Raw genomic sequence first — 56,805 nt, 5'->3', positions numbered from 1 at the left:
GCTGGGCAATCCTTCTTTGCCAGCGCAGCTACTGACGGAACTGTTCAGTTCAATAACGGAATGCGTGAAGGCGGACCTGAGAACGGCCAGTTCTTTAAACCCGGAAAAACAGGCAAAGAAACGGCAACAGACACGCACCGCATCTGGCTTAACCTGACCAATGACAAAGGGGCATTCAAGCAGATGCTGGTAGGATATGTAGACGGAGCGACAAACGGGTTTGACAAAAACTATGACGGAGCAACTTTTGACGGAAACATATATGTTGATTTCTACAGTGTCAATAATCAGGATAAATTTACCATTCAGGGACGTTCACTGCCTTTTGCCGATACCGATGTGGTGCCTTTGGGATACCGAACTACAATTGCAGGTGATTTTACCATTTCAATTGATCAGGCCGATGGTGATCTTGCCAGCCAAGCTGTTTATATCGAGGACAAGACAACCGGGGTGATCCATGATCTGAAAGCCGGTAAGTTTACCTTTACCACAGCAGCCGGTAACTTTAACGATCGTCTGGTATTGCGTTATACCAACAAAACACTGGGCACCGGAGATTTTGAAGATACGGAGAACGGCATTTTGGTTTCGGTTAAGAACAAGGTAATCAAAGTCAATTCGGCCAGGCAAACCATTAAGGAGGTTACGATCTTTGATGTTTCGGGAAAACTTCTTTACAATAAGAAGAAAGCCGGAACAACAGAATTACAGATTCCAAACCTGCAGGCAGCCAATCAGGTCCTGCTGGTAAAGGTAACCTTAGACAACAATTACACTACAGCCAAAAAGATTATCTTTCAATAACAGAGAAATCTTAGCTTGAGCCCAATAAAAAAATCCATTTGCCGAAAGACAAATGGATTTTTTTTATGTGTTTTTCAATTACGCTTTTTCAATCAGGATGCTAACTGCATTTCCTCCAAAACCAACAGCATTAATTAATATCTTTTTCAGTGGTTTTATTTGCTTTTTGTGCTTAGCAAAAGGCACTCCAACAAACGTATCATACTTCATCATTAACAGAGCCAGTTCTAAACTTAATATACCGGAAGCTCCAAAAGTGTGTCCAATCTTCCATTTATTTGTCGTTAATAACGGTATCTGTTCGCCAAAAACTTTTTCAATTGCGCGCAATTCTGTCAAATCTCCTTTTATTGTTCCGGGAGCATGCATTACAATAGCATCTACTTCTTCTAAATTAGTTTCCTGCAAAGCCATTTTCATAGATTTTTGGAAACAATCGGCTTCTGCTGAAATTGAAATATTATGTTCTAAAATCTCCGTTGCATAACCGACGCCCGTAACATATGCAATAGCATTTTCCTTTTCTCCGGCTTCCAGGCAACAAACTGCTGCACCTTCACCTAAAATCATGGTATTTTGCGTTTTTTCAAAATCAAAAGCCAGGTTTGGCCAAGCCTCATTGTTTTGATTAATTCTTGAATATATTTTTAATGCTCTCATCTGAGCAATTGTAAAATCGGTCAAGGGAGCTTCACTACCGCCAACTAAAAACTTATCTGCCATTCCTGATTTTAGCCATGCAACACCATTTAGAAGTGCATGAAGAGCTGTAGAACAGGTAATAGAATGCGAAATTTCAGGGCCAGTAGTTTGCAGATCATGTGCAATCCAGGAGGAAATATTTCCCAAAGTTGTTGTCGGCGAAGCCAAAGTCTGCGCTTTCCCCGTATCAATATATTCTTTATAATGCTTTTCAAAAAGATCTGTAGCACCACGTGAAGAACCAATATTTATACCGAAAATATCATTTTTACCCCAACCTGCTTTTTCAATGGCTTTTCTCGAAGCTGCCAAGGCAAACAGAACAGAATCATCCAGAAATTTATATTTAATATCTGATTCGCGAATTTCTGCAACAATTTGTTTCGATTCGGCTTCTAAAGCAGCAACAGAAGTTTCCTGCTGATCTAAAAATTGTTTCGAAAAACAATGCTGATTATTCAGATATTTTTTCCAGATTTCTTCAGGATTATTACCCAAAGGAGAAATAGAAGAAAAGGCTGTTATGGCAATTTTTGTATTCAATGTAGATTATTTAATCGCAAAGTTCGCAAAGTTTATGCAAAAGTCCGCAGGATGTATTATTTAAAAATGATTCTGATAGAGATTATCTGAGCTGAGTATTAAACCATTTCAATAGCTTCTTCAATTGTCAGATATACTTTCTCAAGCTGTTTGTCTGTCATAATGTATGGTGGCAAGATATAAACAATATTGCCAACCGGCCTTAAAACAACTCCTTTTTCAATAAAAAAATTATATAGTTTGGTACGCATTGAACCATAATAACTTTCTTCTGAGTCTGATTTTATTTCAACTGCAAAAATAACTCCCAAAGTTCTTGCCGTTATCACTTTTGGATGATTTTCAATTTTCTTCTGAAAGCTTAAATGACTCTTATTTATTCTTTCAATATTGGCTTGCATTTCATTCGTCTTCAATAAATCGATACTTGCCAGAGCTGCAGCACAACCTGTTGGATTTGCCGTAAAAGTATGTCCGTGAAATAATGCTTTATTAATATCATCATCATAAAATGCATCAAAAACATCCTGTGTAAAAGTCGTAATTGCCATCGGAATTGTTCCTCCTGTTAAGGCCTTAGACAGACAAATCATATCCGGAGTTTCAGAAACATAATCCATCGCAAATGTTTTTCCTGTTTTACCAAAACCGGTCATTACTTCATCAGCAATTGTCAACACTTTATTTTTTTTACAAATCTGAATTAGTTTTGCCAGAGCTTCCGGTTCATACATCACCATTCCGGCTGCACCTTGTACCAGTGGTTCAAAAATAAAGCCTGCACAATTATGACTTTTAATTACCTCATTTAAGGCATCAAAACTTACCTGCTCCTGCCCTTCAACCGGAACCGGGATTCTAACAACATCTATAAACATTCCCTGAAAGGCCTGAGTGTAAAATGAAATGCCACTTGCTGCCATAGCTGCAAAAGTATCTCCATGAAAAGCATTTTCAAAAGCAATTATGGTAGTTCGTTTTTCATTTTTATTAAAGAAATATTGCAACGCAACCTTTATGGCCACTTCAACAGCTGTTGAACCATTATCTGAAAAAAAAATTTTCTGTTGATTTTTCGGAAGAATTTCCATTAATTTTTCTGCCACTTTTATCGCCGGTTCATGTGTAAAACCGCCAAACAAAACATGCTCAAGAGTGGTAAGCTGTTTGTATATAGCATCGGCAATAAATTTGTTGCTGTGTCCAAACGGATTTACCCACCAGGATGCAATCGCGTCAATATATTCCTTATTATTTTCGTCCCAAAGCAAAGCGCCTTCTCCTCTGGAAATTGCAATTGGAGTCTGCGAGGTTTTATGTTGTGTATAGGGGTGCCATAAATACTGGCTGTCTTTTTCTGATAAAGTCATCTGATAATATTGTAGATTTCTGATTTAGATTTTAGATTTCTCTAACGATAATAAATTATGCCTAAATAAATCGGCATATTCCATAATTACATTTTGATCAAAATAAGGTTCTTCATCAATTCTTCCGATAGATTTTATTCCGGTTTTATTTAGAATTAAATCTTCGGTAGATTTATTTTCGCTTCCGCTAAAGATGATTCCATGAACGTCAAAACCACGATTTTTTATAGCTTCAATAGTTAATAATGTATGATTGATGCTTCCCAGATAATGCCTTGAAACCACAATTATTTTATAATCTGACTGAATCAAATCTATAATTGTGTCCTTTTTGTTTAGCGGAACAAAAATTCCGCCAGCACCTTCAATCACTAAATGATTGTCGGTTTTTGGTTCTTTTACTTTTTTTAAATCTATTGTGATTCCGTCAATTTCAGCAGCCAGGTGCGGGCTTGCCGGTGTATTAAGTTTATAGCTGTTGTCAAAAATCTTAGTTTTTGTATTTGAGATTTTTGATTTGATTTTGTGACTATCCGAGTTATCTAAATCTCCGGCCTGAATTGGTTTCCAGTAATCAGCTTCTAAGGCTTCTACTATTATGGCAGAAGTAATGGTTTTACCAACATCTGTTGAAATTCCTGTTACAAATAATTTCATTTAATTAAATTCAAATTTACAAATATTGCATTTATACCGATATTTGGAATAAAAAGGTATTAAGACAAAGAACAATGAAAAAATAAAGGCAAAAAGTGTTTTTAAATCTTTAATTGAAGTAGTCATTTCTATCGCCTCAGCTTTGCATTTCGGACATTTGATTGGTTCATTATTTTCATCTAATGAATATGGGCTGATTTCAGACAGACTTTTTTGAGCTTTTTCAAAATCTTTGCTTTCAACAAAAAGTTTAACTCCTCCGACAGCAGTACTCAAATGCGGATTTGAATCGATTATATGAATATCTCTCAGATAAACTCTAATTCCTTCAGATTCTAATTTACTACTGAAAATTTTTGCTTCTGATGAATATTGATAACTCTTAACTAATTTAAAATTTTCTTCCATTTAAAATACAAAGTTACGTAACAACTCCAGAACTGCGCTTATTTCTTCTTCCGAATTATAACTATGAATACAAAAACGAAGTCGTTCCTGTCCTTCGGGTACTGTCGGTGACAGTATAGCTTTTATATCAAATCCTTTATCCTGTAATTCCTGTGCTATGAGTTTTGCATTTTCATTGCCCGGAATTATGGCAGATTGGATTGAAGATTTGCTCCGGACAAATATGGGCTTGAGTCCCAACAAGTTCTTTTGCTGATTAAAAAATATAATATTCTGACGTAATTTATTAATCGTTTCCTTTTCATTTTCTAACTGTTGGTAAGCTGTTAAAATTGTCGAAACAGAATGTGGTGACAATCCCGTGGTGTAGATAAAACTCCTGGCAAAGTTTACTAAATATTCTTTTAGCGCTGAACTTCCTAATATAGCTGCACCATGACAACCCAATCCTTTTCCAAATGTCATAATTCGTGCAAAAATACGATTATGCAATTGTAAATCCTGAATAAGCCCTTCGCCTTTATCTCCAAAAACGCCCAAAGTATGTGCTTCATCCACAACCAAATAACAATTATACTTTTCAGACAACAAAACAAGTTCTTCTAAGTTTGGACTATCGCCGTCCATAGAAAAAACTGTTTCGGTCACAATATAAATATTTACAGCAGGAAATTTTTCAATAAGACGTTCCAAATCCTCAAAATCATTATGATTGAATTTATATGATTTGGCATTTGACATTGAAATTCCATCACGAATAGAAGCATGACTTAACTCATCATACAAAATAACATCATTCCTTTGCGGTACAGCGCTAAAAAAGCCAACATTGGCATCGTAGCCCGAATTAAAAATTAACGCCGTTTCTGCGTCATGAAATTCAGCAATAAATAATTCTGCAATTTGATAAAGCGAATGGTTTCCGGAAATTAATCGTGATCCCGTTGCTCCATTCTGAATAATCTCATTCTCGATCAAATAATGATGGGCCAGTTTAAAAATAGTTTCTGATTTTGAAAAACCTATATAATCGTTTGAAGAAAAATCGACAAGATTATTAAAACTTGGCAGTTTTCTTAAAGCATTATTTTGCTTTCTGGCTTCGAGTTTCTGATTAAGATTTTCTGGTAAGTTCATAAAACAAAGTTATGAAATAGAACTCAATATAAACAAACAGCGGGATTATATAACCCGGTGTTTAAAATCAGATTTTAAATATTAGTTATAAAAGGTGCTTGTCTGAAGAATTTGTTTTGATTACTTGATTAACCATAACAGTTTTCAAGATAAAAAACTATGAAGTTGGTCTTACTTATTTAAATTCTGTTTCTCAATCCATTGAAAGTTTCCTTTTTCTGTGGCATCAAGTAAGTCAATATTTAGTTTATTAGAAATCTCCAGTGCAAATTGATAAGCCGCTTCTTTATTTTCAAAACTATACATTTTGTAATGTTTATTCTTAACATACCATAGATTAGTTCCGAAACAACCATATCGATCTTCATAAAAAGAAACATATTCAAATTCCGTAACTTTTGATTTCGCATCGTATGAAAATGGACCAACCACATATCTCGATACAATCAAATTCGTATCTACATCTATCAACAAATTTTTTGTTGCAGAGAACCTCAATCCATAAACAATACTGTATGTGCCACATATCAGTAATGTGACAAATGCTCTTATAAAAATTTGTACAGATTTTTCAATAAATCCATAATAAATTGTTAGAGTTACCATGTAAATGAAAGCACTATAAAATATTGCTGCAAGCAATAACTCGTACCATGCGCGTTTACCTTCAAAAATAGAAACTTCAAATTCGGTTATTTCTTTCATTCACCAAAAATAAAAAAAGCCAAACACTAATGTTTGGCTTTTTAAAATTATTTAAAAATTGTCTTAATCTGCTAAAACAATTATTTTATTGTCTTTCATTTCGATAGTACCTGACACAATATCTAAAGTATAAGTCTGGTCATTTACTTTCGTGAATTTATCCGCAACTTCTTTAGAAAAACTGAAGCTTGGTGCTACAATTTTAATAGTTCCTTTTTCTAGAATAGAAACAATAGGAGCGTGATGATTCAATATTTGAAAGCTTCCATCGACTCCAGGTAATGTAACCGAAGTTACTTCTCCTGAAAATAATTTTGCTTCTGGTGATACTATTTCTAAAATCATATTTTTTAAGTTAGAAGTTATTTGTTAAAAGTTAGAAGTTAGAGACAAAACGCCTAACTTCTAACCTCTAACTTTTAACTTTATTTTTATGCTTCAGCCAACATTTTTTCTCCAGCTTCGATTGCATCCTGAATAGAACCTTTCAAGTTGAAAGCTGCTTCCGGAAGGTGATCTAATTCACCGTCGATAATCATATTGAAACCTTTGATAGTATCTTTAATATCAACCAATACTCCAGGAATACCTGTAAATTGCTCCGCTACGTGGAAAGGCTGAGATAAGAAACGTTGTACACGACGTGCTCTTGATACAGAAAGTTTATCTTCTTCAGATAACTCTTCCATACCTAAAATCGCGATAATATCCTGCAATTGTTTGTATTTTTGAAGAATTTCTTTTACTCTTTGTGCACAGTCATAATGCTCGTTTCCTAAAATTTGAGGAGTCAAAATTCTTGAAGTAGAATCTAACGGGTCAACCGCCGGATAAATACCTAGCTCAGCAATTTTACGAGACAATACTGTTGTAGCATCTAAGTGGGCGAAAGTTGTAGCCGGCGCCGGGTCAGTTAAGTCATCCGCAGGTACGTAAACAGCTTGTACAGATGTAATAGATCCTTTGTTTGTAGATGTAATACGCTCTTGCATAGCTCCCATCTCTGTTGCCAAAGTTGGTTGGTATCCTACTGCAGAAGGCATACGTCCTAAAAGTGCTGATACCTCAGAACCTGCTTGTGTAAAACGGAAGATATTATCAACGAAGAATAATACATCCTTACCTTGGTCTGATCCAGCTCCATCACGGAAATACTCAGCGATAGATAATCCTGAAAGTGCCACACGTGCACGAGCTCCAGGTGGCTCATTCATTTGTCCGAAAACGAAAGTAGCTTTTGACTCTCTCATTCCTGGCATATCTACTTTAGATAAATCCCATCCTCCATTTTCCATAGAGTGCATGAAATCATCACCGTATTTAATAATTCCTGACTCTAACATCTCACGAAGCAAGTCATTTCCTTCACGTGTTCTTTCTCCTACTCCTGCGAATACTGAAAGTCCACCGTGACCTTTTGCGATATTGTTGATCAACTCCTGAATCAATACTGTTTTACCAACACCAGCACCACCAAACAATCCAATTTTACCTCCTTTTGCATAAGGCTCAATCAAATCGATTACTTTAATACCTGTAAATAAAACTTCAGATGAAGTTGATAAATCTTCGAATTTAGGAGCTGGTCTGTGAATAGGCAAACCATTTTCTCCAGTTTTAGGCAATTCACCTAAACCATCAATGGCATCTCCAACAACATTAAATAATCTTCCATATACATCCGGACCGATTGGCATTTGGATTGGGTTACCAGTTCCAACTACTTCATATCCTCTGCTTAAACCATCTGTTGAGTCCATAGAAATGGTACGAACAGTGTTTTCACCAATGTGAGATTGTACTTCTAGAACTAATAATGTTCCATCTTTTTTTGTGATTTCTAGTGAATCATAAATTTTTGGAAGTTCAACATCCTTACCGTTGAAAACTACGTCAACTACTGGTCCAATGATTTGAGCAACTTTTCCTATTACTTTTGACATTACTTATGTATTTATTAAATAGCTATTTAGGTTTATCGAAAATACCTCTTTTTTCAGAGCGCAAAGATAATTTTTTAAAATAAAAAATCAATACTTTTTTTATAAAAAATAGTACGTTTTTGTTTGATTCTTAAAAGTCGGCCTTCAAATATCTAAAATGGTAATTTTTTAGTTAAATAAAAAAGCCACTGCATTTTAGAAATGAGTGGCTTTTTGATATTAAATTTTTGCCTTACGGAAGAGTTTTTGGATATAAAATTGGGTAATTACCAATATTCACCCCTCTTAAATTAGAGCCATATTTTGCATTGATAGCTTCGATAAATTTATTTGCAATAAAAGCATAACCCCTTGGTGAAGGATGAACTCCATCCAGAGAAAACATACCGCCTGTAACAAATGTAGCTTTCAATGTATAATTATTAGCCACAATTCCATTTGGTTTATTTAAGTCATCCATAATTGCTTTGGCATCTACAATCGCTAAACCATTAGCCTCTGCTGCCGCCTTAATTACTAAATTATACGCAGTTGTAGCAGTTTCAATCTCTGCTACCTCAGAAGGAAGTAAAACATACCTGTCCGGTAAAGGAAAAGTAACTCCTAATTGCGATAACGAAGGTGAAGGCGAAGCAATCCCATCTGCCGCCACACTTGGAGCTTTACCTATTCGGGAAGAAGCGCCTAAGCAAATTAAATCAGTTGGTAAGGCTTGTCTTGCTCTTCCAAAAATCTGACCCATTACTGTTGCAGTAGTTGCGTCTAATCCTCCACCCATTAACACCGCTTTTAAGCTAGCTGACAAATCCGGCAAATTTTCATCAATCATAAGCAAAGGATTATTTCCTGTTGTAGACAAAAGTTTAATTCTGTCTCCCTGACCCAAATATGCTAATGCATTGTGTAATGGACCATATAACTGAGTATTTAGTGTACTTACTAAATTCACCCCATTAAGGGTTAAATCATTTTGAGTTAATTGATTGTAAGCTATAACATGAAAATGTGGAAGTGTTATTATAACAGGCAAGTTAGCCACAACCCCTTTTCTTCCACCATTTACAAGCTGAGCAACCAAAGCTTTGTATGCTGCTTCAAAAGTTGCAGGTGGTGTTAAGGCATTCACGGCAGGATCTCCACCAGCAGTAGCATAACCCAACTCATCATTACCACCAATCCATAAAGAGAAAAAAGTAGGATTCTGACTTAAAGCATCTGCCAAAACTGTTGTTGTTGTACTTGATGCAAAACGGGCAAAATATGGATTTGCGGTTCCTAATGCCACTCCGGCAGGATTACCATAGCCAGGTGCTAATAGATGAAAACTTTTGGCTCCCGGTACTCCTAAATTATTAAAGTTGCCTGACAAGTGTGCTGTCACTTCGGTTGTTGGCACTCCATCTACCGGAATAGGTTTAACATTAAAATACAATCTAGGTCCAAAAATAACATTTCCACCCAACAGCAATCCACCAATATTATCTTTTGCAAACGGAGTTTTGAAATCTCCTCCGCCAACTAAGGCAAATTGTTGTGCCAATATATTTGGATAAGCCCCTTCCTGTCCTTTTATAAACAAAGCATTATCACTAAAACCTGCTGCAAAAGAATCACCCAAAGCAACATAGTTTGAAAAATTTGCACTCCCTGATGTTAAAGGCAATCCGTCAGATGAATCTACAACAGCAGCAACATCATCGTCACTATTACAAGCCATAAAGGTTAACGACACCAATAAAAGCCATTTGAAATTTTTTATCATAATTTATATTTTTAAATTATCTATTTCCAAATTGAATTCAGAAACATAATAATGAATTTTACATTAAGTCATTTAATAGATTTATGGGTTAATTGTCCAGGAAGCAAAATATTGCTGCCCGATTAATCCTGCTCCAATTACTTGATAATATTCTTTACCACCAATATTAGCAGCTCCCAATTTTACAACAGATTTTAATTTTGGAATCGAATAATTAACCTGTGCATCAATTACAGTTGCTGATTTTATTATGCCGTCTGCAAAACTAGATTCCCATTTATACTCACTATTCCATCTTCCGCTAACATTAAATCCAAAGTTTTTGAATAATTTTTCATTACCAACAGATACTTTTATTCTGTGCTTTGGAGTATTAAAACCAGCCTCGAAACTTTGGTCTTCTTTCTGGTCAAAATCAAATTGAGCATAATTATAATTTACTCCCACCTCAAAATCAGCAATTACTTTTTTAGAAAGCCCTGCTCCAAATCCTAATGAATGAATCTCAACATCTGAATTGGTATACAATTGGTACACTCTGTATTCGCCATTCTGAATGGCACGTATGGACTGAACTCCGGGATCTGAAGTTCCTGCAGCAATATTTGGATTATCTTGAGCTGTTCCATAGAAAGGAGCAATTACATTTAGGTTTCCAATAAAATTGTTATATATATTATAGTATCCATTAAGATCTACAGACAGTCCATCAAAAACAGAACGATATCCTAACTCAAAGGCTTTTACTTCTTCTGGCTTCACGTAGTTTGCATTTGTTTTCTTCAACAATGCTGCAGCTGCAATCGGGTTAGTACCCGCCAATGCAGAAAAAGCATTTACAGAACTTGCCAAATAAGAATTACCATAGGCATCATTACCATTCATCACTTTAGTCGGACTTCCGTTATAAGACTGTCCTTCTGCACTTAAACTAAAAGTTTCACTAAATCTTGTCAGGTTATCCGGAGCCGAACCAAGCAGCACTGCACTTCCAACATTAAATCCGATATATTGGTCCTGAGTTGACGGGTTTCTAAAACCAGTTTGAAAAGATCCTCTGAAATTATGATTTTTCTTTTCCCCAGCTGAATAAACCAATGACAAACGAGGGGAAATATTCCCATCGAAATTTTTGGATTTATCATAACGAATTGACCCGGTAAACTTCAATCTGTCCTCCATGAATTTCTTCATCAATTGTCCGTAAGCTCCATATTCGTTATAATTAATAGGACCATCTGCATCTGTGTAAATTCTTCCATGAGAATTCAATTCATATAATCTAAAAGAACCCCCAACCTGAATCTCAGCGAATTTTATCAAATCTCTGAAATTATAATTTGCATCTGAATGATAAATTCTGGAATTATCAACCAATTTTGAACCTGAAAGAACACTTTCATCCGCTATAACCTGATTGAAAGCATTTTTAAATTGTGCTGACCCAGGTAAAAAACGACCTGTATCTGCTGTAGTTCTACCCGCTGCATGAGCTTGTTGTGGCGTCATACCCGCTAAAGTTCCCTGAATGTATGCTCCTGCATATTGACCAAACCATGTATTGTCATCTTTCCATTTTCTATTTACATTAATACCTGTAAAAACCATATCATAAGAATGCCCTCCATCTTCTGAAGTAGTATAACCTCTTACGAAAAAATTCTTTCCTTTTAACTCTAATTTATGCTGCTGCATAAAAAAGTCATTTAAATAATATCTGTTCGCTCCCTGATAAACCGCGTTACCAGTACCAAATTTACTTTGCCAGATAATTTCCAGCCTTTCATCTCCAAAAGGTCTTCCATGAAAAGAGAAATCAACTTTTTTATTTGCAGCCTTATTATTAGTCAAATCAATTTCGTTATATCCAGTTCTGCTAACTATTGAATTTGGCAGAATATTAGATGCTCCTGCAGGAATTATTCCCATTGCTTCTAATTTTTGCCCTACTCCTTTAATATTTGTAGAAGCCTCATCACCATATACATTTATACCGTCATAACCAGGATCTGTCCTGTCCAGACCAGATCTTGTTTTATCGTTGTAGTTTGTTGCGTACCAGTCGGTAGCCTGCATATAAGTAAAGTTTGCCTTAGCAGCAAAATATTTATTGAAAGCATGTGCAAACCGAATACCAAAATCATAATAACCGTTTGTGCCTGCAGCTTCTTGTGATGTTACACCATATTTAAAATAGGTTGAAATTCCCTGGGATGTAAAAGGACTTTTACTTGTCATAAATAAAATTCCATTAAATGCATTTGCTCCATATAAAGCCGAAGAAGCACCTGGAAGCAGCTCAACGCTCTGAACATCAACCTCTGAAACTCCAATCATGTTTCCTAAAACGAAGTTTAACAACGGAGATGAGTTATCCATACCATCTACTAACTGCATAAAACGGGTATTAGCTACAGTGGCAAACCCCCTTGTGTTGATCGATTTGAAAGACATACTACTTGTATTCATCTGTACTTCCTTCATGTTTTCTAAACCATCATAAAAAGAAGGAGATGCGGTTTTTTTGATATCCTGAATACTCATTCTCTCAATAGTCACAGGAGATTCAAGAACTCTTTCAGGAGTTCTGGAAGCAGAAACAACAATTTCATCAAGTTTATTCTCTTCACCCTTTAGAACCACATCTATTCTTTGATTCACTGCTGTTACACTAATAGTTTGTGTCTCAAAACCAACAGCCGATACTTTTATAGTAAAAGGCGGTTTCGAGGAAGTATTTAATTTAAATGTCCCGTCAAAATCTGTAGAAGCTCCTGTAGAACTTCCAACCACATTTATATTGGCACCAGGAATAGATTGTTTGTTACTATCGGTAACAGAACCAGTAATTGTATTCTGCGCGAAGGAAATTCCACAGAAAAACAACATAATCAGCAAATACACTCTCATTGTGTTAGGTTTTTGGTTAGTTAATGATACCAAAATACAAATAATTTCAATATGTATAAAAATTTGTTAAATAAAATTCATATTTATCATAATTATACTCATTATTTTAACTATTTAGCAATGGCTTTTATTCAATTAAAATCAAATTTCAAACAAGGAGTATTCTAATTACTATGCATACATATAATTTCTATAAGAAAAATTGAGGATTTAATAAAAATTCAGGGTTTGAAAAAAAAATTCGATAATTAAAAAAAAGCGAGCCTCTAATCTCGCTTTTTAACATTATAAAAATGCAAATCGTGTTAGCCATAGAATTATAATAATTTAAGGAGTATAAAAAAAGCGAGACAAATGTCTCGCTTTCCTAATATAGAATATTAATTATTTTACTCCACAGTAACCGATTTTGCCAAATTTCTTGGCTGATCAACATTACAACCTCTCATAACAGCAATGTAATAAGAAAGTAATTGTAATGGAATTGTAGTAATAAGCGGCGATAATGCATCTGAAGTTTCTGGAATTTCGATTACATAATCTGCAAGTTCACGAACCTGAGTATCCCCTTTTGTTACAACGGCAATAATTTTTCCGCTACGAGACTTAATCTCCTGGATGTTACTTACAATTTTATCATAATGCCCTTGTTTTGGTGCAATTACAATAACCGGCATGTGCTCGTCTATTAATGCAATAGGGCCGTGCTTCATTTCTGCAGCAGGATATCCTTCAGCATGAATATATGAAATCTCCTTAAGTTTTAAAGCTCCTTCTAACGCTACCGGAAAATTATACCCTCTGCCTAGATAAAGACAGTTTGGAGCATCTTTAAATGCGGCAGCAATTTCTTTTGCTCTGTCATTAGTTTCTAATGCTTCGGCAACTTTTTCAGGAATAATTTCTAATTCTTGTAAATAAGTATGGAAATCTGTATTTGACAAAGTTCCTTTAGCTTTTCCTAATCTTAAGGCAATCATTGTCAAAACGGTGATCTGAGTTGTAAAAGCTTTGGTAGAAGCTACTCCAATCTCAGGTCCGGCGTGTGTGTAAGCACCTGCATGGCTTTCTCTTGAAATAGAGGAACCAACAACGTTGCAAACACCAAAAACAAATGCTCCGTTTTCTTTCGCCAATTTAATAGCTGCCATTGTATCTGCAGTTTCTCCTGATTGGGAAATCGCAATTACAACATCATTTTTATTAATGATTGGATTACGGTATCTAAATTCTGAAGCATATTCTACTTCAACAGGAATGCGTGTAAATTCTTCAAAAATATACTCAGCAACCAATCCGGCATGCCATGAAGTTCCGCAAGCAACAATTAGAATTCTCTGAGCGTTTAGGAATTTTTCAAGATTATCCTCAACACCAGCCATTTGAACAATTCCTTCATTTGCATGAAGTCTTCCTCTGTAGGTATCTTTTATAACACTTGGCTGCTCGTAGATTTCTTTAAGCATAAAGTGATCATAACCTCCTTTTTCAATTTGCTCCAAATTCATCTGAAGTTCCTGAATATAAGGATCTACTAAAGAGTCATCTTTAATTTTTCTAACTTTAAGAGGTTTATGCAATCTAATGTTTGCCATTTCACCATCTTCAAGATAAATAGCATTTGAAGTATATTCAATAAAAGGTGAAGCATCAGAAGCAATAAAAAATTCTCCTTCTCCTACTCCAATCGCTAACGGACTTCCTAATCTGGCAGCTACAATTTCGTTTGGATTTTTTTTATCGAATACTGCAATTGCGTATGCACCTACAACCTGATTTAAAGCAATCTGAACCGCTTTACCAAGTTTTATATTTTCTTTTTTCTGAACTTCCTCAATCAGGTTAACTAAAACTTCTGTATCAGTATCTGATTTAAAAGTATAACCTCTTTTTATCAACTCTTCTTTAAGAGGAGCATAATTCTCAATAATTCCATTGTGGATGATTACTAAATCACCTGAATTAGAAAGATGAGGATGCGAATTCACATCATTTGGCACACCATGAGTAGCCCAGCGTGTATGACCAATTCCTATAGTTCCATTTGTACTAAAACCATCTTTTGCCTTTGCTTCAAGATCTGAAACTTTACCTTTTGTTTTACAAAGCTTTATACCTGTTTCTGTATCATACAACATGACACCAGCACTATCATATCCTCTGTATTCCAGCCGCTTTAATCCTTTTATAACTATAGGATAAGCCTCTCTGTGACCGATATATCCAACAATTCCACACATATATATTTATTAATTTGGTTTCGTGTAGTAAATTTCAAGCTTCAGCCTTTTTTCGTCAGGAACTGTGGATTTTCCTCCAAACAATACTGTTCCTAACGGACTCATTACCGACGCTCTTGGAGCATCTGTAAAATACTCATTTGGATTCTCTACTGGATCCATTTGAATTCTGCTTTTTAATTTATTAGAGGCTGTGATATTTATACTTTCAGTCACAACCAAACCAAGCTTCACATTAACTGCATCAGCTTTCTTGATAATATTGCGAATATGATTCGTCAGCCTGATTTTGTATGTAGTTCCTTTTTTACTTGTAGGATCTACATTAATTATTCCGCTATAAATTACTTTTGATAATTTTGGATCAGATGTAATACTTGTACTTCCGTCTGCTGCGTAATCTACAATCGGAATATTATTTGTCAAATCATACAAATAAACCCTTTTAGGCTCACGAAGTCCTGCGCTGGTATTTGGTATTCCTGCTATTTTATCTGAATCGATATGAAAAACTAAATTAGCCTCATTAACCAACCATCCTTTATCTCTAATTTCTTTTAATTTAGATCCAAAATCATTAAGCTCAAGCACAGCAAGCGATCCCTGACCACCTTTCAAATAAAGTGACTCATCACCTAGTGTTACACTTGCAGATGTCAATGCTGCTTGATAAGCAGGTTTTTTAACATCCTGCATCAGACTTGCCGTTGCGCCAGACAGATTAATAACCAAAGTTCTGGCTTCTGTAATCGTATCATTATCGGTTGTGATATCGGTTTTAGCTCTATATTTAATATTGATTTTACCTTTAGTAAAATCTAATAACGCCATATTACTAGGATTAGTGCCTGATTTTTCAACCTTAAAATACAAACCTCTGAAATATTCCTGAAAAACATCCGAAGCAGAAAGCTTGTTTGCCGGGGCGTTTAAAATTTTAGTCTGAAAAAACGCTTTATTTAAATTCAAACGCATTTCAGGCGCTACTCTTGTTGTCGTTTCGGTACCGGTTGTTGCGTCCTTTGATTTATCAGCATATTCTACTGAACTAAAAAAGAAATTATCATTTTCCAATACATTAGTCGAGTTGTTCAAACGATCTGTAAAACCAGGGGTTGGTCCTTTATAAGTATTAAAATTTACATAATTAGGATCTGTTGTCTGATCTTCATCTGTATAGTACATTTGAGCGTTTTGGGTACCATTATCAAAATATGAGCTACGCATCTGCACACCGGATTCATATACACTCAACTTAATTTTACCTGTTGGCGCACCATAAATAGAGTCTAATGCATAAGTACTGCTACCATCAGGATTTGTTGCTGTTACATGACTAAAATAGGGCACATTTAATGTAACACTCTTAATAACTGGTGCAGTACCAATAGAAGGGGCATAAGATGCAAGTGAAACCTGTGTAGCAAAACTAGCAGTTCGCTCACTAAAAACACCATCATCATAAATTCCCAAACCATTCACAGCCAATCCGTTTGACTGAATCGGGGTTATTTCCTGATTGTATGCCAATACAGCATATTTTTCAGACTCAAGTCCAAAATGATTATCTCCAATCAAATCATCGCCAACCGCATTAAAATCTTTATCGCAAGAATATAAAAGAACAACTGGTACTATTAATAGAATTTTCTTAAAAAAAGAAGTATTATACATGTTTTATAATAATGTTAAAATTTAGAGTCCTATACTTTTATAGAAATTTGTATACGCTTCGGCAAACGTATCTTTCGTGGCGAAAGGTAAAAAAGGTTTTCCTGAAGATTCTATAAATTTTGTTAAACTTGAAGAGACATTTTCTGATGCTATAATCACACCGTCAGAATGCAGTATACTTGCTCTTAGAATATTTTCATAATTAGGCGTTTCCAGATCAGCTATAGATTCATGAGGAACACCATCGAATTTTACTTTATTGATCATTTCCAGATCTAAATTTTCATCAAAAGACTGTCCGTAAACAGAAGTGACAATTTTAGTTTCAGAAAATAAGGCTTCGTTTTTATAATAATGCTTCATGTAAATTGGAAGCATTGCGGCCAGCCAACCGTGTACGTGAATAATATCAGGTACCCAATTTAATTTTTTTACAGTTTCTACAACTCCTTTGGCAAAAAAGATCGCTCTCTCATCATTGTCCGGGTACAAAACCCCCTCTTCGTCGGCAAAAGTTGCTTTTCGTTTAAAATATTCATCATTATCTATAAAATAAACCTGAATTCTTTCTTTTGGAATTGAAGCTACCTTAATAATCAATGGCATATCTAAATCATTCACTACCAAATTCATTCCTGAAAGTCTAATTACTTCGTGTAGCTGATGTCTTCTTTCATTGATATTTCCATATCTTGGCATGAAAATTCTTATCTGACCTCCCTGATCGTTAATCATTTTTGGAACGTCATAAGACATTAAAGAAACCTCATTTTCTGCCAAATAAGGCACGACTTCAGATGATACATATAATATCCTCTTATCTTTCATAATAGTATTTTACTTAATTTTGGTAATAAAAACGTTGCAAAATTACAAAATTTTATGCAGTTATTAACTAATATATTATGTTTGCACTAAATTTTAATAATACCGCCATGCATATTTTCTACGGTAAAGTAGCTTTGATAGCTTATTTGAAAACTATCAAAACCACAAATTCGACTATCGGGTTTGTACCAACAATGGGCGCTTTACACCAGGGACATCTGGCTCTAATGCAAAGATCTCTTAAGGAAAACGACGATACTGTAGTAAGTATTTTTGTAAACCCAACTCAATTTAATAACCCTGAAGATCTTGCAAAATACCCGAGAACCCTGGAAGAAGACGTAAAGAAAATGCGTGTTCTGAGTGATAAAATCATTTTGTACGCACCGTCTGTAGAAGATATTTATGAAGGAGACACCATTTCGCAAAATTTTGATTTTGACGGATTGGAAAATCAAATGGAAGGAAAATTCAGACCCGGACATTTTAATGGCGTTGGAACTATTGTAAAGCGTCTTTTTGAAATTGTTACTCCTACAAATGCTTATTTTGGCGAGAAAGATTTTCAGCAATTGCAGATTGTCAAAAAACTGGTTGAGAAAAACAATTTACCGGTAAATATAGTAGGCTGCCCTATTTTTCGGGAAGAAAACCAACTTGCGATGAGTTCCCGTAATGAGCGGTTAACGGCAGAAGAAAGAAAAGAAGCTTCTATAATCTATAAAACTCTGACTGAAGCAAAAGAAATATTTCAGACAAATACTCCGGAAGAAACAATAGAATTTGTTAAAAACTCTTTCAAAGACAATGAAAGATTTGAACTGGAATATTTTGTCATTGCTGACGAATCTACATTATTATCTATCGATCATAAAAGTAAAGACAAAAAATACCGTGCATTTATAGCAGTATTTGTTAATTCTATAAGACTGATTGACACCATTTCATTAAATTAATTTACCTTTGCAACATGCAAATTCAAGTTATAAAATCAAAAATTCATCGTGTAAAAGTAACGGGAGCCGATTTAAATTATATCGGCAGCATTACTATTGACGAAACTTTACTGGAAGCCTCCAATATCATTGAAGGTGAAAAGGTATCTATTGTAAATATTAATAATGGCGAACGTTTTGAAACTTATGCTATCAAAGGAGAAAAAAATTCAGGAGAAATTACCCTGAATGGTCCTGCAGCCAGAAAAGTTCAAAAAGACGATATTATCATTATTATATCCTATGCTACTTTGGAATTTGAAGAGGCAAAAACCTTCAAGCCATGGATTATTTTTCCTAATGAAAATGATAATTCGCTAACTTAAAACTTCTCTTTTTCCTTTTATTTAATTTTATCTGATTGAGTTATTCTGTCAGATCAGATTTTTTTTTGCCTTTTTCAAAGGTAAATTCAGCAAAAAATACATTGCTTTTTTAAAATTCCAAAAATAATAAAAAAGCAAATAAAGTGTTATATTGCTACACTATTTGCAATACTTTAATTCACTGAAATACCACCCAAATCATGAAAAAAGTTTACTTATTATTTACTTTAATTTCAATCTCTGTTTTTTCACAGAAAAAATTTGACAACATTCAATCTGAGAAACTTGGAGAGGAAAGAAGAATAACAATCGGACTGCCGGCGTCATATGAAGCTAATCCTGAAAAAAAATATCCTGTTTTATATTTGTTAGATGGTGATTATTTATTTGATCCATTTTCGGGAGCATTAAGTTATGGTGCTTATTGGGATGATTTGCCGGAAATGATCATTATTGGTATACATCAAAATAAAGATGGGGAACGCTACGACGATTCTACAATTGACCAGAATACAGGTTTACCTTTTGAAAAAGGGGAAGAGTTTTTTGAATTCGTAGGAGCTGAATTAGTTCCTTACATTGAAAAAAAATATCGCACTTCACCTTTCAGAGTAATTGCAGGTCATGATATTACGGCAAGTTTTGCTAATTTTTATTTGTATAAGGAAGTACCTCTTTTTAACGCTTACATTTGTTTGAGCCCTGAACTTGCTCCAAAAATGGAAGTAAGAATCCCGGAGAAATTTTCAAAAATACAAGAACCATTTTTCTATTATCTTTCTGTTGCTGATGGAGATATCAAAAAAATCAAAGAACCAATTGAAAAACTGGACAGTAATATCAAAATTGCCAATAATCCATTGGTAAATTACAAATTTGATACTTTTAAAAACACCACGCATTATACCGAAGTATTGCACTCCATTCCGAACGCATTATACCACATTTTTGAAGCTTACAGACCTATAAACTCTGCTGAATACAATGAGAAAATTGCTGTTCTTGAAACGGGATACGCAGATTATCTGGAAAACAAATACAACATGATGTCTAAGGTTTTAGGTGTTCAGATTCCTGTCAGAATGAGTGATTTTAAAGTAATTGAAAATATTATTCTAAAAAAGAATGCTTATGATGAATTAGGTAAAATGGCCGAAATAGGAAATGTAAATTATCCTAAAGCCATGCTGGGAGAATATGAACTTGGATTGATGTACGAAAAAATGGGAGATCCGAAAAGAGCATCAAAGAAATACCAAAACGCTTCGCAAATGGAGCCAATTGGTGATTTGAACAAAGATTTGATGTATGAGAAAATCGACCAGATGAATACGCTTTCAAAAAAACCATAAAGAATGTCAAAAGTTAAAACTTCTTTTTTTTGTCAAAATTGCGGAACCCAATATGCTAAATGGCAAGGACAATGCAATGCCTGCAAAGAATGGAATACTATTGCTGAAGAAATTATCCAGAAGCAGGAAAAAGTGGCCTGGAAAAGCGAGTCTGCCCCTGTAGGCAAAGCACCCCGCCCTTTAAAAATAAACGAAATCGATTCGACTCAGGAAATTCGAATGGATACAACTGATGGCGAATTAAATCGTGTTTTGGGAGGCGGTATCGTTCCCGGATCTTTGACGCTGTTGGGTGGTGAACCCGGAATTGGAAAAAGTACGCTTTTATTGCAGATTTCATTAAAACTTCCTTACAAAACACTTTATGTTTCTGGTGAAGAAAGTCAGAAGCAAATAAAAATGCGTGCCGAAAGAATAACGCCAAATAGCGATAACTGCTATATTTTGACGGAAACTAAAACACAAAATATTTTCAAACAGATTGAAACCATTCAACCTGAAATTGTAATTATAGATTCGATCCAAACATTACATACCGATTATATCGAGTCGACAGCCGGAAGTATTTCTCAAATAAGGGAAACAACAGCCGAACTGATAAAGTTTGCGAAAGAAAGTAATATTCCGGTTATATTGATTGGACATATTACTAAAGACGGAAATATTGCCGGACCAAAGATTTTGGAACATATGGTTGATACCGTTTTACAATTTGAAGGTGACCGAAATCACGTGTACCGAATTTTACGTTCTCTGAAAAACCGTTTTGGCTCAACTGCTGAATTGGGAATTTATGAAATGTTGGGAAGCGGTTTACGAGAAGTTAGCAATCCGTCTGAAATATTGATTTCGCATAAAGACGAAGAAATGTCTGGAACTGCGATTGCTACAACAATGGAAGGTATGCGTCCGCTAATGATCGAAATACAGTCTTTGGTAAGTACTGCAGTTTATGGAACGCCACAACGCAGCACCACTGGCTACAACGCCAAAAGACTAAACATGATTTTGGCTGTTTTAGAAAAAAGAGCCGGCTTTCGTTTAGGTGCAAAAGATGTTTTCCTGAATGTTACCGGCGGAATTTCTGTTGATGATCCTGCAATTGATCTGGCGGTTGTTGCCGCAATATTGTCTTCTAATGAAGATATTCCGGTAACGAAAGGATTTTGCTTTGCCGGAGAGGTTGGATTGTCAGGTGAAATTCGTCCTGTAAATCGTGTTGACCAAAGAATTCAGGAAGCCGAAAAACTAGGCTTCAACACCATATTTGTATCTAAATACAACAAAATTGCATTAAAAAACACAGGCATTAAAATCGAACTCGTGGCCAAAATTGAAGATGTGGCCGGGTTTCTTTTCGGCTAATTTTTTATAACCTACTTTATGAAATTTCCAAAACAAAAAATTATAAAAGCACTTCTAATACTTGCCCTGGTATTTGCAGTGCTTTTTTTTGGGTTTTACTTTTTTCGCAATTCTTTACTAAAGCAGGCGATTGCAAAAGTAACCCACAAAATGAATGTCGAATATAACAGCACATTTTCTGTAAAATCGGCTTCGTTTGAAGGATTATCGGGCATTAAACTAACCAATGTCGTTTTGGTGCCAAAAAATGCCGATACATTATTCAATATAGAAAAAATCGAAACCAGTATTAGTTTATCAAATTTATTGGTAGGCGATGTTCAGGTGGGGACTTTAAAAGTCAACAACGGATATATCCAACTGGTTAAAAAAGGAAAAATCCGCAATTTTGATGCTTTCTTAAAAAGAGACAAATCAGATTCAGATACAAATGAAAAGCGTAAATATGCCACATTCGCCTATCGCATTATCTCAAAGCTATTGAATCTTGTTCCAACGGACATGAGATTGGAAAATCTAAATTTCAGAATTGATGATAATGGAAAAAAAACATCCATCGCTGTAAATAAACTGGTTTTAAACAACAAACAACTTGAAACTGATCTTCATGTTCAAAGCAAAAACTTTGATCAGCGCTGGAACATAAAAGGATTTGCTGATCCGCGAAATAAAAAAGCAGATATTCGCTTTTTTAATTTAGATACTGGTGCGATCAAAGTACCGTATCTGGACGAACGTTATAATTTAAAAGCAAGTTTTGATTCTATCCGCTTAAATGTGGCAAACATCGAAAAAGACGGAAGCGAATTGCATATTGACGGCTATACTTCAATTTCAAATTTAAAAATCAACCATCCAAAAATCGCCAGCAAAGATGTTGTCATTAAAAATGCACGTTTTGATTATCGCTTTTTACTAGGTGACGATTTTATTTCGATTGACAGCACCTCATCAATGCAATTAAACAAAATAAAGGTTCGCCCGTATGTTTCTTATAACACAGAATCCGATACGGTTTATACTTTAAAAGTTGATATTCCGAAAATGAAGGCGCAGGATTTCATTGTTTCGCTGCCCGACGGATTGTTTACTCATTTTCAGGGAATGGAAGCTACCGGTAATTTTAATTACAAATTAGATTTCAAATTCAACAAAAACAAACCAAATACATTGGTTTTTGACAGTAAACTAAACAAAGAAAATTTAAGAATCACAAAATACGGAGAAGCTGATTTGAATAAATTGAATGGTGAATTTGTTTATCGCGCTATAATTCAAAATGTGATGCAAAGACCAATTTTGGTTGGAAATGCAAATCCGAATTATACTCCGCTTGACCAGATTTCACCTTATTTAAGAAAATCTGTTTTGACGACTGAGGATCCATCGTTTTTTTCGCATCGCGGATTTATTAATGAAGCATTTAAACAATCGATTCTGAAAAATATCAGAACCAAAAAATTCTCACGCGGTGCTAGTACGATCAGTATGCAGTTGATCAAAAATGTTTTTTTGACGCGCGAGAAAACGCTTTCGCGAAAACTGGAAGAAATTTTATTGGTTTATATTTTAGAAAACAACCGAATTGCCAGTAAAGAAAGAATGCTGGAAGTTTATTTTAATATTATTGAATGGGGACCAAATGTTTATGGAATTGGCGAGGCAAGTCATTTCTATTTTCAAAAAGCTCCTTCTGCTTTAAATGTAGATGAATGTCTGTTTTTAGCAACCATTATTCCGAAGCCTAGAAAATTCATGTATCAATTTAATGATGAAGGCAATCTGAGAGATTATGCTGTTAAAAATCAGAAATTCTTAAGAAATTTAATGTTCCGACGAGGTTTGTTGGTTCCTGAAGATACAATTGGACTACTTCCGGTTTATATTTCGGGAAATGCTCGTTCTTTAATTAAAATTAAAGCTCCGGATTCTACTGCCGTTAAAAATGATTCGTTATCGCTAAGCGAGGAATTTGATTTGTAAATTTTTATCTCCTGCAAGGTTTCCAAAACCTTGTAGGTATTCATGGGGTTAAGGATAAGACCTACAAGGTTTTGGAAACCTTGCAGGAAGCTATCGAAAGTTCTTTAAAAATTCTTCTTTGTAAGTTGGAGAAACCTCGATTTCAGTTCCATCATTCAGCGTTATTATACCGCCTTTATTATATGATTTTACGCAGTTCATATTGATAATATGCGATTTATGAACCCGGATAAAAGGCAGGGGCAGAATTTCTGAAAAGTGCTTTAAAAATCTGCAGACCATTTTTTTTGTTCCGTTATTCAGATACAAATCGGTAAAATTTCCGTTGCCGCGCAGGCGTACGATTTCTTCCATTTTTACTACTTCAAAACCTTCAAGCGTTGGCAGAATCACTTGTTGTTTTTCGGGTTTAGGTTCATGAAAATTTTCTACAATAATTTTGTTTCTGTTAAAAATCTCATGATTCATGATCTGATGCTGCACTTTATTAACTGCAACGATCAATTCTTCGATACTGATTGGTTTTAGCAGATAATATGCCGCACTCTGATTTAAGGCTTTTAGTGAATATTCAGAAAAGGCGGTTACAAATATGGTTTCAAAATGCAGTTCTTTGCAGGCTTCCAACACATCAAAAGCATTGCCGAAAGGCATTTCGACATCCAGAAAAACTAACTGCGGTTTAATATCATGCAGTAACGGAACAGCTTCTTTTATATTTTGAGCTTCACCGACAACTTCAACCTGCGGGCAATATTTACTCAAATAATTTTTGAGCACTTCGCGCGCCGCCAGTTCATCTTCGACAATTACACTTTTTATTTTTTGAAAAGTCATCATATTTTGTCAATTAATGGAAAAACGATCTCAACGATAGTTCCTTTCTCTTCTCCTCTTTTTTCTGAAATTTTAAATGAAATATTCTTTTTATACAATTCGTTCAAAAGGTCAATACGCTCTTTTGTATTGTTCAATCCTCGGGATTCGTAAATTTTCTGGTTCGTTGTTTTGAGTTCACGGCTTTTGGTTAAACCAATTCCGTTATCTTCAATGGTGACGTTGATTTTTCCGCCTTTTAAATCAAATCGTAAGGACAAAAATCCTTTTTCATTTAGATATCGCAATCCGTGCCAAATAGCATTCTCTAAATGCGGCTGCAAAATCATATTCGGAACAAAAACTCTTTCAGCATCCAAGGCTTCATCTACTATAATTTCAAAATCGAATTTATCCTGAAAACGCAGATGTTCGAGATCCAGGTATTTCTTTAATTGTTCTACTTCCTTATCCAAAGAAATAAAATCTTTATTGGAGTTTTCCATCATATTCCGCATCAAATTAGAATATGATGTCAGGTATTTATTTGCTTCCAATTCTTTATTTTCAGAAATAAACTGATTGACACTATTCAAACTGTTAAAAATAAAATGCGGATTCATTTCGCGTCGAAGTGATTGAAGCGCAATTTCTTTATTTTTGATTTTAATGGAATATAAAGCCTTCACAATAAATAAAAACAAAAGCAGTAATAAAATTACCGACCCAATCAGAAAATAATTGAAGGTGTTTTTCTTTGAAATCAATTCGTCTTTCAAAGTTTTTTCTTTTTCCAGCTGACGTATTTTATCTTCGGTAATCTGAAATGTTTTGGCGTCGATTAAAGTAGTATCAGAACGAATCAATTTTTCGAAGTTTTCAAAAAATTCTTCGTACAAAGCCATACTTTCCTTATTCAGCCCTTTGGTTTTATAATATTGAATTAAGGAAGACAGGCTTTTTTTGGCTTCCGCCGAATTTCCTTTTTCAAACGATATGTTATACGCTTCTTTGAGTGATGCAATTGCTTTTTCGGGTTCTTTTTTCTCAAAATAAAGTGATGAGAGGGATTGCAGTTGTTTTATCTCGGTAGAATAATCTTTGCTTTTTCTGGCATCGGTGAGCAATTTTTCGTTAATTGCAAGCGCTTTATCAAACTGGTTGTCTTCTGCATACACTTTTGCAATTTCGTTTTTGATTTTTATAACCTCCTCTGGCTTATCTTTTGCATATACTAATGCCTTTTTATAACTTTCTATTGCAACCTTTTTATTTTTTAAGTCTAGTGAATTTTGTGCTTTCTGAACATAGGCTTCTGTAACTTCTTCGCTTTTCTTTTCTTTTTTCAGCAATTCGATATTAGAATCTACATAATCTTTTTGACTTGCAGGATTTGATGCATTTTTAAGCCGGTTTGCATCATTCAAATTTATCTTTTCTTCAGATACATCTTTTGCCAATGAACCCGCAACTTCATAATTTTTAATCGCCGAATCAAAGTTTTTCTGGTTTTCCTGTGTTTTTGCAAGACTTCGTGTTACACGGATTTTGTCATCAGCCAGTTTTAATTTGGTATAACTGGTTAATGCTTTTTTAAAATATTCTTCCGCTTTGGCATTATCTCCATTATTTAAAAATTCGTTGGCTAACTTTTCATAATTCTGAGCAATTTTTGCCTCATCATTTTCATCTAATGATCTGGATAAATCGTCGGCAGCTTTGCTGATTTTGACCTGCTTACTTTTTTCACTTTTCTGCACAGGAAATGCCTGCGCTATTGTTCGATGCGGAAATAATAGTACCAGACAAAACAAACTAAAACTAATTAAAAATTGACGTTTCACAAATAAGTTATTTTGAAAGTGTAAAGTAACCTAATTCTAAATTCCTATCCTATATTTTTCACCAAGTCAAACGACCTGTTGACCCATTCTTCCAAAAATACGTTTTTTCGATCAATACATTTGATCCTTAATTCTTAAAAACCATAACCATGAAAAAACTATTCTTTAGCGTTTTAACTTTATTATTTTCTTCACTTATAATTGGTCAGGCCTCAGGAAATGTCAATTATCAGAATCAGTATTATTCCAACAAAACTATAAATATTGACTTTCCACAAAATACTGATATTGTTGTCAGTGTAAAAGGTCTTGCCAATGTTAAGGCAGATGCTTACACAGCTATTTTCAGCACATCACAAACCGGTAAGACAACTAAGGAAGTTAATGAATTAATTGACCAAAGAATTACGCAGTCGCTCAATGAGATTAGACTTAAAAAAGGCGTTGAAACTTTTGTTGACATGATTTCTTTTGTTCCTGTATATGAATATGAAGTCGAGAAAAAAGTTTTTAATCGTAAAACGTATAATGAAGTTCCTGCAGGATTTGAAGTCAAGAAAAACATTCATATCAAATACTCAGACCCCAATCAGCTCAATGAGTTTATTTCTATTTTATCCAATAATGAAATCTATGATCTGGTTCGGGTTGACTATTTCTCAAATACATTAGAAACAATTAAGAAAGAAATGATGAACAAAGCAAAGCTTTTGATTCAGGAAAAAATAAAAAACTACGAAGTACTGCTTGGAGATACTTTTGCCAATGCTGAAAAAAGAATCGCCGATGACTACCTCGTAAATGTACCTGTGGAAATGTATAAATCATACGAAGCTTATAACAGTTCTTCCTTAAACTTAAAAAAAGCAGCAAACATAAACCAGGTTAACAAATCTGCCACACTTTATTATCAGCCGATAATGGGCAAAGAATTTGATTTTGTAATTAATCCAACTGTCTTAGAACCTGTTATTCAAATTCAATATGAAGTTAAAATAGCGATTAACAGAGAAAAGAAAATATCTTCAAAAACAGATAAGGAATTTATTCTGGTTACTCCAAATGGAGATTTAAAAACGCTGAATTTAAATAACTCCAGACAAAATTATTAATACGCAGAAACATTTCACCAAGTCAAAATGCTGTTTCACCATTTGTTCAAAAAACGTGCTTTTTAAGTCTTTAAGTTTGATCTGTAATCATCCAATTAAAACTAAAATTATGAAATCAAATCTCTTTATCCCGGTAATTTTTACTGCTATTATTTCGTTGGGCTTTAATTCTTCAAATGCAAATTCAAAAGACAAAACTAAAATCGAAAAACCAGCTGTAGAAAACACAAAAATACAAGTGGCACTTTTGCTGGATACCTCCAGCAGTATGGATGGTTTAATCGATCAGGCGAAATCCAGATTATGGAATATAGTGAATACTTTAACAACGCTAAAATACGATGGGAAGGCACCGGATATAGAAATTGCGTTATACGAATATGGAAATGACGGCTTATCGCAAAAATCAAATTACATCAGACAAATAACACCGCTTTCGACCGATTTAGATTTGATTTCTGAAAAACTATTTGCGCTAAAAACCAACGGCGGAAACGAATATTGCGGTGCTGTAATTCAGGATGCGACAAAACAGTTACAATGGGCAAAAGAAAGCAATAACATGAAACTGATTTACATTGCCGGCAATGAGGAATTTAATCAGGGCGGTGTGAGCTACAAAGAGGCCATCAGCAATGCGTTGAAAAATGATATTTATGTGAATACTATTTTTTGTGGTGACAAAAAAGAAGGCATCAGCACTTTATGGAAAGATGGTGCCGATTACGGAAAAGGCAAATATTTTAACATCGACGCCAATCAGGCTGTAGAATATATTGCAACTCCTTATGATGAGGAAATCTCCAAATGCGATGAAAAAATAAACAAAACATACATTAATTACGGAGCCAAAGGAGCAGCAAAAAAAATGAATCAGGTGACTCAGGACCAAAATGCCAAAAAAGTTTCGGCTGCCAATTATACAGACCGTGCTGTAAGCAAATCAAAAGCGGCTTATAAAAATGAAAGCTGGGATTTGGTTGACAAAGTAAAAGATGATGCCGGAGCAATTTCAAAACTAAAAAAAGAAGAACTGCCAGTAGAACTTCAGAATAAATCTACAGTAGAACTTGAACAAATAGTGACTGAAAAAAAGAAAGAGAGAGAAACAATCCAGAAAGAAATTAGTGTATTGGCAAAAAAACGCCAGCAATATATTGAAACTGAATCTAAAAAAACTAAAAAACAGGATGATTTGGGCAATACCATCAACACCTCTATTGTGGCTTTTGCAAAAGTGAAAGGTTATACGGTTGAGAAATAATCACACTTAGAATCAATCTGCGAAAATGAAAAAGAACATTTTCATCTTGCTTCTGACTGGCTTTTCCTGCCTAATTCTGGCCTGCAGAAACAATAACGAAAAGCCATTAAAAACAAATTCAAAACCGGTTTATTCTTATGAAGAGAAACTAAAAAGTGAAGTGACTGAGATTAGGCGTTTTTTGGGGAAAACTTCTAAATACAATTCAGATATCGCTTTCTTTTTAGACATGAAAATAGAATCAGGAAAAAATCGGTTTTTTATTTATGACTTAAAACATCATAAATTGATTGACAAAGGGTTAGTGGGACACGGTTCGGGATCAGAAACAGGAATTGAGGGAAAACTGCGATTTAGTAATACAAAAGGCTCGAATTGCAGTTCGTTGGGAAAATATGCGATTGGAAGTTCTTATTCCGGAAGATTTGGAAAAGCTTACAAACTATACGGTTTAGACAAAACCAACAGTAATGCCTTTGACAGAAATGTAGTGCTTCATAAATATGAAGACGTTCCTTTTGAAGAACAATTATACCCGATTTGCAACAGTCTGGGATGCCCGATGGTAAATGAAAAATTTTTTAGTGTACTTGAAAGAACAATCGATAATTCTGAAAAGAAAATAATTCTTGTGATGTACTATTAAATCAATTCATATCTTGATATTTGTAGTCTATCTCTTAAAAATAATTTAAATATAAACCAATGATCAAAAAACAAGCCACGGCACTTTTATTACTAATGGTCACTTTTGCCTTTGCGCAAAAACCGATTTTTACAACCGCCAAAGTAAAAGCTGCCACCGTATATTTTAATGCTGCAGAATTATCTCAAAATGCAAGTGCGACACTGCCGGCCGGAGCAAGCGAAATTGTAATCAAAAATGTGGCGGTAAACTTAAATGAAAGTTCAATACAAATTGGTGCGCCAGCTAGCGTAACGGTTCTTTCGGTTCAGTTTACCAATAATTATATTTCTGAATATGAAAGTGATGCGAAGTCACCGGCGTTAAAAATAGTGAGAGACAGTATTGTTTTGGTTCAGAAGGAAATTCAGAAAGTAAACAATACTATTAATTCGGAGAACAAAACGATACAGCTTTTAGATAAAAACCAACAGATATCGGGCGTAAATTCCGGTTTGAACGTAGTCGAATTAATGAAAATGGTAGAATATTATAAAAATAAACAAATCGAAATTGCCAATAACATCAATACTCTTTCTGAAAAACAACTCAAACTCAATGAAGTACTGCAAAAACTTAACAATAAACTGGAAGTTAATGCTAATAAGGAAGAAAAAACATCATCAGGAAAACTTATTCTGCAGGTGATGAACCAAACTGCAGGAGTAATTCCGTTTGACATTTCTTATTTAACCAATAATGCCAGCTGGACCCCTTTTTATGATTTACGTGCCGAAAGCGTTACGTCACCAATTAATATGATGTACAAAGCTCAAGTGGCTCAAAATACCGGAATCGACTGGAAAAAAGTAAAACTGACTTTATCAAGCGGTATTCCGAATCAAAATAATCAGGCTCCGATATTGAGTTCCTGGTTTCTGGCTAATCAGGCATATAATGAAGAAGTTGTTGTTACCGGGTACGGAACGAATAAAAGAAACCAATTGCAGGGAAGTGTATATAAAGAAACAGCGGATCAATCTATGCTAATGGATGCTCCGGTCGTGATGGAATCGTCAGTTTCTAATTATACGACTGTAGCAGAAAATCAGCTTAACATTTCGTTTGATATCGACATTCCGTATGACATTTTATCAAATGGAAAAGTGCATAGTGTTTCTTTAAAAGAAATAAAACTGCCGGCTTCGTATAAATTTTATTCGGTTCCCAGAGTTGAAAATGAAGCTTTTCTGCTGGCTGAAATTGCGGATTACAGCAAATACAATTTACTGCGTGGCGAAGCTAATATTATTTTTGAAGGGATGTATGTGGGTAAAACATTTATCGAACCCAACCAAACCGGAGATACTTTGAACCTGAGCATGGGCCGCGATAAAAAAGTGTCTGTTAAACGCGAAAAAGTCGCCGATAAATCCGGAACTAAATTTTTATCTACCAGAAAAGAACAGACTTTTACTTTTGATATTACAGTAAGAAATAATAAAAAAGAAACAGTTGAATTATTATTGAAAGATCAATATCCGTTAAGCACCAATAAAGAAATCGAAGTCGAATTATTGCAAAGTGACGGTGCAAAAGTAAATACCGAAACAGGAATTCTGACCTGGCAGCTTCAGTTGAAGCCCAACGAAAACAAAAAATTCAGAATCAGTTACAGGGTTAAATATCCTAAAGACCAGATTTTGAATCTGTAAATAAAATAGAATTTTTAAATACAAATTCCACAGATAGCACGGATCAGTTCGTGAAACCTGTGGAATTTGTGTTTTTTTAAATCTTTTAATTAAGGTGCCGGATCAGGTAATCGATTCAAAAGAACATCAGAACCAAAAAATTCTCTCGTGGCGCCAGCACGATCAGCATGCAGCTGATTAAAAACGTTTTTCTAACCCGCGAAAAAATGCTTTCGTGAAAGCTTGAAGAAATTCTATTGGTTTATATTCTGGAAAATAACCAAATTGTAAGCAAGGAAAGAATGCTCGAAGTTTATTTTAATATTATTGAATGGGGACCAAATATTTACGGAATTGGCGAAGCGAGTCATTTCTATTTTCAAAAAAGTCCTTCTTCTTTAAATTTAGACGAATGTTTGTTCTGGCAACTATCATTACGAAACCGAGAAAATTCATGTATCAGTTTAATGATCAGGGAAACCTGAAAGATTACGTAGTTAAAAATCAGAAGTATTTACAAAATTTAATGTTCCGCCGAGGTTTATTAATTCCAGAGGATACGATTGGGCAGTTACCGGTTTATATTTCTGGAAATGCTCGCTCATTTATAAAAATCAAAGTTCCGGATTCGACAGCTGTGAAATTGGATTCTCTCGCAACTGATGATGAATTTGATTTATAATATTAAAAATTTGCCACGGCACAAAGCCACAAAGTTTTTTTTATTAACCTTGTGGCTTTGTTATTTTCAAACATCTCAAATAAAATATAAGATTTTTCTTTCATATATTTGTTTTCAATTTTTAATAAATAAAAACATGAAAAGAATAAATTTTCAATTGTTAGCCCTAATTTTTTGTCAGGCTATGATTGGTCAGGTTGCTGTTGGAACGAATGCATCATATAACAGGAATAATGATAATTATGAGTATACCAGTAGAAATATTCTTGATGTAAAATTAGCTTCAGAAAATGATATGATTGTAAGCATTAAAGGTCTTGCAAATATAAAAGCAGATACTTATATCGCCACTTTTAGTGTTACTCAGAATGGAAAAACTGCCCAAGAAGTAAACGAGCTAATAGACAAACGAATTAATCAATCCCTAAGCGAAATCAAACTTAAAAAAAATGTAGAAACCTTTATTGATATGATTTCATTTGTTCCCGTTTATGAATATGAAACAGAAAAGAAAACTTTTAGCCGAAAAACATATAATGAAATACCGACAGGTTTTGAACTAAAGAAAAACATTCTAATCAAATATTCTGACCCAAATCAGTTAAATGACTTTATTTCGATACTATCAAATAACGAAATATATGATTTGGCAAGAAATGATTATTACTCCGACACATTAGAGTCAATCAAGAAAGAAATGATGAATAAGGCAAAATTACTTGTTCACGAAAAAATAAAGAACTATGAGATTTTATTAGGAGAATCATTAGCAGATTCCGAAAAAAAAATAATCGATGGTTACACAGTAAACTATCCCATAGATATGTACAAATCTTATGAAGCGTCTAATAGTTCTTCATTAAATTTAAAAAAAACTGCTACTATAAATCAAGTAAGTAAATCTACAACAATTTATTATCAACCCATTTTGAGCAACGAATTTGATTTTGTAATTAACCCAAACTTGCTAGAACCTGCGATTCAGGTACAATATGAAGTCAAAATTGCAATCAAAAAAAACAAACCAGCAGTGGATAAAAATTTTGTTCTTATAACTCCTAGTGGAGAGTTAAAGGCATTAGACACAAATACAACTGCGCGACCTATTAGATAGAAGCTAATCCATTAATCTAAATTTATATAAAGCCTAACAGATAATAAAAACCTGTTAGGCTTTATTTTTTAAGGTGCTGGATCAGGTATAATAGCCTGAACTTTTTCAATCTCGTTTAAGATTTCTTTTGAAAGTACAATGTCAATTGTATCGATGTTTTCTTTTAATTGTTCTAATGTTGTAGCTCCAATAATGGCACTTGTCAGAAACGGCTGCTGCAACACAAAACCCATCGCCAATTGTGTCAACGTTAATCCGTGTTTATGGGCAATTTCCTGATACAATTTGGTTGCCTGTGTACATTGTTCGCTGGCATAGCGTGTATATTGTGGAAAAAGTTTGATTCTCGCATTTGGATGTTCTTCTCCGGTTAGGAATTTGCCTGTCAAAGTTCCGAATCCTAATGGGGAATATCCTAATAAGCCAACATTTTCATGCATTGAAACTTCGGCAGAACCTACTTCAAAAAGACGATTTAGTAAATTATAAGGATTTTGAATCGTTTTGATTCTCGGCAGATTTTGATATTTGCTTTCTTCGAGAAAGCGCATCATTCCCCACGGATTTTCGTTTGAAACTCCTATATGTTTTATTTTTCCCTCTTTGATTAATCCATCAAAAGTTTCCAAAACTTCTCTAAAGTTATCTTCCCACGCATCATTCTGAACTTTAAAAGCACGTTGTCCAAAAGTATTGGTTTTGCGTTCTGGCCAATGCATCTGATACAAATCGATATAATCTGTCTGAAGACGTTTTAAGCTGTTTTCTAAAGCATATTTAATACTTGCAGGAGAGAAATCGAGTTTTTCGCGCATATAGCCAAAATTTGCGTTTGGACCAGCGATTTTAGAAGCCAAAACCACTTTATCACGATTACCGGATTTTTTAAACCATGTGCCAATTATTTTCTCAGTACTTCCGTAAGTTGCCTCACTTGCCGGAACTGAATACATTTCGGCTGTGTCAAAAAAGTTTATGCCTCTTTCTAATGCATAATCCATTTGGGCATGTCCCTCGGCTTCTGTATTTTGTTGTCCGAAAGTCATGGTTCCGAGACAGATTTTACTAACTTTTATATTGGTATTGGGTAAAGTTGTGTATTTCATTTTTTAAGGCTCTAAGGTTCTTAGTGGCTAAGATTCTAAGTTTATATTCTTTGTAATTAAAGCTTCAAAGATACAACCGGATTATTCAAATGAAAATGTGCCAAAGGTTAAAAAAAATACAAGATTATTTTGAAAATTTACAATGAAAAAAAGGCTCAAAGTTAAAACTCTGAGCCTTAAATTATTTTAAACTTTTCATAGGATTTTGATATGAATTAAATACTCTAACAACGAAAATTGAATTTTCCTGAATTTGATACAGAACTTTAAAATTTCTTATTATAATTCTTCGACAATCTAATCTGTATTCATCTAATTGAAACTGTTCTGCAAACACAATCTCATCTATACAACTAAACAATTCATCCCTAATTTTAAGTGCTGTTTCTTTTGAAGTTTTGTTTTTCAATGAAACATAAATTTCTTTTAAATCTTCTTTTGCATTTGTTGTCCAAAAAATTTTAAATTTAGAATTACTCATTATCCCAATCTTGCATTTCTTTTGACAAATCTTCTTTTGAAATTATTCGATTATATTTTATATCATCCAAACCTTCTTCCACTCTATTATGATACTCAGATAATGTCAAAGGATTTCCTTCTGCATCATACGAAACAACTTCATTCAAGTAATTGTCAAAAACAGAAGAAACGATTCGCAACACTCTTTCATCTGCTAAATCCAACTGATTTCTTATTTTATCTTTTAATTCCGGAAGTCCCATAATTCTTTTTTTGAGTTTCAAAGTTACAAAAATATCAGAAGATAATTCCAATATGAAAATTTACAAAAAAAGGGTTCAAAGCAAAACTTTGAACCCTTTTTTAAAATCTTAGCATCTTAGTACCTCAGCACCTTAGACTCTTAATTAATACTATTAAGCATCTCTGCGATTTCGTCTAATCTTGGTGTTAAGATGATTTCGATTCTGCGGTTTTTAGCTTTTCCTTCCGGAGTTGCATTGCTGGCCAAAGGTGAAAATTCACTACGTCCGGCGGCAGTTAATTTTTGCTTATTAATTTTAGTGTTTTCACTTAAAATAGCGACAATGGCGGTTGCTCTTTTAGTAGATAAATCCCAGTTGTTTGCAATTGGTCCTGAACCTGCATACGGATCATCATCTGTATGTCCTTCAATAAGAACAGAAAGATCCGGATTATCGCCTAAAACTTTTCCAAGTTCTACAACAGCTCTCCTACCCTCGGTACCAACAGCCCAGCTTCCTGAATTAAAAAGCAGCTTGTTTTCCATAGAAACATATACCTTTCCGTTTTTTTGCTCTACAGTAAGACCTTTACCTTCAAAACCATTTAAAGCTTTAGATAAGGTTTCTTTTAACTTTTTCATTGCCGCTTCTTTTGCTGCAATCATATCTTCAAGTTCTTTTAAACGACTTGCGGTTTTATCTAAACGTGCTTGTTCATCGGCTAATTTCTTAGATTTTGCTTCTAATTGTGCCAGTAATTCACGGTTTTTGGCCATATTGCTTTCAAGAGCATCATTGCTGTTTTTTTCAAGAGCATTGTAAGAGTCCTGAAGTACTTTGTACTTTTTTTGTTCAGCTGCAAGATCTGCTTTTTGTTTTGCAAGATCGTCTTTAGTACTCGCAAGATCTTTTGTCAGCTTATCACGATCCAGTTCTAACTGATTTTTAGCCGTTTTTAAATCAGAATTTTCGTCAGCAATAGAACGGTTTTCTTTTTTTAGGTCTGAATACTTTGATTCAAGGTCGTTGTAAATCTTTTTAGAAACACAAGATGTTGCGGACATAGCTATCATCAGCAATCCGATTGAGGTTTTTTTAATCATTTTACTAGTTGTTTTTATTTGGGGCGTTTAATATTTTTTTCCAAGATTCAAATTCGCACTAATCTTTAGTTAGTTTAGATGGAATTCAAAACTGCTTTTCTTTCAACAATAACAATACCAAAAATTACTCAATCTCAACCAAAACAGGACAATGGTCAGAATGTACTGCATCTGGCAAAATAACAGCGCGCTTTAACCGGTGCTGCATAGAATCGCTTACCAGGTTATAATCTATACGCCATCCTTTATTGTTTCCTCTCGCACCTGCGCGATAGCTCCACCACGAATAATGATGAGGATCTTTATTGAAATGACGGAAGCTGTCAATAAATCCAGATTTCATAAAAGCATCCAGCCAGGCGCGTTCCTGAGGCAGGAACCCTGAAACCGTTTTGTTACGAACAGGATCATGAATATCTATAGCTTCGTGGCAAATATTATAATCTCCGCAAATGATCAGGTTTGGGATTGTAAGTTTTAGCTCGCTTATATACGCCTGAAAATCATCCATAAACATAAATTTATGATCTAGTCTTTCAATATTTGTTCCAGAGGGAAGATACAGGCTCATCACAGAACAGTCATCAAAATCGGCACGAAGGTTACGTCCTTCAAAATCCATGTGGTGAATTCCAGTTCCGTAAACCACATTGTTGGGTTTTATTTTTGATAATATAGCGACACCGCTATATCCTTTCTTTGTAGCAGGATAATAATATTGATATGGGTACCCGGCATCAGTAATTGCATCTGTCGGAATTTGCTCCTGCGTGGCTTTTATTTCCTGAAGACAAATTACATCAGGGTTTGAAACTCTTAACCATTCGATAAATCCTTTTGAAATTGCGGCTCTGATTCCGTTTACATTATAAGAAATAATTTTCATTACAGTTTTTTTTTAGGATTTCAAATGTAATAAAAAAGTGGAAAGTTTATGTTTGAAACTACAAAAAGTAGAGTTTTTTGTTATCTTTGTTCGCTGCTCTAATAAATTAAAAATAGTACATGGGTTTAGTTACCGCGAAAGAAGTTGCAAAGGCAATAAATGTTGACAAGTACGGAGTACTGGGTACTTTTTCGGGCTGGATGCTTATGAAGGTTCTTAAGATATCTACCCTGAACAAGATTTATGACCATAATAAACATTTAGAGGACGTTGCGTTTTTAAATGGAATTCTGGATGAAATGGAAATTAAATTCGAAATTCCGGAAGAAGATTTAAAACGTTTGCCTAAAGATGGCGCTTATATTACCATTTCAAACCATCCGCTTGGAGGGATTGACGGCATTTTGCTATTGAAATTAATGCTTGAAAGAGAACCAAATTTCAAGATTATCGCCAACTTCTTATTACACCGAATTGTTCCGTTAAAAAAATACATTATGCCGGTTAATCCTTTTGAAAATCATAAGGATGCAAAATCAAGTGTGGTTGGAATTAAGGAAACTTTACGCCATTTGAGTGATGGTAAACCTTTAGGAATCTTTCCTGCCGGTGAGGTTTCGACTTATAAAGATGGAAAATTAGTAGTGGACAAACCATGGGAAGAAGGCGCTCTGAAATTAATCAGAAAAGCAAAAGTTCCTGTTGTACCGATTTATTTTCACGCAAAAAACAGCAGATTATTTTATTGGCTTTCAAAAATTGATGATACACTGCGTACAGCAAAGCTGCCATCTGAATTGCTTACACAAAAAGATCGTGTAATTAAAGTACGTATCGGTAAGCCGATTTCTGTCAATGAACAAAATGAAATTGAATCTTTTGAAGAATATTCAGAATTCTTAAGAAAGAAAACTTATATGCTTGCAAATCCTTTTGAAAAGGATACAAAATTGATTGACACAGCGAGTCTGAAAATACCAAAAGCACCTAAAAAAATCGTTACGCCTGCAAACGAATTAAAAATGATTGATGAAGTTAATGCTTTAAGAAACAGCGATTGCCGCTTATTGCAAAGTAAAAACTACGAGGTCTTTTTTGCGAGAGCAAAAGAAATTCCGAATATTCTTCATGAAATTGGCCGTTTACGCGAAATTACTTTCCGCGAAGTAGGCGAAGGAACAAATGAATCTATAGATTTAGATAAATTTGACCAATATTATCACCATATGTTTTTGTGGGATGATGACACAAAACGTATTGCAGGCGCGTATCGTATGGGATTGGGTTCTGAAATTTATCCGAAATACGGTCTTGAAGGTTTTTACCTAAATGATCTTTTTAGATTTGAGCCTGAATTACACGATATGATGCACAAATCGATCGAAATGGGACGTGCTTTTATCGTGAAGGATTTCCAGCAAAAACCAATGCCTTTATTTTTGTTGTGGAAAGGTATTATTCATACGACTTTACGTTATCCTGAACACAAATATTTATTGGGCGGTGTGAGTATCAGCAATCAATTTTCTGATTTTTCGAAATCGTTAATGATTGAATTTATGAAATCTAACTATTATGATCCGTACATTGCGCAATATATTCACCCGAAAAAAGCCTATAAAGTAAAACTGAAAGATGCTGATAAGGATTTCATTTTTGATGAGGCTGAATCTGACTTAAACAAATTTGATAAAATTATTGATGAGCTGGAACCAGGAAATTTACGTTTACCGGTTTTAATTAAAAAGTATATCAAACAAAATGCGCGTGTAGTTGCTTTTAATGTAGATCCTTTATTTAATAATGCCATAGATGGTTTAATGTACATTAGAATCGCAGATATACCTGAAAGCACAATGAAACCTGTTATAGAGGAATTTCAAATAGAATTAGAGCGTAAATTATCTGAGAAAGAAGATTAAATAAAGCTGATATAAAACAAAACCCGTTTCGGATGAAACGGGTTTTTTATTACAATTTTTTTTTAAAGAATCTATTTATTCCTGTCCTATCTGGTTGATTTCTTCAAGTTGATTTTTAGGATCTGCACCGTATTCATTTGGTCCTTTTTCTCCTTCAGTACACATTAATATTATATTGTATATCGGAATAAGAATAAACCAACCGCTTTTTCCAACATCATGTACTCTTCTTACAGCAACAGCAATTCCCGGGATTAAGACTGCCAGACTGTAGATATTTCCAATTAATGCTAATTTAGGAGAAATTAATCCCGCAATAAAACCAAGAACAAAAGCAATGATAAAATTAACTAAAAAGAACATCCAATATTCTTGTCTTCTGGCTCTTCCATTAAAATTTGCGTAGTTTTCAAAAACTACTTTTTTGTACATTTCAAACATAATAATTTTAATTAAATTAAAATGCAAGATCATATATCCAAAAAAGAAATTATGCCTCTAAAAGTTGTTTTTATAATAGAAAAAGTCTTTAAAGCATTTCCAAAAAAAATTAAAACTATTATTAGACTAATTCTTTGCCGATTTCTTCCATTTCATCAAACTCATCTTTAGGATCAGCACCGTATTGGTTTGAACCACTATCTCCTTCTGTACAAAGTGAAATAACAAACCAAATTATTCCGGCTATAGGAATAAATAAAACCAAGATAAACCAACCGCTTTTTCCGATATCGTGCAATCTTCTTATCATTACAGCAAGACCCGGTAATAATACTAAAAGACTGTATAACCCCCTAAGAATACCTAGGTCGCCGGCTCCAATTACAGATCCAGTAAAATAATCTACTATTGCCAAAATGATAGATATTATTATACTTACCAAATTATAATACCAATATTCACTTCTTCTAGCCCTGCCATTAAAATTTGCATAGTTTTCAAATACTACTTTTTTATAGCATTCAATCATAAATTTATTATTATTTTTAATTCCTACTTTTTTTGAATATTTCTTAAAAAAAAATCCCATTCTTTCGAATGGGATTTATACTATTTAGAACCAGCCTTTCTTACCAACCTGGTACGTCTGGTAAAACTCTTCGTCTGTTTTTGTCAGGTATATAATACCTTCGATAAGACCAATAATTCCGCCAATTGTTCCACAGCTAACAATACTGATAACAAGCTGAATAATTCCTTCTTGTGTATATCCTAGGATAAATTTATGCACTCCAAGTCCTCCTAATAAAATAGCAAGAATTCCTGCAACAACTTTTTTATTTTCTTCTCTTGGTGCTTGTGGAGTATTCCACGATTCTGGTTTTGTAGTTTCCATAGTTTATATATATTTATTGTAATTCAACTTTTCCAATTTCATTGATCTCTTCTATCTCATTTTTAGGATCCGGACCGTATTGATTTGGACCACGATTACCTTCTGTACAGAATAAGATTAAAATCCAGATTCCACCAATAAACGGAATAAAAGCAACTAAATAAAACCAACCGCTTTTTCCAACATCATGCAATCTTCTTACAACTACTCCCAAACCAGGAAGAAGCGTAGCTAAAGCATAAAGACCAAAAAGAACATAACCGATAATTCCTCCCGTAAGTGCATCTCCAAAAACACTTCCGATTATAACTCCTATAACTACTAATAAAATAGAAATTAAACCATTAGCAAGTGCAAAATACCAATATTCGCTTCTTCTTGCACGGCCTTTAAAATTTGCATAATTTTCAAAAACCACCTTTTTGTACCATTCAATCATAATAATAATTAGTTAGTTGATTCCTACTCTTTCGGATTTTCGGTTACTCCCTCTCAATTCTAAAACTTGTCTTTATTTAGATTCATTCTTAAAATTCAGGAGCAATATTATTAAAAATTAACAAATAAAACTAATTATCATTATTATATTTAGAAGAAAAGGCTCGTTATTAAAATCTAAAACAAACGTTAAGAAATTTCATAAAGCGCTTTAATTTTATCTACAATTACCTGAGCCAGTCGTTCATGGCTTTCAAACGTCCATCCTGCAATGTGAGGAGTTAATAAAACATTTTTGGCTTCCAGTAAATACTGAAACGCTTCAGGGGTATTTTTGTCCTGAAAAAGGGTTTCAAAAGATAGTTTTTCATACTCAAGAACATCCAATCCTGCCCCCAGAATCTTTTTAGACTTCATGGCTTCGACTAAATCTGCTGTGACAATATTTTTACCACGAGAAGTATTTATAATCCAAAATGGCTTTGAAAATGCATTTATAAAATCGGCATTTACCATTTTGTCTGTTTCGGGTGTCCAGGGAAGATGTAAACTTAATACATCTGCCTTTTTTTGTAATTCCTCTAAGGAAACCTGTTGGGCATTTTCATCTCCTACACGATCCAAAATATCATAACATAAAACCTTCGTCTCAAAACCACGTAGTTTTTTCGCAAAAGCTTTACCCATATTTCCGTACCCTATAATTCCGACAGTTTTTAAATCCAGCTCATGTCCACGATTACTTTCCCGGTTCCAGTGTCCGGCTTTTATTTCGGCGTCGGCCTGATTCAGATTATTAAATAATGATAAAATTACGCCAAGTGTATGTTCTGCAACAGCGTTGCGATTACCTTCAGGTGCCGCTATCAGACTGACTCCCTTACTTTCTGCATACTCACAATCAATACTTTCCAGGCCTGCTCCAACTCTGGCAATAAACTGCAAATTGACAGCTTTATCCAAAAAAGCCTTGTCTATTTTAAAACGGCTTCGAATTACAATTCCGTTATAATCCTGAATTTTGGCTTCTATTTCTTCTTTGCTCGATTTAAAATCCGCGTGATTTTCAAAACCTGCTTCTTCCAGCTGTCCCCAAAGAATTGGATGGTTACTGTCTATATGTAAAATTTTAGCGCTCATTTTTTTTCATTTAATGTGAAACAAAAATACACCTTATTCTTTAGTATTGAATTTGAAAAATCAACTTCAAATCAAACAAAATGTAGTAAATTTTTTATTGAACATATTTTTTTTAACTTTGAAGATAACCGCATACTTGGATAAATCGCATAACTTATAAATCTGCAGAATCATTCTACAATGAAAATGACCAAAACTTTTAAAGCTTTTTTTGAAAATGAAAAATCCGGAGGAATTATCTTATTGTTTGTAACAATACTGTCACTTCTCCTGGCAAATTCTTCTTTTCAAGCACCTTATATTTCATTTTGGGAAAAAGATTTAGGGGGACATTCAATCACACATTGGATAAATGATGGTTTGATGACTATTTTCTTTTTATTAATTGGGTTAGAATTAGAACGTGAAATTTACCATGGAGAATTATCGAATATAAAAAATGCAGCATTGCCTATAATGGCAGCATTTGGCGGAATGTTTATTCCGGCGTCAATATTTCTGGCTTTAAATTACGGAACAGCAACGCAAAATGGAGCTGGAATACCAATGGCTACAGATATTGCTTTTGCAATTGGTATTTTATCCTTATTAGGAAATAAAGTTCCCACATCATTAAAAATATTTTTAACTGCACTTGCTGTTATAGATGATTTGGGTGCTATAATTGTAATTGCTGTTTTTTACACCACTTCAATCTCATTCCTAAATCTTGCTATTGCTTTAGGAATTTGGGGATTTCTTTTTATTTTGAACCGAAAAAAAGTTTACAATATCATTCCGTATTTAATTGGCGGAATTGCAATGTGGTATTTTATGCTAAATTCTGGTGTTCATGCAACAATTACAGGGGTAATTTTAGCTTTTGTTATTCCGTTTGGGGATGGCGGAAAAAAATCAACTTCATATCGATTACAACACTTTTTACACAAACCTGTTGCCTTATTCATTCTTCCGCTTTTTGCAATTGCAAATACATGTATAGCAATAAAATCAGATTGGCATACGGGCTTAAATCATCCTAATGCATTTGGGATTATTCTTGGTTTGGTAGTCGGGAAACCAATCGGTATCTTGCTTTTTTCATTCATAGGAGTCAATGCGGGAATTTGCAGTCTACCTAAAAGTCTGAAATGGACACATATCCTGGGCGCTGGAATGTTGGGCGGCATTGGTTTTACGATGTCCATTTTCATTACCATATTAGCTTTCCAAAATCCCGAAATAATTGTATTCTCAAAAATTGCAATTCTGATCGCTTCTGCTCTTGCGGGAATTTTTGGATTTGTTTATTTGAGGTATATTTTGACGAGAAAGAAAGTTTAAATAAAAATAAAATTTCCAATTATTCGCAAACTTGTCATCCTGACGGAGGAAGGATCACACACATAAATCGCCAAAGATTGGAAAATTACTACGCAGAATTTCTTGTGTGATTCTTCGTTCCTCAGAGTTTTACAGGCTAGATATTTCGCAACAAAATTCTAAAGACAAATAAATGTTTTTTTTGTAATAAAAATCCTTAATTTTATATATTGAAATTAATCTTAATTAAGATGGGCTGGGACACACAAATAATTATAATTGTAGAGAATATACAAAATGAAGAGCGAGAAATTACTTTAGAATTGTATCAATCTGATGCTAATAGTTACTTTCATAATGGGCTTTCATTTGCAAAATTTAAACTTTGTAGTGACGAAACCAAAGTATTATTTTTCACTTACGAAAGACGCAAATATTTGCCATATTGGGCAATTCAAGATATATCTTTAAAATACCCCGGAAAATATTTTACAGCTATAGGCAGTTCTCTCGATTTCAATTTAGGCCCTGCAGGAATTATAAAAATATTGAATGGAGAAATTATAGACAGTTATGGTTTTTGGAAAAGAGAACTAGAAGTAACTGAATTCTTAGAAAACCCAATTCCAGAAGCTCTTTATCAATGGTTTGGAAAAGATAAATTAGAAGAACAACTTAGAGAACTTCATCTTGATAAACAACCAAAAAAATGGATTCAGGATTTGGATTTATATGCAGAAAATATAATAGAATTTACAGAACAACAAAATCAGCAATTCATTGAAATAGTTAATTATTATACTGAAATTGGTGATAATTGGGAGGAAATCAAATTAACTGAAGATGTAATTTAGTTCAAAAAAAATTAAGTCTAAAACAATTATCTATTACCTTCAAACAGGGACTATCAATGTAAAGAGGTCTTCGACTTCGCTCAGATTGACAATAGTAAGAAAAACAGATAATCTCAAAACAAAAATTCCAAATCTCAACTTAAAAATTGGAATTTGGAATTTTCATATTTTGGAATTTTAATAATTCTAACCCTTAATCTGTTTCAAAGAAGTTTTAATTCCTTTGATTAAAGACGAACTGAAACCATTATGTTCCATTTCGTTCAGACCAACAATTGTACAGCCTTGCGGTGTTGTAACGCGGTCGATTAATTGTTCCGGATGTACTTTTTCTTCTAACAGCATTTTTGCGGCACCCTTTACAGTTTGGGCAGCGATTGCCAAAGCGGTGTTAGAATCGAAACCAATCTCAATTCCTGCCTGCATAGAGGCACGAATGTAACGCAATGCATATGCAGTACCACATGCACCCAAAACTGTCGCTGCATCCATCAATTTTTCATCGATTACCGGAGCAGTTCCTAAATCCTGAAATAAGTCAACAATTGGCAATGCTTTTTCTCTGTCTTTTTCAGGAAAAGAAATACAAGTTGCCGATTCTCCAAACTGGGCTGCAATGTTTGGCATAATGCGGACTACGGGATATTCGTTATTTGTTTTGGCTTGCAGCATATCCAAAGATAATCCACTTACCGCAGAAGCAATTGTTTTGTTTTTGATTACGGGCAAAATTTCGGCAAAAACCGTATCTACCTGATAAGGTTTAATGGTTAAAATTACCACATCAGCTTCCTGAATGTTATGTTTATTATCTGAAGATACTGTAATTCCGTATTCTGTCAAATATTGAATACTGGCTGTATTTCTTCTTGTGACTGTGACCTGATTGTTTTTCGAGAACTTTACAATTCCCAGGGCTATAGAAACGCCAAGGTTTCCTCCTCCAATAATGTGTACTTTCATCTTGGTTGGTTTTAATTTATTTTAGGCTGATTAACAGCATATTTTCCCGTCACAAATTACAGAGATTTTATAGATTTTAAATCACTATAACAAATGAATTTGTGCCAAAAATCTAAAACCCGAGAATCATTTTTGCTACTCCGAAATAAAGCATAATTCCAAAAACGTCATTGGTAGTTGTTATAAAAGGACCCGTCGCAATTGCCGGATCTATTTTATTTTTATGAAGAAAAAGCGGCACTAAAGTTCCTAAAGTTGCGGCAAACAATATCACAACAATCATCGAAATTGAAATCGCCACTCCCACTAAATACTGACCATACATTAGTGAATGGTATCCTAAGAGAAGTAATGAAATAATACTTCCCGAAATCATCGATACGGTAATTTCTTTACTAAAATAACTTCGGCTAAACTCTTTTAAAGTTCCGTTTGCTAAACCCTGAACTACGATTGCCGATGCTTGAACACCTATGTTTCCGGCAGTAGCCGAAAGTAAAGGCACAAAAATAATTAAGGTTGAATATTTTTGAAAAGCTGTTTCATTGTCTTTCAAAACAAAAGAAGCTACAATTTCAATCACCATTCCTATTAAAAGCCATGGCAAACGCGCTTTTGTCAATTCCAGAACGCTGTCATTAGTTTCAATATCCTGTGTAATACCGGCCGCTAACTGGTAATCCTTATCGGCTTCATCCTTGATTACGTCTACGATATCGTCAATGGTAATTCTTCCAACCAAACGTCCTAGCTCATCTACAACAGGAATAGCTTCCAAATCGTATTTTTGCATGATACGTGCTACCTCAACATCTTCGGTATCTACATTTACAAAATTTAATTTACGAATATAGACGTCTCCAATTTGTGTTTTTGTTGAAGATGTCAGTAAATCTTTTAATGACAATCTTCCTTTTAAGCGGTTTTCATCATCAACAACATATATAGAATGTACTCTCGATACGTTTTCTGCCTGAATCCGCATTTCTTTTACGCAAGTAAGTACATTCCAGTTCTCATTCACTTTTACCAGCTCCTTTCCCATCAGACCCCCGGCCGAATTTTCATCGTAACGCAATAATTCAACGATATCTTTTGCGTGCTCAACGTCATTTAACTCCGAGATTACTTCTGCTTTTATTTCCTGCGAAAGTTCTGCGATAATATCGGCAGCATCATTGGTTTCAAGCTCATCAAGCTCTTCGGCGATTTCTTTTGGTGAAAGTCGGCTTAAGATATTCTCACGCAAATCATCTTCTAATTCAAGAAGAATTTCGGCGGTTTTATCACTATCTAAAACTTTAAAAATGTAGGTTGCTTCGTCAAAATCCAGTTCATCAAGGATTTCGGCGATATCGGCGTGGTGCAGGTCATTAAGTAAAACTTCAAGTTCTTTGTCGTTTCTCTTAACGATATGCTCTTCTAACTGCTGGATTAATTCTTTGCTAACTTTGAACTCCATCGGCTTCTATTTTTTGAGTCAAAACAATAAATTCATCAACGCTAAGTTGCTCCGGTCGAAGATCAAAGATAGTGTCTTCTCGCAATTTATCTGATAAATTTAATGTTTTCAAACTGTTACGTAATGTTTTTCGTCTTTGCTGAAAAGCAGTTTTTACAACTGTAAAAAATAACTTTTCACCACAAGGAAGACTGTAATCTTCCTTTCGGGTCATTTTCATCACACCCGACTTGACCTTGGGCGGAGGAATAAAAACATTTTCGTCAACAGTAAACAAATACTCTGTATCATAGAAAGCCTGAGCCAAAACGGATAAGATTCCGTAAGCTTTTGAGCCTTTTTTCTCGCAGATTCGTTCTGCTACTTCTTTTTGAAACATTCCCGAAAATTCGGGAATCTGGTGTTTAAACTCTAAAGTCCTGAAAACAATCTGTGTCGAAATATTATATGGAAAATTTCCAATAATTGCGAATTGTTTGTTTTCATACACTTCATTTATATTGTATTTCAGAAAATCCTTAGAGATAATCTGATCTTTTAATTTCGGATAATTTTCGCCCAAATATGCTACAGATTCGGTATCAATTTCGATTACGTGTGTATTAATTGGCTTATCAAGCAAATATTTAGTAAGCACACCCATCCCCGGTCCTATTTCTAAAACCTCTTCATATCCTTTTAAGCTCAAAGTGTCTGCAATTGCTTTTGCTATGCTTTCGTCTTTAAGGAAATGCTGTCCTAAATGTTTTTTGGCTTTTACTTTTTCCATTATATGTTTTATTTGCCGCGAAGGCTCAAAGGCACAAAGCTACTTTCTTCTTTTGTTTGAAATCAAATTTTCATACTATTTTTAATGAAAACTGGAAAACCTGCGTTGTAGCTAAATTAATGTTCTGATATAACTTCCAGTTCTGTTCTAAATGAAAGCATTTTATCTGCAAATAATTCCAAAGCTTCTCTGTCAAATTTCGGTTGATCCTCAAGATAATATTTCTCCAAAATACCTTTATTATCTGTTGTGTATTGTACAGAATAGGTAATTCCTCCCATTTCTTCTTCCACTAAGACTTTTACAATTCTCGCAGATGAAAATTTTTGGGTTGCTAAGATTTCAGGGATATGTTTTTCCTGCATCCATTTTAACCATTGGTCATGAACGCTTTCATGTATATTGGTGGTAACGTTGTAAATAATCATTTTTTTTGATTTTTGATTTTAGAGTTAAGATTTTAGATTCCTATAAAAAATCTTAACTCTAAATCTGAATTATAAATTCTTGTCTCCTCTCAACTCTCGGTATTTTTTTCTGGCATCAACAAAATAGATACTATCCTGATGGTTAAAAATTACTTTTTCATATAAAGGTTTTGCCTTTTCTGTGTCTTTTAATTCGTCGTTATAAATTTCTGCCGAAAAAAACAGTGCTTCATCTACATAAATTCCGTCGCTGTGATTATCGATTATCTGTTGGTATTGGCTCAAAGCCGAACTATAATCTTTCAGGCTTTCATATATTTTACCTAAACGCAACATTGTTACAGCTTCTATTTCCTGTCCTTTAAAATTCTTCAAAATATTCTGAAACTGGGCAATAGCTTCGGGTTTCTTATTTTGGTAAATCAGAAAATCTCCTTTTGCAAATTGCTTTAGCGCTGTTTGCGTGGAGTCTGCAACTGTATTATCATTAATCAGTAAAAAATATTCCAGGGCATCATTGGCAATCAATTGCGTGTTGGCTGACTTTAATTCTTTGAATTGTTTTAAAGCCCATTCAAAATCAGTTTTATAATAACTTGTTTTTGCTGCTTTTAAACTTGCTTCATGCGACATGATATCATTCTTAAGATCTAACTGAATCTGGGAATAATAAATCAATGCCTGATTGAATTTTTCTTCCAAAAGCAAAATATCACCGAGTTCCATTTTGGCATCTGCTCTTTGGTATTCATTGAGATTAAGATCTAATGCTTTTTTTATTACTGCTTTGCCTTCTTCCGGTTTTTTTAAATTAAAAGCCAGAAAGTGTGCCTGAATAATTTGCAAAGATAAGCTAAATGGAGTGATTTCATAGGTAGTAAGCAATTGCTGCAATTCTGCGTTTATTGCCGGGTAGTCTTTCTCCTGAGATTTAGCAATTTTAATTTCCATTAAACGTGCATTTGTCTGAATCAGCAAATCTATGTCTTGGGTGTTTGAAAGAATAAAATTTAAAATTTCTACAGCTGTTTCGGTATCATCTTCATTTAATGCAAACTGACTAAGATTAACTATACTGATTAGCGATTCTGGTTCTCTTTTGTAAATGGCTTTTTCCTGAATGAAGGCTTTTCCAAATTCTTTTTGCTGTACATAAAACCAGCTTAGGTAATGATTCCAAAAGACATCCTGATCTTTCTGCGTTCTAAGTATTAATGCTTTTCGCATGGCATCCTTAAAAGCGGTATTATCTGTTTCACCATTCATAAAACGAGCTAACTGCGTTTGAATCAGGTTTGAATTTTGCGGATTTTGATACGATTCTGTCAACAAAAGATCAATCATCTGATCAGTCTTTCCGATCTGACCATACAGCATTCCGATCTGAAAATTAAAATTATAATTGGGCTGAATTCCCATCGCCGTCTCATACGCTTTTAAAGCGTATTCTAACAAAACCTTTTTCTCAAAAGAGCTTGCGATACCGTAAACATCATTTGGATTGGTTTTTATTTTTTCTATTGCCTGATCGTAATAATTTTTGGCTTTGGAATCGTTTTTTTGCAGTTGAAAGTTGTATCCTAATTCTACCAGAAAAACACCTTGCTTATATCGGTTATATCTTTCCTGAATTGCTTTTTGGGCTATATCAAACTGCTGCAGCTGCTGATAGCAATCTACTGTTCGTAAAAAATACTGCGTATTGGATGGTGAAGCATTTAAAAGCTGTTCGTAACTGACTTTAGCTTTTTCGAAATCGCCTTTGTCGTAGTAATATTGAGCCAATTGCTCATTTTGAGAAAACATAAGGCCTGACCACAACAAAACGATATAGATAAAGATGTTTTTCATATTTCAGTTTTTTCCGGGTGTGGTTTCAGTCGCAATTAAGAAACCTAACAGGTTTAAAAACCTGTTAGGTTATTCTAAATTACTATAAAAATTAATCTATAATATCAAATCCGCAATAAGGACGTAAAACTTCTGGAATTACGATTCCTTGCGGCGTTTGGTAATTTTCTAAAATTCCTGCTAAAACTCTTGGCAAAGCCAATGAGCTTCCGTTTAGTGTGTGCGCCAATTGATTTTTTCCGTCTTTGTCTTTAAAACGTAATTTAAGGCGGTTGGCCTGAAACGTTTCGAAGTTAGAAACTGAACTAATTTCTAACCAGCGATCCTGTGCTGTAGAAAATACTTCAAAATCATACGTCAAAGCTGAAGTGAAACCCATATCTCCGCCACAAAGACGCAAAATACGGTATGGCAATTTCAATTCCTGAAGAATATTTTTTACATGTTCTACCATTCCGTCAAGTGCTTCGTAAGACTTGTCAGGATGTTCGATACGTACAATTTCTACTTTATCAAATTGATGTAAACGGTTTAACCCTCTCACGTGTGCTCCATAAGAACCTGCTTCACGACGGAAACATGGTGTGTAAGCTGTATGTAAAACAGGCAATTCGCTTTCGTTTAAAATAACATCGCGGAATAAATTTGTAACCGGAACCTCAGCGGTTGGAATCAGATACAGGTCATCTATAGTAGAATGGTACATTTGTCCTTCTTTATCCGGTAATTGTCCTGTTCCGTAACCTGAAGCTTCGTTTACCAAATGCGGTACCTGAACTTCATTATATCCTGCAGCTGTATTTTTGTCTAAAAAATAATTGATTAAAGCACGCTGCAAACGGGCACCTTTTCCTTTATAAACCGGAAATCCTGCGCCTGTAATTTTTACACCTAATTCAAAATCTATAATATCGTATTTCTTTACCAGTTCCCAGTGCGGTTGTGCTCCTTCGTGCAAAACCGGAATATCGCCTTCCTGAAAAACGTTAAGGTTATCATCCGGTGTTTTTCCTTCCGGAACAATATTTGCCGGAAGATTTGGTAATGTGTATAATTTGTTTGTTAATTCGACAGCCAAAGCTTCTGCTTTTTCGCCCAATTCCTTGCTTTTTTCTTTTAATGAAACTGTTTTTTCTTTTAGGATTGCTGCTTTAGACTTCTCTCCGGCTTTCATCAGTTCCCCTATATCTTTGGACAATTTATTAGATTCAGATAAAGTATTGTCTAATTCTACCTGCGCAGCACGACGGTTTTCATCTAATTGCACCACTTCTTCAACAACGCTTTTAGCATCGATATTTCGTTTTGCCAAAGCCTTGATTACTTTCTCCTGATTTTCTCTAATAAATGCGATTTGTAACATAGCTTGATTTTTGTAACTATTGTATTTTTTTTATAATGGAAGCAAATTTAAGGAAATGTTTGTTAAGATTGGGGACAAACTTACAGGTAAAAAAGATTTTCACAGCGTTAGCCTAACTGATTGCAGAGAATCTCTAAAAATATAGTATAATTTCTATGCTTCTTTATATTTTTATTGTGAATCCCTCATAAATAAAATGTTCAAAATTCAATACAACTTTAAACTCCTAAAGCTATTTATATATATTTGTTTAAATATTTACAATTATGAAAAAAACATTACTTCTGATTTTACTATCTCTTTCAATGGTTATTACAAGTTGTAACCAACAAACTATTACAAGTTACAACAATACTATTGTTAAGGCCCACACTATTTTGATCAACACTAACGAAGACTTTTTTGCGAAAAGCCGAACTTATTTCGGAAAGCCTGAATCAAAAAAGGAGTTCCTTCAACTAATTGAAGAAACAAAAATTAAAATAGCCGAAGGAAGAAAACCTGTTGAAGAACTTGTTGAATTTAAGGACCATGGTTTAAGAAAAACTATTTTAGAAATGTATTCTAATACTCAGGATACTATGGACATCTTTAAAACATATGCTGATATGATAACTTCACCCGGACATGAAGTTGAAAAAGCTGATTTGCTTGTGAAAGAATATTCAAAACTTATTGAATTAGATCAATTGATAAAAGAGCTGCAAGTTCAATATGCATACTATAATAAAACGGAGTTAAGGTAGTTATTATGCTCTCTTGATTTCATGCCCGACAAATTCCTCCAGAGCAGTAAACATTTCATCTACAGAAAGCACTTCTGTATCAGGATGAGACTTTAGAAAGGCAGCATTTAATTCAGCCAGGTTTTCATCCAGTTCAAAAAACAAATCATTATTGAGTAAATCCCGAAACGGATTTGGCCCTTCAAATTTAGCTTTTAGGAACTTCCCGAGTTTAACAGAACTTTGCAAACGCAATTTTCTGTTTTGTTCCTGGAATAATGCCAAATGTTTTTCGGCACCAATCAATGCCAGGCCTTCTTCTATTAATTCATTCAGTTCTTTGTTCCAACCGGAATCATAAACAAATTTTGAGAAATTGCCTTCTGTGTATTTTGAAGTATAATAATCTAAGTAATAACTCATTAATGCGTCTTCGTGAATCAAATCGTCGTCTATTTTTTCTTCACGCATCAGGTTAATTACCGAAATGTTAGAATTGATGATATCCTGAGGATTGTTACTGTTTACTGCGGTTTCTGAAATTATGATTCTGCCGAATTCCATTTTGAGTTTGTTTAATGTGTCTGGTGCAAATTTCGGAGAAAATAATGGAGAAAAGAAATGGTTTTTGAATATAAAAAAACAGCAGTAAACTTTTGCTTACTGCTGTCTCATACTTTATGCTAAAAAAGCTTTTAGAATCTCTCTACACTAAAGCTGCCTTCGGTAACTGTAAATGTTTTATCACCCTGAGTTCCTGAAAAATTGAATGTTCCTTCGATTCTTTCAGCATTAACTTTAGTAATGTTGATTGTTCCTGATGTTGCACTTGCATTATTAAGTTCTGGCATAAAAGAAAAACTTGCCTGATAAGTTGTGGTAAGGTTTGACAAATCAAAAACTACATTATGAGTCCCAACGGTTGGACTTGACGGCAACCATAAAGAAACTTTTTTATACGTATCATCAATTCCTTCCGTTCCGGAAATATTTATACTCTCAGAAGAAGAAAATTCTGATTCATAAGTATAATCTTTTTCTTTGTACTTGAATTTGATAAAATCTGTTGTTGGGTTTTCATTTTCGTCATCCTTAGAATCATCACTACTACACGACGTTGACATTGCTAATGTAAAAATAGCAATCGCAAAAAACATAATTCTTTTTAAATTTTTCATTTTGGCTTTGTTTTAATTTTTAATTGTCACAAATATATACTTATTACTACAAGAAAATTGTTAACAGCGATGTTTTTGAAATGTAAAAGTTTCAAATAATTTATCTGGAAAAACTAAGAAATGATGGTAATAACTTATTCTTAAAATTGAAATTAAATTTCCAAATGAAACCAAATGAAATAGTTAGTTCAAAATTTTAGCAGAACAACTTTTTTCACAAAATAAAAACAATAAAAACCTTAATAAAACCATACTTTAGCACTTTTTTATACCAAAAACAAATGTAATACCAGAATTTTATGAAAAAAACTTTACTTTTTTTATTTGCTTTTGTATGTGTTTTATCGAGTTGCTCAAGTGAAGCAGTGAGCTGTTATTTGCCTGATATCACTACAACAAGCAATTCCCCGCTTGTTCCGGGTGGAACATTACAACTAAAAACTCCTTTTGAGGATAATCCTGAATTAAATTATGTCTGGACAGGACCAAACAACTTTCAATCAAATATTCCGAATCCAATTATTGAAAATGTTACTGCTACAATGGCTGGGGAATACAAATTAAAAACTACCAAAGGGATTTGTGAAAGTCTAGAATCCTCAACTCTTGTTGAGATTAATGCTCCAAATATTCCATGCAACCCAAACAAAAATACCATAACCTTTGAGGGTGGTTCTTTTGCACCGCTTACTTTTTCAGTATATACTTCAAATTACAATACCAATTTCAAAATTAAGGCGGGTAATTTACAGGGTGATCTTACGATTGAATTTGCAAGTGAAGATCGTCCAACACCTGGAGTTTACAGAATTTGCCCGGATTGCCCAACTTCATTTATGGAAAAGGATCAGGTTTGTATAAGTTTCAATTACATTGAATATTCTGTTGCCAGAGAAGGCTTGGTCTATCTGTCATCATCAAACGGAAAACTTACCGCTGTTTTTTGCAACGTAATTTTCACACCTTCTATTTTTACTCTGAATTCGTCAGCAACTTTAACGGAGAATTAAAATGAAAAAGTTATTACTAATTCTTCTTTTTGTTTGTTCATGTTCGTTTGCGCAATCATCTTATATTGTTGATAAAAAAGGAAACAAGTCACTTGTTAGGGATGAACTTACTGAGGTGATACTGATTGATAAGAGAATATCTTATGTGAATGTTGGAAAGAGCTGGGAAAAATATATCAAGTTCGAAGATCTGGATTATGCTTTTTTGGGCCTTAGCTACTTAAAATCATTTCACTTAAACCAAAAGAAACGAGCTAAGGTATATTTTGTGTTTGCAGAAAAAGAAGACAAAAAACTTATCGGTGTTGCTATAACGGTTACATCATCTACTTCTACCGGCAGAATGATGTCTTCAAAAACATTTTACGAACTATATGTTGTTGATAATAGCGAAACTATACTAGATCAAATTGATGTAACATCAGGAAAATCTGATGAAAACATAGAACTGCGGGGAAAAATTGCTCCGATGATCAGAAAGCATTTTTCTGACTGTCCTGAAGTAATGTCAAAACTTCAGAAATATGATGTTGCCGACGAGGAGAACAGAACAATACTGTCCTTCATTTCTGACACAGATTACATTGAATGCAAATAAAATTTTAAACATGAAAAAACTAACAATACTTATTACAATATTCTTTTTTAATTTATCTATATACAGTCAGGCTCCAAGGGGGTTTTATATTGCAGCTGGTTTTAACCAGACAGATTTAAAATCATCTGATTTACTGAGTGAAGGTAAACCTGGTTTTTATGCATCGGTAAATATGCTTATGGGCTATCATGAAAATTATAATTATCAACTGGAAATTGGCTACAAACAAAATAATTTGGATGTAAAATATGTAGATGGTGATTTTAGTGAAGCAAAAACATCAAAATATAAATACGCTGATTTTAATTTTGGGCTTTATTTAAACTATTACATTTTAAAACCTGAAGAAGATGAGTTCTTCGTAGGGCCACAGGCAGGTATTTTTGCATCACTACTAGATCCGCTTACACCATCAAAAGGTGCAGATGTTACGGGGCAATATTATTTACCTTATTTGCTGGATGAAAATGATTTATCAAATTCTTCTAAAATTAATTATGGTGTTGGCCTTGGTGTAACGGGAGGATATAATCGTTTTAGATTTGACTTAAGATACAGCTTAGGACTAGCCAATACTTTAGCAAATGTTGAAGTAAACAGTTATAATGAAACCAATACTTACACCGGACCGTCTCTAAATGGTAAAACCAATTCTTTGACGTTCGGAATAAGCTATAAAATATTTGCTTTCAAAAAGTAGTCAATTAAATTTTAGTTCTTTTACAAGTATCAAAAAAGCAAGTGTTTTTTTGTCTTTTAATTTGCAAAAATATTTTTATATTAGTTTAAAAATCAAAACATTATTAAAAAAAGCCAACGCAACCTTTTAGATAAAAGTATATCTGTTAATAAATACAAATCACACAAAGTGGGTTGCATTTATAACCAAAAACTAAAACCATGAAACAGATTATTTTATTATTTAGCATTTTATTTTTATTAATAGGTTGCAGCAGTGATGACTCAGAAGCATCAGAGGTAGAATTTTCAGTAATCGGTCAGGGAAATCATTATAACGGGAATTTCGAAAATCCCAAAGCAAATCTGGTTATTAAAAATAATGATCAGTGGACTATTTTGAAAAATCATCTGACCTCTTATTCAATAGCTCAACTGAACGAAACTAATATTGATTTTAATAAGTATTATGTTATTGCCGTTGTTGATGAAGTACGCCACAGTGGAGGATATTCTATCGATATTACAAAAATTAGTCAAACTGACAGAAGTATAATTGTCAAAGTAGAACAGCTTAAAAAAGGAGATTTTACTTCTATAATAACCCAGCCTTTTCATATTGTCAAAATTGCAAAGACAGGAAAAAAAGTGGTTTTTAAATAACCCAATAATTCACTAAGATGAAAAATATTCTAAAAAAACTAACCCTGTTTTTCATCTTAGGAATTTTCTACATTTTTGGCGGAATCATTTACGCTATCATTCTTATAAACGGAAATTCTGCTCAGGATGGGTTAGGATTTATATTCTTTTTACTATAATTCCGGTTTTTATACTTTTACTATTCGAAAGATTTCTGGTTCGAAAATTTGGCAGCCAAAAAGTTAATCGGACACAATTTTATTTTGTGTTATTTATAGTAATTTTATGGATTATTAGAGCAATCGCAAATTTGTGATTTTCTTCTTCGTTTAAAGTAATTCTGAAAAATCCATTTATGAAAGAAAGAACAGCATTAGAATATTATGTGTTAGATGTGTTTTCAAATACAAGTTACAAAGGAAATCCTTTGTCAGTTGTATTTACAGATGGCGATTTAGAATTAGAAGTTTATCAAAATATTGCCAAGGAATTTGGCTATTCAGAAACTTCTTTTGTTTATTATTCAGATACGCAAAAAGCGCTTAATGTGCGTTCCTTTACTCCTATCGGTTTTGAAATCGATGGTGCCGGGCATAATTTACTGGGTGCAGTTGCCGGAGCTTTATTAAAAAAAATGCCAATATTTCAGGATCAGGACGAAAACAATCGTTTTGTAATGATGAAAAATGCCCCGATTCCGCTAACGGTAAGTTTCGATCCTGCTACAGGAGACCCGATTGTGCAAATGCATCAAAAACAAGCTGTTATTAAACATCAGGTTCCAACCTATAAAATCGCTATAGCTTTAGGTTTTAAGATTGAGGATTTAGAAATCGATATGTTGATCCCTACTGTGGTACAAACTGAAGTTTCGCACACAATGGTTCCTGTAAGAAACAGCCAATTGCTCAACGAATGCATTCCGGACAGTAAACTCTTAATCGAAATCTCAAAAGAATATCAATTCGAGGGATTTTATTGTTTTGCCGTTTCAGATGAAAATCAGGATCACATCGTCGAAGCCCGCTTTTTTAACCCTATAATTGGCATAGAAGAAGATCCTGCAACAGGAACAGCAGCTGGTCCGCTAATTGCTTTTTTGACAAAAAACAGATATGCACAGGTTAATAAGGAATATAAAATTCTTCAGGGTGTCAAATTAAACCAACCTTCTGTAATAGAAGTAATGGATCGCGGAAAAGATGTTCTGGTTGGCGGTTCTTCTATTATTACAATGCGTGGAGAACTTTATTTATAATAAGAACCACATTTTATTATATTTTCATTTGTCAGGCTGAGCGGAGTCGAAGCGCATTTGCTGAGTAGCTTTGCGGGCTTCGACTCCGCTCAGCCTGACAGCATGTACTCAAAACCTAGAATCATTTCCAAGGAATGACTAGTCCTAAATAATCGATACAGATTATTAGACAAATATATTTAATTAAACACCTGTAAGAACTTTTTTTACAGGTGTTTTTCTTTTATA

Annotated in this window: 54 protein-coding genes and 1 pseudogene; 22 read left to right on the top strand and 33 right to left on the bottom strand. The window is 34.1% G+C overall.

What is annotated here, in order from left to right:
- Positions 1–807 (top strand): T9SS sorting signal type C domain-containing protein (locus JOD96_RS21920; protein ID WP_209566372.1); only part of this gene is annotated, 807 nt, incomplete at its 5' end.
- Between the two features lie 78 nt (positions 808–885).
- On the opposite strand, the gene JOD96_RS21915 is transcribed toward JOD96_RS21920, so the two are convergent.
- The 13 genes from JOD96_RS21915 to JOD96_RS21855 form a co-directional block, all read right to left on the bottom strand.
- Entirely contained in the window at positions 886–2,052 is a 1,167-nt protein-coding gene (locus tag JOD96_RS21915; protein ID WP_209566371.1) for a beta-ketoacyl synthase N-terminal-like domain-containing protein, read from the bottom strand.
- Positions 2,053–2,150: 98 nt separating this feature from the next.
- Positions 2,151–3,422 carry an adenosylmethionine--8-amino-7-oxononanoate transaminase gene (gene bioA, locus JOD96_RS21910; RefSeq protein ID WP_209566370.1) on the bottom strand — a complete coding sequence of 424 codons (1,272 nt, stop codon included), beginning with the start codon at positions 3,420–3,422 and terminating at the stop codon, positions 2,151–2,153.
- Between the two features lie 24 nt (positions 3,423–3,446).
- Positions 3,447–4,079, bottom strand: a complete 633-nt coding sequence (gene bioD, locus JOD96_RS21905; RefSeq protein ID WP_209566369.1) for a dethiobiotin synthase — start codon at positions 4,077–4,079, stop codon at positions 3,447–3,449.
- The gene (locus JOD96_RS21900) at positions 4,080–4,487 is read right to left on the bottom strand and encodes a DUF2007 domain-containing protein (RefSeq protein WP_209566368.1); all 408 of its coding nucleotides are present in this window, start codon (positions 4,485–4,487) and stop codon (positions 4,080–4,082) included. It abuts the gene before it with no gap.
- The gene (locus JOD96_RS21895) at positions 4,488–5,624 is read right to left on the bottom strand and encodes an aminotransferase class I/II-fold pyridoxal phosphate-dependent enzyme (RefSeq protein ID WP_209566367.1); all 1,137 of its coding nucleotides are present in this window, start codon (positions 5,622–5,624) and stop codon (positions 4,488–4,490) included.
- 171 nt (positions 5,625–5,795) lie between these two features.
- Positions 5,796–6,329, bottom strand: a complete 534-nt coding sequence (locus tag JOD96_RS21890; RefSeq protein WP_209566366.1) for a hypothetical protein — start codon at positions 6,327–6,329, stop codon at positions 5,796–5,798.
- Between the two features lie 63 nt (positions 6,330–6,392).
- Positions 6,393–6,674, bottom strand: a complete 282-nt coding sequence (locus JOD96_RS21885) for a F0F1 ATP synthase subunit epsilon (protein WP_116753850.1) — start codon at positions 6,672–6,674, stop codon at positions 6,393–6,395.
- An 86-nt stretch (positions 6,675–6,760) separates the two neighbouring features.
- Complete coding sequence (gene atpD / locus JOD96_RS21880; RefSeq protein ID WP_209566365.1) at positions 6,761–8,272, bottom strand: F0F1 ATP synthase subunit beta; 1,512 nt, start codon at positions 8,270–8,272, stop codon at positions 6,761–6,763.
- A gap of 232 nt (positions 8,273–8,504) precedes the next feature.
- A complete protein-coding gene (locus tag JOD96_RS21875) occupies positions 8,505–10,034 on the bottom strand; it encodes an SGNH/GDSL hydrolase family protein (protein ID WP_209566364.1) in 1,530 nt (509 codons plus the stop codon).
- Positions 10,035–10,115: 81 nt separating this feature from the next.
- A complete protein-coding gene (locus JOD96_RS21870; protein WP_209566363.1) occupies positions 10,116–12,944 on the bottom strand; it encodes a TonB-dependent receptor domain-containing protein in 2,829 nt (942 codons plus the stop codon).
- Positions 12,945–13,333: 389 nt separating this feature from the next.
- Entirely contained in the window at positions 13,334–15,184 is a 1,851-nt protein-coding gene (gene glmS, locus JOD96_RS21865; RefSeq protein ID WP_209566362.1) for a glutamine--fructose-6-phosphate transaminase (isomerizing), read from the bottom strand.
- A 9-nt stretch (positions 15,185–15,193) separates the two neighbouring features.
- Positions 15,194–16,858 (bottom strand): DUF4270 domain-containing protein, encoded by a 1,665-nt coding sequence (locus JOD96_RS21860; protein WP_209566361.1) that lies wholly within the window; start codon positions 16,856–16,858, stop codon positions 15,194–15,196.
- Between the two features lie 21 nt (positions 16,859–16,879).
- Positions 16,880–17,686 (bottom strand): glycogen/starch synthase, encoded by an 807-nt coding sequence (locus tag JOD96_RS21855; RefSeq protein WP_209566360.1) that lies wholly within the window; start codon positions 17,684–17,686, stop codon positions 16,880–16,882.
- Positions 17,687–17,763: 77 nt separating this feature from the next.
- On the opposite strand from JOD96_RS21855, the gene panC reads away from it, so the two are divergent.
- From panC to JOD96_RS21830, 5 genes are all read left to right on the top strand, one after another.
- Positions 17,764–18,642, top strand: a complete 879-nt coding sequence (panC, locus tag JOD96_RS21850) for a pantoate--beta-alanine ligase (protein WP_209566359.1) — start codon at positions 17,764–17,766, stop codon at positions 18,640–18,642.
- 14 nt (positions 18,643–18,656) lie between these two features.
- Positions 18,657–19,007: an aspartate 1-decarboxylase gene (panD, locus tag JOD96_RS21845; RefSeq protein ID WP_026727479.1), complete on the top strand. Its 351-nt coding sequence runs from the start codon at positions 18,657–18,659 to the stop codon at positions 19,005–19,007.
- Between the two features lie 200 nt (positions 19,008–19,207).
- Positions 19,208–20,359, top strand: a complete 1,152-nt coding sequence (locus tag JOD96_RS21840; RefSeq protein WP_209566358.1) for an alpha/beta hydrolase — start codon at positions 19,208–19,210, stop codon at positions 20,357–20,359.
- Between the two features lie 3 nt (positions 20,360–20,362).
- Positions 20,363–21,724, top strand: coding sequence for a DNA repair protein RadA (gene radA / locus JOD96_RS21835; RefSeq protein WP_209566357.1), 1,362 nt, complete (start codon positions 20,363–20,365; stop codon positions 21,722–21,724).
- Between the two features lie 18 nt (positions 21,725–21,742).
- On the top strand, positions 21,743–23,707 hold the full coding sequence (locus JOD96_RS21830; RefSeq protein WP_209566356.1) for a transglycosylase domain-containing protein: 1,965 nt from the start codon (positions 21,743–21,745) through the stop codon (positions 23,705–23,707).
- Positions 23,708–23,797: 90 nt separating this feature from the next.
- On the opposite strand, the gene JOD96_RS21825 is transcribed toward JOD96_RS21830, so the two are convergent.
- Both JOD96_RS21825 and JOD96_RS21820 read right to left on the bottom strand, forming a co-directional pair.
- Positions 23,798–24,547 (bottom strand): LytR/AlgR family response regulator transcription factor, encoded by a 750-nt coding sequence (locus tag JOD96_RS21825; RefSeq protein WP_245188477.1) that lies wholly within the window; start codon positions 24,545–24,547, stop codon positions 23,798–23,800.
- Positions 24,544–26,367 carry a histidine kinase gene (locus JOD96_RS21820; RefSeq protein ID WP_209566355.1) on the bottom strand — a complete coding sequence of 608 codons (1,824 nt, stop codon included), beginning with the start codon at positions 26,365–26,367 and terminating at the stop codon, positions 24,544–24,546. Before JOD96_RS21820 ends, JOD96_RS21825 begins: the two co-directional genes overlap by 4 nt.
- A gap of 149 nt (positions 26,368–26,516) precedes the next feature.
- On the opposite strand from JOD96_RS21820, the gene JOD96_RS21815 reads away from it, so the two are divergent.
- The 6 genes and pseudogenes from JOD96_RS21815 to JOD96_RS21790 all read left to right on the top strand — a co-directional run bounded on the left by JOD96_RS21815 (position 26,517) and on the right by JOD96_RS21790 (position 32,858).
- Positions 26,517–27,479 (top strand): SIMPL domain-containing protein, encoded by a 963-nt coding sequence (locus JOD96_RS21815; protein WP_209566354.1) that lies wholly within the window; start codon positions 26,517–26,519, stop codon positions 27,477–27,479.
- Between the two features lie 109 nt (positions 27,480–27,588).
- Positions 27,589–28,743 (top strand): vWA domain-containing protein, encoded by a 1,155-nt coding sequence (locus tag JOD96_RS21810; RefSeq protein WP_209566353.1) that lies wholly within the window; start codon positions 27,589–27,591, stop codon positions 28,741–28,743.
- 25 nt (positions 28,744–28,768) lie between these two features.
- Complete coding sequence (locus JOD96_RS21805; RefSeq protein WP_209566352.1) at positions 28,769–29,389, top strand: murein L,D-transpeptidase catalytic domain-containing protein; 621 nt, start codon at positions 28,769–28,771, stop codon at positions 29,387–29,389.
- 59 nt (positions 29,390–29,448) lie between these two features.
- Positions 29,449–31,083 (top strand): DUF4139 domain-containing protein, encoded by a 1,635-nt coding sequence (locus JOD96_RS21800; RefSeq protein WP_209566351.1) that lies wholly within the window; start codon positions 29,449–29,451, stop codon positions 31,081–31,083.
- Between the two features lie 110 nt (positions 31,084–31,193).
- Positions 31,194–31,744, top strand: a pseudogene (locus JOD96_RS21795) (biosynthetic peptidoglycan transglycosylase); the annotation flags it as partial.
- Between the two features lie 136 nt (positions 31,745–31,880).
- Positions 31,881–32,858 carry an SIMPL domain-containing protein gene (locus tag JOD96_RS21790; protein ID WP_209566350.1) on the top strand — a complete coding sequence of 326 codons (978 nt, stop codon included), beginning with the start codon at positions 31,881–31,883 and terminating at the stop codon, positions 32,856–32,858.
- Positions 32,859–32,926: 68 nt separating this feature from the next.
- Here JOD96_RS21790 and JOD96_RS21785 read toward each other — a convergent pair whose 3' ends face one another.
- From JOD96_RS21785 to JOD96_RS21765, 5 genes are all read right to left on the bottom strand, one after another.
- Positions 32,927–33,964: an aldo/keto reductase gene (locus JOD96_RS21785; RefSeq protein ID WP_209566349.1), complete on the bottom strand. Its 1,038-nt coding sequence runs from the start codon at positions 33,962–33,964 to the stop codon at positions 32,927–32,929.
- A 181-nt stretch (positions 33,965–34,145) separates the two neighbouring features.
- Positions 34,146–34,445 (bottom strand): type II toxin-antitoxin system RelE/ParE family toxin, encoded by a 300-nt coding sequence (locus JOD96_RS21780; RefSeq protein ID WP_209566348.1) that lies wholly within the window; start codon positions 34,443–34,445, stop codon positions 34,146–34,148.
- The gene (locus JOD96_RS21775) at positions 34,438–34,740 is read right to left on the bottom strand and encodes a hypothetical protein (RefSeq protein ID WP_209566347.1); all 303 of its coding nucleotides are present in this window, start codon (positions 34,738–34,740) and stop codon (positions 34,438–34,440) included. The genes JOD96_RS21780 and JOD96_RS21775 overlap by 8 nt, the downstream gene beginning before the upstream one ends.
- A gap of 89 nt (positions 34,741–34,829) precedes the next feature.
- Positions 34,830–35,774: an OmpA family protein gene (locus JOD96_RS21770; RefSeq protein ID WP_209566346.1), complete on the bottom strand. Its 945-nt coding sequence runs from the start codon at positions 35,772–35,774 to the stop codon at positions 34,830–34,832.
- A 124-nt stretch (positions 35,775–35,898) separates the two neighbouring features.
- Positions 35,899–36,660 (bottom strand): exodeoxyribonuclease III, encoded by a 762-nt coding sequence (locus JOD96_RS21765; protein WP_209566345.1) that lies wholly within the window; start codon positions 36,658–36,660, stop codon positions 35,899–35,901.
- Positions 36,661–36,779: 119 nt separating this feature from the next.
- Here JOD96_RS21765 and JOD96_RS21760 point away from each other — a divergent pair, with 119 nt between their 5' ends.
- Positions 36,780–38,582, top strand: coding sequence for a GNAT family N-acyltransferase (locus tag JOD96_RS21760; RefSeq protein WP_209566344.1), 1,803 nt, complete (start codon positions 36,780–36,782; stop codon positions 38,580–38,582).
- Positions 38,583–38,657: 75 nt separating this feature from the next.
- Here the strand turns inward: JOD96_RS21760 and JOD96_RS21755 are convergent, their stop codons facing one another.
- From JOD96_RS21755 to JOD96_RS21735, 5 genes are all read right to left on the bottom strand, one after another.
- The gene (locus JOD96_RS21755; protein ID WP_209566343.1) at positions 38,658–39,023 is read right to left on the bottom strand and encodes a DUF805 domain-containing protein; all 366 of its coding nucleotides are present in this window, start codon (positions 39,021–39,023) and stop codon (positions 38,658–38,660) included.
- A gap of 121 nt (positions 39,024–39,144) precedes the next feature.
- The gene (locus JOD96_RS21750; RefSeq protein WP_317195317.1) at positions 39,145–39,612 is read right to left on the bottom strand and encodes a DUF805 domain-containing protein; all 468 of its coding nucleotides are present in this window, start codon (positions 39,610–39,612) and stop codon (positions 39,145–39,147) included.
- A 24-nt stretch (positions 39,613–39,636) separates the two neighbouring features.
- Positions 39,637–39,918 (bottom strand): TM2 domain-containing protein, encoded by a 282-nt coding sequence (locus tag JOD96_RS21745; protein ID WP_209566342.1) that lies wholly within the window; start codon positions 39,916–39,918, stop codon positions 39,637–39,639.
- Positions 39,919–39,931: 13 nt separating this feature from the next.
- Positions 39,932–40,357, bottom strand: a complete 426-nt coding sequence (locus JOD96_RS21740; RefSeq protein ID WP_209566341.1) for a DUF805 domain-containing protein — start codon at positions 40,355–40,357, stop codon at positions 39,932–39,934.
- 188 nt (positions 40,358–40,545) lie between these two features.
- The gene (locus JOD96_RS21735; protein WP_209566340.1) at positions 40,546–41,496 is read right to left on the bottom strand and encodes a 2-hydroxyacid dehydrogenase; all 951 of its coding nucleotides are present in this window, start codon (positions 41,494–41,496) and stop codon (positions 40,546–40,548) included.
- Between the two features lie 180 nt (positions 41,497–41,676).
- Between JOD96_RS21735 and nhaA the strand changes: the two genes are divergently transcribed.
- Both nhaA and JOD96_RS21725 read left to right on the top strand, forming a co-directional pair.
- Entirely contained in the window at positions 41,677–42,819 is a 1,143-nt protein-coding gene (gene nhaA, locus JOD96_RS21730) for a Na+/H+ antiporter NhaA (RefSeq protein ID WP_209566339.1), read from the top strand.
- 209 nt (positions 42,820–43,028) lie between these two features.
- Entirely contained in the window at positions 43,029–43,652 is a 624-nt protein-coding gene (locus tag JOD96_RS21725) for a hypothetical protein (RefSeq protein ID WP_209566338.1), read from the top strand.
- A 186-nt stretch (positions 43,653–43,838) separates the two neighbouring features.
- Here the strand turns inward: JOD96_RS21725 and proC are convergent, their stop codons facing one another.
- The 6 genes from proC to serS all read right to left on the bottom strand — a co-directional run bounded on the left by proC (position 43,839) and on the right by serS (position 50,488).
- Positions 43,839–44,615, bottom strand: coding sequence for a pyrroline-5-carboxylate reductase (gene proC, locus JOD96_RS21720; protein ID WP_209566337.1), 777 nt, complete (start codon positions 44,613–44,615; stop codon positions 43,839–43,841).
- A 112-nt stretch (positions 44,616–44,727) separates the two neighbouring features.
- Positions 44,728–46,077: a magnesium transporter gene (gene mgtE / locus JOD96_RS21715; RefSeq protein WP_209566336.1), complete on the bottom strand. Its 1,350-nt coding sequence runs from the start codon at positions 46,075–46,077 to the stop codon at positions 44,728–44,730.
- Positions 46,061–46,846: a 16S rRNA (adenine(1518)-N(6)/adenine(1519)-N(6))-dimethyltransferase RsmA gene (gene rsmA / locus JOD96_RS21710; protein WP_209566335.1), complete on the bottom strand. Its 786-nt coding sequence runs from the start codon at positions 46,844–46,846 to the stop codon at positions 46,061–46,063. Before rsmA ends, mgtE begins: the two co-directional genes overlap by 17 nt.
- Before the next feature lie 116 nt (positions 46,847–46,962).
- The gene (locus tag JOD96_RS21705) at positions 46,963–47,274 is read right to left on the bottom strand and encodes a DUF4286 family protein (RefSeq protein WP_209566334.1); all 312 of its coding nucleotides are present in this window, start codon (positions 47,272–47,274) and stop codon (positions 46,963–46,965) included.
- 69 nt (positions 47,275–47,343) lie between these two features.
- Positions 47,344–49,125, bottom strand: coding sequence for a tetratricopeptide repeat protein (locus JOD96_RS21700; protein WP_209566333.1), 1,782 nt, complete (start codon positions 49,123–49,125; stop codon positions 47,344–47,346).
- 91 nt (positions 49,126–49,216) lie between these two features.
- Positions 49,217–50,488, bottom strand: a complete 1,272-nt coding sequence (gene serS, locus JOD96_RS21695) for a serine--tRNA ligase (protein WP_209566332.1) — start codon at positions 50,486–50,488, stop codon at positions 49,217–49,219.
- 266 nt (positions 50,489–50,754) lie between these two features.
- On the opposite strand from serS, the gene JOD96_RS21690 reads away from it, so the two are divergent.
- Entirely contained in the window at positions 50,755–51,234 is a 480-nt protein-coding gene (locus JOD96_RS21690) for a hypothetical protein (protein ID WP_209566331.1), read from the top strand.
- A 3-nt stretch (positions 51,235–51,237) separates the two neighbouring features.
- Here the strand turns inward: JOD96_RS21690 and JOD96_RS21685 are convergent, their stop codons facing one another.
- Both JOD96_RS21685 and JOD96_RS21680 read right to left on the bottom strand, forming a co-directional pair.
- Positions 51,238–51,777, bottom strand: a complete 540-nt coding sequence (locus tag JOD96_RS21685) for a hypothetical protein (protein ID WP_209566330.1) — start codon at positions 51,775–51,777, stop codon at positions 51,238–51,240.
- A gap of 131 nt (positions 51,778–51,908) precedes the next feature.
- Positions 51,909–52,391 carry a DUF6252 family protein gene (locus tag JOD96_RS21680; RefSeq protein ID WP_209566329.1) on the bottom strand — a complete coding sequence of 161 codons (483 nt, stop codon included), beginning with the start codon at positions 52,389–52,391 and terminating at the stop codon, positions 51,909–51,911.
- A gap of 299 nt (positions 52,392–52,690) precedes the next feature.
- Here JOD96_RS21680 and JOD96_RS21675 point away from each other — a divergent pair, with 299 nt between their 5' ends.
- The 6 genes from JOD96_RS21675 to JOD96_RS21650 all read left to right on the top strand — a co-directional run bounded on the left by JOD96_RS21675 (position 52,691) and on the right by JOD96_RS21650 (position 56,577).
- Positions 52,691–53,401, top strand: coding sequence for a hypothetical protein (locus tag JOD96_RS21675; RefSeq protein WP_209566328.1), 711 nt, complete (start codon positions 52,691–52,693; stop codon positions 53,399–53,401).
- A gap of 1 nt (position 53,402) precedes the next feature.
- A complete protein-coding gene (locus tag JOD96_RS21670; protein ID WP_209566327.1) occupies positions 53,403–53,999 on the top strand; it encodes a hypothetical protein in 597 nt (198 codons plus the stop codon).
- Positions 54,000–54,009: 10 nt separating this feature from the next.
- Positions 54,010–54,699: an outer membrane beta-barrel protein gene (locus JOD96_RS21665; protein WP_209566326.1), complete on the top strand. Its 690-nt coding sequence runs from the start codon at positions 54,010–54,012 to the stop codon at positions 54,697–54,699.
- 200 nt (positions 54,700–54,899) lie between these two features.
- Positions 54,900–55,340 carry a protease complex subunit PrcB family protein gene (locus tag JOD96_RS21660; RefSeq protein ID WP_209566325.1) on the top strand — a complete coding sequence of 147 codons (441 nt, stop codon included), beginning with the start codon at positions 54,900–54,902 and terminating at the stop codon, positions 55,338–55,340.
- A 17-nt stretch (positions 55,341–55,357) separates the two neighbouring features.
- Positions 55,358–55,498 (top strand): hypothetical protein, encoded by a 141-nt coding sequence (locus JOD96_RS21655; RefSeq protein WP_209566324.1) that lies wholly within the window; start codon positions 55,358–55,360, stop codon positions 55,496–55,498.
- Between the two features lie 176 nt (positions 55,499–55,674).
- A complete protein-coding gene (locus JOD96_RS21650) occupies positions 55,675–56,577 on the top strand; it encodes a PhzF family phenazine biosynthesis protein (protein WP_209566323.1) in 903 nt (300 codons plus the stop codon).
- The last annotated feature ends 228 nt before the right edge of the window (positions 56,578–56,805 follow it).

It is taken from the genome of Flavobacterium sp. 1355, from assembly GCF_017833415.1.
Classification (GTDB): domain Bacteria; phylum Bacteroidota; class Bacteroidia; order Flavobacteriales; family Flavobacteriaceae; genus Flavobacterium.
Note: the sequence above shows the minus strand (reverse complement) of the source record. Positions and strands in the feature narration are given on the sequence as shown.

What these genes read in the sequence shown, in the direction of transcription:
- bioA (WP_209566370.1), bottom strand. Translation starts at nt 3,422, where the DNA reads ATGACTTTATCAGAAAAAGACAGCCAGTATTTATGGCACCCCTATACA.
- bioD (WP_209566369.1), bottom strand. Translation starts at nt 4,079, where the DNA reads ATGAAATTATTTGTAACAGGAATTTCAACAGATGTTGGTAAAACCATT.
- JOD96_RS21900 (WP_209566368.1), bottom strand. Translation starts at nt 4,487, where the DNA reads ATGGAAGAAAATTTTAAATTAGTTAAGAGTTATCAATATTCATCAGAA.
- JOD96_RS21895 (WP_209566367.1), bottom strand. Translation starts at nt 5,624, where the DNA reads ATGAACTTACCAGAAAATCTTAATCAGAAACTCGAAGCCAGAAAGCAA.
- JOD96_RS21890 (WP_209566366.1), bottom strand. Translation starts at nt 6,329, where the DNA reads ATGAAAGAAATAACCGAATTTGAAGTTTCTATTTTTGAAGGTAAACGC.
- JOD96_RS21885 (WP_116753850.1), bottom strand. Translation starts at nt 6,674, where the DNA reads ATGATTTTAGAAATAGTATCACCAGAAGCAAAATTATTTTCAGGAGAA.
- atpD (WP_209566365.1), bottom strand. Translation starts at nt 8,272, where the DNA reads ATGTCAAAAGTAATAGGAAAAGTTGCTCAAATCATTGGACCAGTAGTT.
- JOD96_RS21875 (WP_209566364.1), bottom strand. Translation starts at nt 10,034, where the DNA reads ATGATAAAAAATTTCAAATGGCTTTTATTGGTGTCGTTAACCTTTATG.
- JOD96_RS21870 (WP_209566363.1), bottom strand. Translation starts at nt 12,944, where the DNA reads ATGAGAGTGTATTTGCTGATTATGTTGTTTTTCTGTGGAATTTCCTTC.
- glmS (WP_209566362.1), bottom strand. Translation starts at nt 15,184, where the DNA reads ATGTGTGGAATTGTTGGATATATCGGTCACAGAGAGGCTTATCCTATA.
- JOD96_RS21860 (WP_209566361.1), bottom strand. Translation starts at nt 16,858, where the DNA reads ATGTATAATACTTCTTTTTTTAAGAAAATTCTATTAATAGTACCAGTT.
- JOD96_RS21855 (WP_209566360.1), bottom strand. Translation starts at nt 17,686, where the DNA reads ATGAAAGATAAGAGGATATTATATGTATCATCTGAAGTCGTGCCTTAT.
- panC (WP_209566359.1), top strand. Translation starts at nt 17,764, where the DNA reads ATGTTTGCACTAAATTTTAATAATACCGCCATGCATATTTTCTACGGT.
- panD (WP_026727479.1), top strand. Translation starts at nt 18,657, where the DNA reads ATGCAAATTCAAGTTATAAAATCAAAAATTCATCGTGTAAAAGTAACG.
- JOD96_RS21840 (WP_209566358.1), top strand. Translation starts at nt 19,208, where the DNA reads ATGAAAAAAGTTTACTTATTATTTACTTTAATTTCAATCTCTGTTTTT.
- radA (WP_209566357.1), top strand. Translation starts at nt 20,363, where the DNA reads ATGTCAAAAGTTAAAACTTCTTTTTTTTGTCAAAATTGCGGAACCCAA.
- JOD96_RS21830 (WP_209566356.1), top strand. Translation starts at nt 21,743, where the DNA reads ATGAAATTTCCAAAACAAAAAATTATAAAAGCACTTCTAATACTTGCC.
- JOD96_RS21825 (WP_245188477.1), bottom strand. Translation starts at nt 24,547, where the DNA reads ATGATGACTTTTCAAAAAATAAAAAGTGTAATTGTCGAAGATGAACTG.
- JOD96_RS21815 (WP_209566354.1), top strand. Translation starts at nt 26,517, where the DNA reads ATGAAAAAACTATTCTTTAGCGTTTTAACTTTATTATTTTCTTCACTT.
- JOD96_RS21810 (WP_209566353.1), top strand. Translation starts at nt 27,589, where the DNA reads ATGAAATCAAATCTCTTTATCCCGGTAATTTTTACTGCTATTATTTCG.
- JOD96_RS21805 (WP_209566352.1), top strand. Translation starts at nt 28,769, where the DNA reads ATGAAAAAGAACATTTTCATCTTGCTTCTGACTGGCTTTTCCTGCCTA.
- JOD96_RS21800 (WP_209566351.1), top strand. Translation starts at nt 29,449, where the DNA reads ATGATCAAAAAACAAGCCACGGCACTTTTATTACTAATGGTCACTTTT.
- JOD96_RS21790 (WP_209566350.1), top strand. Translation starts at nt 31,881, where the DNA reads ATGAAAAGAATAAATTTTCAATTGTTAGCCCTAATTTTTTGTCAGGCT.
- JOD96_RS21785 (WP_209566349.1), bottom strand. Translation starts at nt 33,964, where the DNA reads ATGAAATACACAACTTTACCCAATACCAATATAAAAGTTAGTAAAATC.
- JOD96_RS21780 (WP_209566348.1), bottom strand. Translation starts at nt 34,445, where the DNA reads ATGAGTAATTCTAAATTTAAAATTTTTTGGACAACAAATGCAAAAGAA.
- JOD96_RS21770 (WP_209566346.1), bottom strand. Translation starts at nt 35,774, where the DNA reads ATGATTAAAAAAACCTCAATCGGATTGCTGATGATAGCTATGTCCGCA.
- JOD96_RS21765 (WP_209566345.1), bottom strand. Translation starts at nt 36,660, where the DNA reads ATGAAAATTATTTCTTATAATGTAAACGGAATCAGAGCCGCAATTTCA.
- JOD96_RS21760 (WP_209566344.1), top strand. Translation starts at nt 36,780, where the DNA reads ATGGGTTTAGTTACCGCGAAAGAAGTTGCAAAGGCAATAAATGTTGAC.
- JOD96_RS21755 (WP_209566343.1), bottom strand. Translation starts at nt 39,023, where the DNA reads ATGTTTGAAATGTACAAAAAAGTAGTTTTTGAAAACTACGCAAATTTT.
- JOD96_RS21750 (WP_317195317.1), bottom strand. Translation starts at nt 39,612, where the DNA reads ATGGGATTTTTTTTTAAGAAATATTCAAAAAAAGTAGGAATTAAAAAT.
- JOD96_RS21745 (WP_209566342.1), bottom strand. Translation starts at nt 39,918, where the DNA reads ATGGAAACTACAAAACCAGAATCGTGGAATACTCCACAAGCACCAAGA.
- JOD96_RS21740 (WP_209566341.1), bottom strand. Translation starts at nt 40,357, where the DNA reads ATGATTGAATGGTACAAAAAGGTGGTTTTTGAAAATTATGCAAATTTT.
- JOD96_RS21735 (WP_209566340.1), bottom strand. Translation starts at nt 41,496, where the DNA reads ATGAGCGCTAAAATTTTACATATAGACAGTAACCATCCAATTCTTTGG.
- nhaA (WP_209566339.1), top strand. Translation starts at nt 41,677, where the DNA reads ATGAAAATGACCAAAACTTTTAAAGCTTTTTTTGAAAATGAAAAATCC.
- proC (WP_209566337.1), bottom strand. Translation starts at nt 44,615, where the DNA reads ATGAAAGTACACATTATTGGAGGAGGAAACCTTGGCGTTTCTATAGCC.
- mgtE (WP_209566336.1), bottom strand. Translation starts at nt 46,077, where the DNA reads ATGGAGTTCAAAGTTAGCAAAGAATTAATCCAGCAGTTAGAAGAGCAT.
- rsmA (WP_209566335.1), bottom strand. Translation starts at nt 46,846, where the DNA reads ATGGAAAAAGTAAAAGCCAAAAAACATTTAGGACAGCATTTCCTTAAA.
- JOD96_RS21705 (WP_209566334.1), bottom strand. Translation starts at nt 47,274, where the DNA reads ATGATTATTTACAACGTTACCACCAATATACATGAAAGCGTTCATGAC.
- JOD96_RS21700 (WP_209566333.1), bottom strand. Translation starts at nt 49,125, where the DNA reads ATGAAAAACATCTTTATCTATATCGTTTTGTTGTGGTCAGGCCTTATG.
- serS (WP_209566332.1), bottom strand. Translation starts at nt 50,488, where the DNA reads ATGTTACAAATCGCATTTATTAGAGAAAATCAGGAGAAAGTAATCAAG.
- JOD96_RS21690 (WP_209566331.1), top strand. Translation starts at nt 50,755, where the DNA reads ATGAAAAAAACATTACTTCTGATTTTACTATCTCTTTCAATGGTTATT.
- JOD96_RS21685 (WP_209566330.1), bottom strand. Translation starts at nt 51,777, where the DNA reads ATGGAATTCGGCAGAATCATAATTTCAGAAACCGCAGTAAACAGTAAC.
- JOD96_RS21680 (WP_209566329.1), bottom strand. Translation starts at nt 52,391, where the DNA reads ATGAAAAATTTAAAAAGAATTATGTTTTTTGCGATTGCTATTTTTACA.
- JOD96_RS21675 (WP_209566328.1), top strand. Translation starts at nt 52,691, where the DNA reads ATGAAAAAAACTTTACTTTTTTTATTTGCTTTTGTATGTGTTTTATCG.
- JOD96_RS21670 (WP_209566327.1), top strand. Translation starts at nt 53,403, where the DNA reads ATGAAAAAGTTATTACTAATTCTTCTTTTTGTTTGTTCATGTTCGTTT.
- JOD96_RS21665 (WP_209566326.1), top strand. Translation starts at nt 54,010, where the DNA reads ATGAAAAAACTAACAATACTTATTACAATATTCTTTTTTAATTTATCT.
- JOD96_RS21660 (WP_209566325.1), top strand. Translation starts at nt 54,900, where the DNA reads ATGAAACAGATTATTTTATTATTTAGCATTTTATTTTTATTAATAGGT.
- JOD96_RS21655 (WP_209566324.1), top strand. Translation starts at nt 55,358, where the DNA reads ATGAAAAATATTCTAAAAAAACTAACCCTGTTTTTCATCTTAGGAATT.
- JOD96_RS21650 (WP_209566323.1), top strand. Translation starts at nt 55,675, where the DNA reads ATGAAAGAAAGAACAGCATTAGAATATTATGTGTTAGATGTGTTTTCA.